Raw genomic sequence first — 56010 nt, 5'->3', positions numbered from 1 at the left:
CGTCCCGTCGTGGCGGCCGCCGTCCGTGACGACGGTCACCTCGTCGCCACGCGCCAGCCCCGTCGGGACGAGCGTCGAGAGCGAGACGGCCCGCTTGCCGGAGGGGACGCGTTTCGAGAGCGCGCCGACCGGCGGCGCGGCGGCGACTGTCGCGTGTGCCCGTTCGTCGAGCCTGACGGTCACGTCCGCGAGGTCGAACTCAGCGCGGAGACGCTCTTCCACCTTCGACTCCAGTTCCACGAGCGGAACGTCGGCCGGGAAGGGAGCGGCGAACTCCCCGACTCGGGCGCGCAGGTCCGCCGGCAGCGGCGGGTACCCCTCCATGTCGTCGACGGCGCCGGAGACGACGACGCGGACCTGTCCGCGGCCGCTCGCCAGGTCGACGACGTCGGCCGAGAGCGTCCGCTCGGTCAGGTCGCGGAGGTTGATGCGCTTCGGCATCGACGCGCCCATGGCGTCGCCCTTGGCGTGCGCGTACAGCGACAGCATCAGGATGACGATGATGCCGACGAGTAGCGCCGTCTCGTTCGTCGACTGCTGGATGCCCTCGTCGGTCAGCGCGAGCAGTCCCCCGTTGACACCGGCGACCGCGAGCGCGAGCGCGACGACACCGAACCCGGGAATCGTCACGCCCGTGAAGTACTTGAACAGAAAGCCGAGTCCCCACGAGAGGAGCGCGGGGACGATGCCCGTGAGCAGGCCGAGATACACCCCCAGGAGCACCTGCACCGGGAACGCGGTAGAGACCATACCGTCGGGTGTAGCCCGGTACACAAATCGGTACCGACGGGCGGTACGCGCCCGACCGGCGGCGGTCAGTCGTCGACGGCGCGCGGCGCGGGCGGCGCAGCGTCGAGTTCGCGGGCCGCCGCCGTCGCGGCCGCCGGGGTGTCGACGCTTCGGAACGGGACGCTCGGTGCCCGCTCGGCGTCGACCGCGAGGCGGTCCAGCACCTCCGCCAGTCGCCCGTCCGCGCCGACCGCCTCGCAGGCGTCCCGCGCCGGGCCGACGCGGTACGCTCCTCCGAGCGGCTGTCGCCGTCCGTCCGCGACGCCCACCGCCGTCTCGACCCCGGAACCGAGTCGCGCGAACAGGTCGCGGACGGTCGCGGCGTCGAGGAACGGCATGTCACAGCCCACGACGAGCGCGCGGTCGGCGTCGGTCGCGGCGAGGCCCGCGCGCATGCCGACGACGGGGCCGGCGTCGGACACCGGGTCGAGCGCGAACCGGACGGGGCGGTCGCCGAGCGCCGCGGAGAAGGGGTCGCGCTGGTCGGTGCGACAGTTGACGACGAGCGAATCGACGGCCGGACCGAGCCGGTCGAGCACGCGCGCCAGCATCGGTGCGCCTCCGAGGTCGGCGAGTGCCTTGTCCCGCGGGCCGAACCGCCGCGAGCGGCCGCCCGCGAGGACGACAAGCGTGCGGTCCGCGTCGCCCGCGTCGCTCACGGCGGGACCGCCGGGAGAGCCACGTCGTCGGACCCGGTGGTTGACCGTCCCGGTGCCGGCGTGTCAGTCATCGTCCGTCGCCTCCGCGTCGACCGTCGCGGCGCACCGGGGGGCTCCGACAGACTGGAGCCGAACCGCGCACTGCTTGAAGTTCGGCTCGTCCGAACGGGGGTCCGTCTCCGGGAGGGTGAGTTCGTTCGTCCGTGGGTGGTGGATGGGGAGCCAGACCAGCCCCTCCGGCACGGCGGGGTCGGCCTCGGGTCGCACCGGGACCGTCGCGCGGCGCGAACGGAGCGCCGCCGCCTCGCCAGCGCCGTCGACGCCGGCGTCGTCGAGCGTCGTCGGGTGGACGCGGGCGAGCGGCGCGTCCGGGGTCGACTGCGGTTCGCGCGAGCGGACGCCCGTGTTGTAGCCGTCCGCCTCCCGGCCGGTGGTCAACACGAGCGGGTGCGTCTCGTCGGGGGGTTCGGGCACGCCGTCGTGGGTGGCCGTCGAGAAGCGCGCCCGCCCGGAGGGCGTCTCGAACGTCCACTCCCGGTCCTCACCGTCCCCGTCGAGGTAGCGGTACCCCCCCTGCGAGGCGGCGTCCGGGGCCGGCCAACGGACCGCTCCCTCCGCGTCGAGGCGGGCGTAGCTGACCCCCGAGAGGTCCGCGGGCGTCCCCGCTGTGAGCGCCGCGAACTCGTCGAACACCGACTCGGGGTCGGTTCGGTCGAAGAGGCCCGGGTCGACCCGGTCGCCGACCGACGTGACGACGTCGAGGTCGGTCCGGACGTCCGCCGGGAGGTCCATCGCCGGGCGGACGCGCGACACTCGCCGCTCCATGTTCGTCGCCGTGCCCTCGGACTCACCCCAGGTCGCCGCCGGCAGGACGACGTCCGCGAGCTCTGCCGTCTCGGTGCGGAACGCGTCCTGTACGACGAGAAACGCCTCCTCCAGTCGGTCGCGGACCGCCGTGGCGTCGGGCATTCCGACGACGGGATTCGTCGCCACCGCCCACACCGCCTCGACCGGACCGTCCGCGACGGCCTCGAGCGTCCCGACGGGGCCGGGGCCGGGGTCGTCCGGGAGCCTGTCGGGCGGGACCCCCCACGCCTCCGCGACGACGCGCCGCTCGGCGGGGTCGTCGAACGGGCGCTGCCCGGGCCACGTCCCCTTCGAGGAGCAGACGCGGGTGCCCATCGAGTTCGCCTGTCCGGTCAGCGAGAACGGCCCGGTCCCCGGTCCCACGTTGCCGGTCGCCAGACACAGGTCGACGAGCGCGGCCGCGGTGTTCGTACCCTGGACGCTCTGGTTCACGCCCATCCCCCAGTAGACGAGCGTCCGGTCGGTCAGCGCGTCCGCGAGCGCGTCGACCGTCTCGACGCCGACGCCGGCGGTCGCCGCGGCCGACTCGACGGACGGGAGCGTATCGACCAGGTCCGCGAACCCGGTCGTGGCCGAGTCGACGAACCCGCGGTCGACCTCGCCCCGTTCGACCACCCGTGCGAGCACCGCGCGGGCGAGCGCGAGGTCGGTGCCCGGGTCGGGGCGGACGTGGTCGTCCGCGACGCCAGCCGTCTTCGTCTCGACGGGGTCGACCACGACGAGGCGACTCCCGTCGTCGCGCGCGCTCTCCGCTATCCAGCGGAACATCACCGGGTGAGCGACCGCCGGGTTCGCCCCCCAGACGAGGTGGGTGCGCGCGTCCGGGATGTCGTCGTACGTACACGGCGGTGCGTCGCTCCCGAACGCGTCGTAGTAGGCGGTCACCGCGCTCGCCATACACAGCGTCGTGTTCGCGTCGTAGTACCGCGTGCCGAACCCGCCGCGGGCGAGTTTGCCGAGCGCGTACGCCGCCTCGTTGGTCTGCTGGCCGCTCCCGAGGACCGCGACGCCGTCCCGGTCGGCCTCCAGCGCGTCGGTGAACGCCGCGACGGCCCGGTCGAGCGCCTCGTCCCACGTCGTCGGCACCAGCGTGTCCCCCTTGCGAACGAGCGGCCGGGTGAGCCACTCGCCGTCGGGGTCGACCGTCTCCTCGATGCCGCGCGGGCACGCCAGTCCGCGGTTCACCGGATGAGAGACGTCGCCCTGTGCCGAGCCGATGCCGTACCCGGTGTCGACGCGGTGGTGGAGGTGACCGCAGCCCACCGCACACCGCATGCACGTCGTCGGAACCGGTTCGGACCCGTCGGGGTCACCGGAGTCGGAGTCACTCACGCGAGTCTCCCCCGTGTGGCGAGCGCGAGCGGGGAGTGCACCGACCGTGCTCAAGCGAGTCACCTCCCGTCGCGGGGGTGCGTCCCGGGTGCACGGCGGCGAGCAGTTCGGGTGCCGCGTCCGCGGGTGCGTTCGTCGGCGACGCCGGTGCGTCGTCGTCGAGCGGGGAGTTTCCCGCCATCGTCACCCCCGCCCGCTCGTCATCGCCTCGCCGGCCTCGGCGGCCGCGGCGGCCTCCTCCAGGTCGGCGGCGAGCGTCCGGGCCTGGTCGGGCGTGAGCGGGACGTAGTCGGCGTGGTGCGGGAGGTTCGCCGTGTCGCTCGGGTCGAGTTCCAGTCCGAGCGAGACCGTGGACTCACCCGCCGGCGACCTCACGTCGAGGACGGCCACCGCCTCGTCCGTCCACCCGTCCCCTTCGGCGCGGGCGGGGACGTGGTCGAGCGTGGTGTACGCGGTCACGTCGAGCCGTCGGGAACGCATCAGTCTTCGACCTCCAGGGGCGTGCCGTCGGCCGCCGTCGGCGCGGGGCTGGGACCGTCGTCGAACGGGTACCACGACTGCTTCCCGTCGTACAGACAGGGGTCCTCGTACCCCTCGACCTCCTCGGGTTCCGCGAGTTCGATGAGCGCCCCCTGCCCGGTGGCGTCGACCCACTCGCGGAACGTCTGGCCGTCCTCGCGGAGCGCCGCGAACGCCTCGACGAGGTTCCGAATCATCCCCGGTACCTCGTCGGCCGGGACGCGCTGGCGGACCCACTCGATGAACGACGGCTCCTCGCCGATGCCGCCGCCGACGCCCACGTCGAGCGCCTCGACCATCTCGCCGTTCTTCTGTGCGCGCATCCCCTGCAGGCCGATGTCGGCGGTCATCGCCTGCCCGCAGTCGGCCGTGCAGCCGGAGTAGTGGATCTTGATGCGGTCGACGTCGTCCGGGAGTTCGACCTCGTCGCGGAGCCACCGCAGCATCCGGGCCGTCCGCGCTTTCGTCTCGGTGAGCGCGAGCGAGCAGAACTCCGTGCCCGTACACGCCATCGCCCCCTGGACGAACGGGTTCGGTTCGGGCGTGTGTCTCTCCAGCAGCGGTTCGGCCAGCAGGTCGTCGAGCCGGTCGTCGGGCACGTCCATGACGAGCGGGTTCTGCCGGCGGGTGAGCCTGACCTCGCCGGAGCCGTACTCGTCCGCGAGGTCGGCGAGTTCGATGGCCTCCTCGGCGGTGAGCCGACCGACGGCGACCGAGAGGCCGACGTAGTTCCGTCCGTCCGCCTGTCCGTACACGCCGACGTGGTCGTGGGGACCGTGCGCGGACGACCGACCGGCGTTATACGTGTACTCGCCGCGGAAGTCCGTCCCCGCGCGTTCGGGCTCGAACGACAGGCGGTCGACCATCGCCTCCCGGATGGCGCCGGTCCCCTCGTCGTCGACGAAGAAGCGCGCGCGGTTCTTGGAGCGGTTCTGGCGGTTCCCCGCCTCGTGGTAGTACTCGACGAACGTCCGGACCGTCTCGTACGCCCGCTCCGGCCGGACGAACAGGTCGAGCGAACGGGCGCGGCGCGGCTCGCGACCCCCGAGTCCGCCCCCGACGCGCACGTTGAACCCCTCGACGTCCTCGCCGTCGACGAGTTTGTGCGCCGGTTCGAGACCGACGTCGTTGATCGAGTCCTGCGCGCAGCCCTGCCGGCAGCCCGAGACGGAGATGTTGAACTTCCGGGGCATGTTACACAGGTCGTCGTCCCCCCGGATGCCCGCCTGAATCTCGTCGAGGAGGTCGCGGGTCTCGACGTACTCCTCGGCCTTCCCGGCGACCGGACACCCCGAGATGTTGCGCATCGTATCGCCGCCGGCCGACCGGGACGACACCCCGACGGCCTCGAGTTTCTCCCAGATGTCGGGAACGTCCTCCAGTTTGAGCCAGTGTAGTTGTATCGACTGGCGCGTCGTGAGGTCGACCCAGGCGTCGCCGAACTCCGGGTTCTCGACCGGACCGGTCGCGTACTCGTCGGCCACCTCGCCGATGGCGCGCAACTGGCGGGGTTCGAGCACCCCGCCGCAGTTGGTCAGCCGCATCATGAAGTACGACTCCTGCCCCGAGCGGTGGTGGAAGACGCCCCAGAACTTGAACCGTGTGAACCACTCGTCGCGCTCCTCCTCGGGGATGGAGTCCCAGCCCCGTTCGGCGAACTCGACGAGTTTCTCCCGGACCTCGTCCCCGTACAGTTCCTCCTTCCAGTCTTCCTTCTTATGCGCCACGACGGACTCCTCCGAGTGAAAAGTGTGCCACCATGATTCGTTCTCGGATGAGGCCACACACGTGCCCACCAATAAGCGTTATCTACAATGGAATGGGGGTCTGAATCCGGGTATAGGTAGAATAAATACAATATGGATCGGTACCCCCTCCGTTTCGGAGGATTTCCCCCGTAGAACTGACGAAGCGGTCACGTCACGCTCCTCCCGAACGAGTACTTCGAGGTAGAGACCCCAACGCACCGGCTGAGGGGGTCCTTCCGCCGGGACGGCCACGCGGCACCCGACGACGGGGACGGACTCGCGACTCCGGTGGGACAACCGGACCGACTGGCGAAGTGCGTCCCCCGACCGGGGCGGCGAATCGCGGACCAGTACGGCGATTCGACGCGGGGGACGCCGAGGCCCTCAGTGGGCGTCGGTTACCGCGAACTGCCGTGCGCGCGTCGCTCGCTCGAAATCGGTCGGTTGTTCGTCCACCTTTCTGCCGATGAACGGCATTTAAGAGATAATATTCCGCGAAGGTGTGTCCATTCGACCAACAAATTACGGCGAATCGGGAACACGTAAAGGAGTACAGTTATCAGACGCTAGTCGGCCTCTCCGTCCATGAGCGCACGTCACAGCGCCGAGCAGGAGTTCGACCTCACGGGGCGGACCGCGACCACGCGTCGGCGACGCGCGGCCGGAAACGGAGGTGGGGCATGGGGCTGATCAGGATGACGAAGTACCGGACGCTGCTACTCGCGACGGTGGGGTTCAACTTCTCGTTCCTCATCTGGTTCTCGTTCGCCCCGTTCACGGGACCGATGGCGGAGGAGTTCGGCCTCTCGCTCGCAGAGATCGGCATCCTGGCGAGCGCCGCCATCTGGCTGGCCCCGTTCGGCCGCATCCTGACCGGGTGGCTCTCGGACAAGTTCGGCGCCCCGTCGGTGTTCGCCATCGTCCTGGGGTACGTCGGCGTGTTCTCCATCGCGTCGGCGTTCGCGCAGTCGTACACGGTGTTCTTCGTCGAACGGCTGATCGTCGCGACGGCCGGAATCACGTTCGTCATCGGAATCCAGCACGTCTCCGAGTGGTTCGAGGAGGAGGAACTGGGGACCGCCGAGGGAATCTACGCGGGCGTCGGCAACGCCGGCGCGGCCGGCGGGGCGCTCGTCCTCCCGCGGGTGTTCGGACCGAACTGGAACGGGCCGCTGTTCTCGACGAACTGGCGGGCCGCCTTCTTCTACACGGGCGTCGTCGCCATCGGTCTCGGGGTCGCGTACTACCTCCTGGGCGAAGCGGCGAAGAACGACGTGAAACGGCAGGCGACCAAGGACAACGCCAGCTTCCGGGGCTGGCTGTACACCGCGACGCGGTACGGGACCGTCGTCCTCGCGTTCGCGTACGTGATGACGTTCGGCCTCGAACTGTCGATGAACGGCTGGCTCGCCACCTACTACCGCGAGGGGTTCGACACCGACAACCTCGTCCTCGCGAGCACGTTCGCGGCGACGTTCTCGGTCGCGGCCGGACTGCTCCGACCCGTCGGCGGCTACGTCAGCGACCGACTCGCGCGCGCCGAGCGCGACATCCTGCCCCTGTTTCGCGGCCGCTACCGCGAGCAGTGGACGTTCGTCTCGCTGTGTTTCGTCGTCGCGACGATGTTCGTGATGACGCTCGCTGGGCTGTCCGGCGAGATTCTGCTCGCGGTCGGTGCCGGGTTCCTCGTGGGGATGGCCTGCGCCTTCGCCGAGGGGGCGATCTTCGCGCAGGTCCCCGCGATGTTCCCCGACAGTTCGGGAGCCGTCGCGGGCGTCGTCGGCGGCGTCGGCACCGTCGGCGGCATCGTCTACCCGCTGGTGTACGCAGCCCCTCTGCTCCCGAACCTCCACACCGGCTACGCCGTCGTCGCCGTCTCGATGCTCCCCATCGTCCTCCTGACGGCGTGGGTGTTCCAGCCGCGCATCGCGCGGGTCGCCAACGACCGGGGGTTCGTCGGCGGGACGAGCGCCGAACCCGCGTCCGGCGAGGGCGACTGACTCGGAAACCGCGACCCGCATCCACCCGAGCGGGGTCGACGGTCGACGAGACGCACCGTTCGCTGACGGGGCACTGGCGGGGAGAATCGGTCTCTCCTTCGACTCCCTGACCGGGCGCGCTCGCGTCTCGCCAATCCCGGACGGCGAGACTTTTACCGACCCCGTGCCGAGGGCGGGGTATGGCCGACTGGCAGGACCGCATCGGCGGGCGCGCGGCGGTGTGGCTCGCCGGCGCCGCCGCCGTGCTCTCGGTGCTCGTCGGTATCGGCGGCATCTTCACCGTCGGTCCACAGCTTCCGGTGGGTCAGTACGTCCCCGAGGCGCTGACGACGCTCGCCGGCTTCACGGGGACGATAACGGGGTTTCTCCTGCTCGCGTCGACGCTGGCGCTCCGGCGGGGGTACCGCGCGGGCTGGTACGCCGCGCTCGTACTGCTCCCGCTCACGGCCCTGCAGGGGCTGGCGGCGGGGACGTACCCGAGCGTCCTGCTCGCGGTCACCTCGCTGCTCGCCATCGCGGCGCTGGCGCGAAACCGCCGGCTGTTCGCCAACGAGTTCGACCTCACGACGACGCAACTCGCGTCGCTCGCGGCGCTCGTCGGCTCGCTCGGCTACAGCACCGCCGGAGCGTACGCGCTCCAGGACCACTTCGCCGGGGTGGACTCCATCACCGACGCCGTCTACTTCTCGGTCGTCACCGCCTCGACGGTGGGGTACGGCGACGTGACGCCGACGACCGACCTGGGACGCTGGTTCGCCATGTCGGCGCTCGTCCTCAACGTCGCCGCCTTCGCCGTCGCGCTCGGGGTGCTGTTCACTCCCGCCATCGAAGCCCGCCTCACCACCGCGCTCGGACGCATGACAGACACCAACCTCGACATCCTCGAACGACACGTCCTCGTGCTCGGGCACGGGGAACTGACCGAACCGCTCATCGAAGAACTCGCCGCCGCCGGCGTGGAGTTCCTCGTCGTCACGCCCGACGAGGCCGTCGCCCGGTCGCTCCGCGAGCGCGAGATAGACGTGCTCACCGCCGACCCCTCGGGCGAGGAGCCGCTCACCCGCGCGAAGGTGACGGAGGCGCGCGCCGTCGTCGCCGCGACGAACGACGACGCCGAGGACGCGCTCGCCATCCTCACGGCGAGACAGCTCAACCCCGAGGTGACCATCGTCGCCGCCGCGACCGAACGCGAGAACGTGAACAAGCTGAAGCGCGCCGGCGCGAACACCGTCATCTCCCCCGCGAGCATCGGTGGCCACCTCCTCGTGGAGTCCGCGCTGGAGAAGGGCGACTCCGAGGCGGTGGCGCGCGAGATACTCGAGGAGGACGAGGCGGACGAGCGAGGGCGCTAGCCGGGCGAGCCGCGGTCGACGACCGCCACGTCACAGTCCAGGTCGCGGAGCCGCTCGAACGTCGGGGGCGACACCGCCCGCGAGGCCGCCGAGCGGTCGCGCGAGGAGCCGAGCAGGACGAGGTCGTACGCGCCGGCGTTCGCCTCGATGAAGTCGAGCACGTCCGCTCGCGCGACGCGGGTCTCGATGGGGCCGTCGACGGCGTCGACGATGTTCGAGAGCCGGTTCTCCGCGGGTCGACGCTCCACCTCGCGGTCGATGCAGGTGCACACCGAGACGCTCCCCGACCGGCCCGCGAGCCGCGTGGCGAAGTCGACCATCGCGTGCGCGGAGTCGCCCGGGCGGGACACCGGGACGAGTACGCGCCGCCATCGCTCTCTGCCGGTCACCGACCGGAACGCGATGGCGTCGGTCGGGTCGCGGAACACGGTCCGGACGAACTCCGAGAGGAGACCGCGGTCCTCCTCGTACGGCGCGACGATGAGGTCGCAGTTCGACGCGCGCGCGGTCTCCAGCGTCGTCGACGCCGGCCGGCCGCTGGCGACCACCACCTCGCAGGGGACGCCCACGCGGGTCCGGACGGTCGCGGCGCACTCCTCCAGCCGGCGGGCCGACTCCACCGCCGCCCGGCGCGTCTCCTCCTCTTCGATGTCCTCGATGCGCTCGGACGGGGCGGACGCGCCCGCGCGGGTCCCGCCCACCGCGGACTGTTCGGCGGCGGCGACCCGCTCGTCGTCGACCACGTCGAGGAGGACGACCTTCCCGGCCTCGTGGGCGGCCGCCAGCCGCGCGCCGAACAGCGCCGTCGTGAGCTGGGACTCGCCGCGCATCGGGACGAGCACGTGGTCGTCCGCGCGGGTCGTCCCGTAGAGGTACCGGGCGCGCTGCTGGTAGAACTGGCGCCGCCACAGCGCGAACGCGCCCGCGACGAGGGCGCTCGCGACGAGGATGAACCCGACGTACACCTCGGGGCGCTCCGGCGCCGCGAGCACGAGCAGCGCCGATGAGAACGCCGACGGCTCCTCCACGTCGAGTAGCCACGTGACCCCGCCGGTCAGCAGCAGCGAGAGGCCGGCGCTGAGCGGCGAGACCAACGCGTCGGCCGGCACCGCGAGCAGCGACGACTCGACTCCGAGCGCGAACCACCCACAGGCCGCACCGGCGGTGAGTCCCACGACGAACTTCAGCGGGTCCGAGTACTTCCCCTCCGGGTTCGCGAACAGGGTGTACGTCCCCGACGCGAGCGGCGGGAACAAGAGCACGGGCAGCAGTTCGTCGAACGCGTTCGACAACTGGGTGACCACCGCGACGAGCACCGGGACGAACAGCAGCACCGAGAGGTGGACCAGGTTGTCCGTCTCCTCGAGCCACATCCGGAGCTCGGCGAGTTCGCGCCGTTCGAGCCGCCGGACCCGGCGGGCGGCCGCCGCGAGCCGGGCGGTCAGCCGCTCGAACATCTCACAGCCGAGTGACGGCGTCGAGACTGATACCGATGGCGCGGCCGACGTTGTTCTTCGCCTTCTCGGGGAGTTCCTCCTCGGAGTCCGCGCCCTTCTGGGTACCCTCGACGAGGTTCCCGTCGGCGGTACAGATGGCACCCGCGCGCATGCCGCGGCGGCGCGCGAGCGAGAAGACGGCCGCCGCCTCCATCTCGATGGCGAGCAGGTTCGCGGCCTCCCAGTCGGCGACGTACGCCTCCGACTCGTTGTAGAACGCGTCGTCGGAGACGATGGGGCCGACGTGGACCGCCTCGTCGCGGGCCTCGGCGGCGTCCACGAGCGCGGTCAGCGTCCCGTAGTCGGGCGTCGCGGGGTACGTCTCGGACTCGTAGCGCTTGCTCGTCCCCTCCTCCTTGGCGGCGCCGGTGGCGACGACCATGTCGCCGATGTCGACGTGCGACTGGAGCGCCCCGCAGGTGCCGACGCGGACGACCGTCTCGACGCCGACGTTGTGCAACTCCTCGATAGCGATGGCCGCGGACGGACACCCGATTCCGGTCGAGCAGACGGTGAGGTCGACCCCCTCGTAGCTCGCGTTGACGATGCGGTACTCCCGGTTCTCGGAGACGAACTCCGACTCGTCGCACTGGTCTGCGATGCGGTCTACGCGACCGGGGTTGCCCGGGACGAGCGCGACGTCGTGAACGTCGCCCTCGTCCACGAGCAGGTGGGGCTGGTTGGCCATACCGTCGGGTTCCCCGGTCGGAGCAAAAATCCCGCGGAACCGCCGTCACCCCGGTCACCCTCCTCGCGTACGGGTCCGTCGAGCCGACCGCGTGGGCGCGGTGCCCGCGACCGGTCGTCGCTCGTCGGCTCACCGAGCGGGGTCGGCGCTCTCCGGTCGACGCGCGTCCGTCTCGTCGGTGAACGGCGGTTCGAGCACCTTCTCGTCGGCGCGGTCCCGCCCGTCGTCGGTCGCCGGGACCGAGACGAGTGCGTCGCCGCGCCAGTCGTACGCCGTCAGGTCGCCGCCGTAGACGCAGCCCGTGTCGAGCCCGACGGCGAACTCGCGGACCACCGGTCGGTCGAGGACGGTGTGTCCGAAGAACACGCGCCAGGGGCCGTCGTACCGCTCCCACCAGTACGGTCGGTCGCCGTAGCTCTCCTCGGGACGAGCGAGCGGGGGTTCTCCAGGTCGTCGACGGTGTGGTCCGCGAGCGACTTCCGGGGGTCCACGCCGCCGTGGACGACCAGCGCGCCGGGCGCGCCGCCCCGTCCCGGCCAGGAGACGGCGACGGGGAGCGAGGCGAACCGGTCGAGGTGGTCGTCGGTCAGGTCGGGGAGCGCCGCCTCCCCGCGGAGGAGTTTCTCCTCGTTGTTCCCGCGGACGGTGGGCGCGTCGCGGACGCGCTCGACCACCGCCCCGGCTGTCGGGTTCCCTTGCGCACCAGGTCGCCGACGAACACGACCAGGTCGGTCGGGCCGGGGTCGAGCGCATCGGCACACCCGTGAACGTCGCCGACGACGTAGACGTCGTCCCAGTCGTCGGGGTCCACGCGTCGGTGGCACGACCCGACCTCGACTCCGAACCGCGGGCGGGTCATCGACCGACGGGACGCTCCGGAGCGACAAAAACCGTCCTCCGGTCGGCTCCCGTGTGAAACGTAGCCGAACGCCGTCTTCGACGCACCCGCTCCCCTCACGCAGCGGGTGGGTGTTCGCGGGGGGACGGCACGCCTCGGTCGACGGTCGTTCGTCCGAACCGGTCGACGCCCCCGACACCGGAGCGCAACCCCTTTGGACGCATCGGCCGAAGGCGGCGACATGAGCGCGCTCGACGAGGACACGCTGGCGAAGTACCGGGAGGCGGGCGAGATACTGACGACCGTTCTGCAGGAGGGACGCGAACTGGTCGAACCCGGCGCGACCCACCTCGAGGTCGCCGAACACGTCGAAGAGCGCATCCGCGAGGAGGGAGCGGGCACCGCGTTCCCGGTCAACATCAGCGTGGACGAGGAGGCGAGCCACGCGACGCCGAGCCGCGACGACGACACCGAGTTCGGCGACGACCTGGTCTGTCTCGACGTGGGCGTCCACGTCGACGGGTACATCGCGGACGCGGCCGTCACGGTGGACCTCGCGGGCGCGACCGAACTCACCGAGGCCGCCGAGGAGGCACTCGACGCCGCCGTCGAGGCGGCCGGGCCGGGCGTCCCGGTCGGCGAGATCGGCGCGGAGATAGAGGACGTCATCGAGGCGTACGGGTACACGCCCGTCTACAACCTCTCGGGCCACGGCGTCGAGCGGTTCGACGCCCACACGGGACCGAACATCCCCAACCGGGGCGTCGACCGGTCGGTCGAACTCGAACCGGGGCAGGTCGTCGCCATCGAACCGTTCGCCACGGACGGCCGCGGGAAGGTCGGCGAAGGGGGGGAAGAGGAGATATACGAGTTGACGAGCGACCGCTCGGTCCGGAACCGGTCGGCGCGGCAGGTGCTCGAGGAGATACGGGAGTTCGACGGGTTGCCGTTCGCGGCGCGGTGGCTCTCGTCCTCGCGCGCGGAGATGGCGCTCCGCCGCCTGAAGACGAACGGCATCATCAAGGGGTACCCGGTGTTGAAGGAGGAAGAGGGAACACTCGTCAGTCAGGCCGAACACACGCTCGTGATAACCGATGACGGGGTCGAAGTGACCACCGAAGGCCTCTACCAATAGGCTTCGGACGCTCCGACTCCGTAGTCGGGTCCGTCACCGTTGGGTCGTCGTGGGGCTGCCCACGACGGTGCATGGGCGCCTGAACCGGACCCGGCGCGCTCCGGGACGCGCCGGCTCTCCGTCCGGCCTAGGCGTTGTTCATCCGCATCGCCGATTCGGACCCGCACTCGTTGCAGGTGACGACGCGGTACGGTTCACGGGAGAATTCCGCATTCTCCTCCTTTTCGCTCTCGGTGCGAATCTCGACTCGCACGTCGTGGAGCGTCTCCCCACCACAGTGGGAACAGGCCTCGGAGACGCTGTCGGGGTCGGAGGGTTGGGTCGCCATGCGTGCCTCCCTACACAAGTGACGCCGATAAAGGTACCACGCTACTAATAAGCCTTTGGCTAGTGGGTCTCCCCGGCCGGATTCTGACCCGAGCGCGAGGACGAAGCTACGGGTTGAAGGGGGTCCCCGGTCTGGCTCGTCCGTGGACCAGATATTCGCCCCGTGGCGCATCGAGTGGGTCGAGCGCGACGACGACGGCGACGACGGCTGCCCGTTCTGCACCCTCCCGGAACGGGGGAACGACCGCGAGGCGCGCATCGTCGCCCGCTCGCCCCGGTCGTTCGTCCTCCTGAACAACTACCCGTACAACCCGGGCCACGCCATGGTCATCCCGCGGGTACACGAGCGCGCGTACGGCGCGCTGAGCGACGAGGTGCTCCTCGACCACGCGCGGATGAAACAGCGGACGTTCGCGGCGCTCGACGACGCCATCGACCCCGACGGCTACAACGCCGGGATGAACCTGGGTGACGGCGCCGGCGGGTCGCTGCCGCACCTCCACACCCACGTCGTCCCCCGGTGGGCGGAGGACACCAACTTCATGCCGGTCGTCGGCGACACCAAGGTCATCGTCGAGGCGCTCTCGGAGACGTGGGACAGGGTGCGCGACGCGTTCGCCGAACTCGACGGCGCGACGGTGGACGGCGAGGACGACGCGCCGCGGTTCCCCGCGGGAGGCGAGTCGGCGTAACACGGCGAGTTCCGCGCGGCGGTCGACGCCACGCCACCTCGCCGAGTTCGGGCACCTGAGCCAGGACTACCGGAGCCGACGATCGAGGTCTCTACCGAGGAGACGATCGCCCACCGTCTCCGCCGGGTGTACCTCCTCCTGTTCACTGTCAATCGGCGCCCGGCCCTGTCGCGTCCTGGCGTTCGCGGGATGACCGTGGCCGAGTAACACCGCGTCAACCAGGTTCCGGGAACCGCCGTGTCGCTCGTGGTCGCGGTGTTCTCCCTCGTCTGTGTCGTCACCGGTCTACGACCCCGGGACCGGGAGGCCGAAGACGAGCTACATTCGAAGGACGTGGGCGGAGAGGGGTGACTCTGCTACGCGAAGCTACCTACCATCCTCCGTTTATACGGTGACTTCGTATATCTGGACCATGCCGCAGAACGCGTACGGACTCCTCCGAGATCAGGGACGCGGCGTAGTGGGCGCCCTAATCGTAAGCGTCGAACTGCTCTTCACCATGGAGATGTGGTGGCATGGATGGCAACTCCCCACGGCGTGGTTAGTGATTTACGTGGTCGCTGGCCTCGGGGTCGTACTCGTCATCACCCGTACCATCGGCTTTCAGAAGGGGGCGGAAGGCTCGTCCCCGGTGAGGAGGGCCGTATCGGACTTCATGGAACTCCTGTTACAGAGTTTCGTAACGGCCTACGTCGTTCTCCTGCTATTCGGCATCGTCGATCTAGGTGATTCTCTGCTCACAGTGGCCCGGTTGGGACTCTTGTTCGTCGTCCCGCTTGGATTCGGCGCTGCCCTGGCGAATACGTTGCTGAGGGAGACTGAAGACGAACAGCGAGAGGAACGGCCGTTCTACCGGCACCTCGGTATGCTCGCCATCGGCGCGATGTTCGTCAGTATGACGATAGCTCCGACCGACGAGATGTCACTGATGGCTGCGTACGCGAGTTGGCCTCGACTGGGCCTGATTATCATCCTGAGCGTTCTGGTGGCCTACCTGGTACTCTTTGAATTAGAGTTCCAAGGACACGAGACGCGTATCAAAGGCACTACCGGGCGAGACCAATGGGGCCACGCCTTCATCACGTACGCGGTCGGCATCGTCGTTGTGGTCGGACTGCTAGCCGCATTTGGGCAGTTCAGGCAGTCACCAGTCACAGTTTGGGTACAGATGCTGGTCGTACTCGGACTTCCAGCGTCGCTCGGTGCAAGCGGGGCGAGGGTGGTCCTATGAGCGACCGCTCGGACGGGACCGACGGTCAGAGCGACCAAGCGACCGATGATGGAGATACCGAGTCGACGTGGGCGGAGCGTCTTCTCATGGCTGTAAGCGTCGTGTTGACGGTCGTACTCTTCTCGTTCGTACTCTGGCAGGCGTCGACGACGCCTGTAACGGCGGTACCAACGGCTACCGTTACGGGAACCGAGACGCTCGCCAGTGACGATGTGAAGGTCATCGTATCCTTCCAGAACGCGCAGGACGTGGGGCTCGTCATGGCCAGGGTTGAAGTCGAGTGTGACACGCCGCCGCCAGAACTAACCTTCGAACACGTACCCGCTGACGATCGGCGGATAGGACACGTTATCTGCCCGCCCGGAACAGAGACACCCACCGCGACGGTATCGTCGTGGACCGAGGCCTAATAGTTCAGGTCGTCGAACTCGTTCGGTGGTTCGCGACGGCTGTTCGGATATGAACTGAGTAGATGGAAACTGCCAGCAGATGCACGAACTTACCATGGCGGGCACGGAAGCGCTTGCTGAATACGCGCGCTCTATTCGAAACACGACCGCAGACGTCCACTCGGATGCCGTCAGAAGCGACGCACGAGACGGAGAGGCGGGCTTCACCAGTGCCCGTCCCGCGACCGGGGACTCGTCGTGGCTCTCGAAGCGACCAACTTCGTGACAAATCACGGTCGCACGGGCCCGCCCAACGTGCCAATCGAGAGGCGAGCCAGAACGTTACCCGGGAACCGCCGAAATCACTGCTTGGCGACACCACGTCGAACGTCCCCGCCAGCGGTATCGTTTCCCGCCCCAGCGAACGTCTGGCGGACGAGCCAGTACGCCACGAGGGGTAGGAACACGAACAGCGCGGGGTACCCGAGTACAGTTGTCCATCGACGGGCGCCCAGAATCCCGTCGACCGCGAGGTACAGGACCGCCACCAGACCGACACGTACCCCCGCCGTGCCCACGGAGCGGCCGCAAACCGTCGAGGGATACCCGGGTCGCTCGCTCCAGCGGACGCAGTCGTTGGTCCTGACGGACGGCCAAACGGTTTTGTCGTCGGGGACGAAACCTCCGTCCAATGAGTACTCCCGCAGACGAGGAGGCCCGCGAGGCCGTTCGCGAGGCCGACCTCACGCCCGCCGAGGCGTTCGCCCTCCTCGGCAACGAGACGCGCATCGAGGTGTTGCAGGCGCTCCACGAGGCGACCGTCGAACAGGGGAGCGACGACCCGGTTCCCTTCTCGGAACTGTACGACCGGGTCGACCTGGACGACAGCGCCCACTTCAACTACCACCTCAAACAGCTACTCGACCACTTCGTCCGCAAGACCGACGAGGGGTACGCGTTCCGGACGCCCGGGTGGAAGGTGGTCCGGTCCGTGTTCGCGGGCACGTTCACCGGCCGGACGGAACTCGGTCCGTTCGAGGCGCCCGGCGACTGCTACCACTGCGGGGGCGAGTTGGAGGCGCGTTACGCCGACGAGCGACTCGCAATCGCCTGCGCCGACTGCGGCCGCGGCCACGTCGACTACCCGTTCCCGCCGGGCGGACTCGACGACCGCACCCCCGCGGAGTTCCTCGACGCGTTCCACCACCACGTCCGGCACCACTACTGTCTCGCGGCCGACGGCGTCTGCCCGGAGTGTATGGGCCGAATGCAGACGACGCTCGACTCGTGTACGAAGGTTCCCGGACAGGACGTCGTCGTCCGGCACGTCTGCAACCGGTGTGACAACCGTCTCGAGTCCGCCCTCGGGTTGAACCTCCTCGACACCGCCGAAGTGCTCACGTTCCACAGCGAGCGGGGGACCGACCTCACCACCGAACCGTTCTGGACGAACGACTGGTGCGTGAGCGACGTCCACACCGCCGTCGTGAACGAGGACCCGACGACGGTCCGCCTCGACATCCCCTGCGACGGGGACGTCCTGTCCGTGACCGTCGACGAGACGATGAGCCTCCTCGAGACCGAACGGGCGTAACCCGGGTCCGACCCGGCTCCGCCCTACTCGTCGCCGGTCCGGAAACTGTAGTCGAGCGCCGGTGCCGAGTGGGTTAGACTCCCCATCGAGAGCACGTCGACGCCCGTCGCGGCGTACGCCGGCACGTCCTCGAGCGTGATGCCGCCGCTCGCCTCCGCGAGCGTGCCGGCCGGGAGCGCCTCGACGCCCCGCTCGACGGCCGCGGGCGACACGTTGTCGAACAGGACGACGTCCGCACCGGCGTCCGCCGCCCGGCGCCGTCCTCGGGCCGCTCCACCTCGACTTCCAGCTTGGTCGCGAACGACGCGCGCTCGCGGAACCGCCCGACGGCCGCCTCCAGCCCGAGTTCGGCGACGTGGTTGTCCTTGACCATCACCATGTGCGAGAGGTCCAGCCGGTGGGTGTCGCCGCCGCCCGCGACCACCGCGCGCTTCTCGACGCCCCGGAGACCGGGCGTCGTCTTCCGGGTCGCGGCGACGGCGACGTCGTCGGTCACCTCGCGGGCCGCGTCCACCGCCTCGCGCGTCGCCGCCGCCACCCCGGAGGCGTGGCCGGCGACGTTGACCGCGACCCGCTCCCCCGGAGCACCGCGCGGGCCGGTCCCTCGACTCGGAGCACCGCGTCGCCGGCGTCGACGCGCGCCCCTGCGTCGACCGTCGGCGTCGCTTCCGCGCCGAGGTAGTCGAACACGCGGACCGCGGCGTCGAGTCCGGCGGGGACGCCCGCCTCCGTGGCGACGAGTCGCCCGGTCGTCTCGCCGGGGACGTGGTTCGTCACGTCGTGGTGCCCCAGGTCCTCCGCGAGCCACGACTCGACCGTGGCGTCAGTCAGCACGGGCCTCCTCCTCCCGGGCGTCGGTGGCTCCGTCGGCCTCGCCGACGCGGCGGTGACAGCCCGCCGACTCCGCCTCGGCGGCCGCACGCGCGACCAGCAGGGCGACCACCGTCGCGTTCCGGAGTTCGTACAGGCCGCGCGAGGTGCGCGTCCGGGTGTACGCGTCCACCTCGCCCTTCAGTCGCCGGAGGACGCCGGCGGCGCGCGCCATCTCGTCGTCGCGGCGCACCAGGCCGAACGCGTCGGACGCGGTGTCGCGCAGGCGGTGGAACTTCCCCCGCGCGAACGAGTCGGGCAGCGCCGGGTCGCTGTCGCGGGGGGCGGGAGCGTCGACGCACACCGGGTCGAACCCGGCGGCGGATTCGCCGGCACGAAGCCCCCAGACCAGGCCTTCGAGGCGAGGCGGTTCGCGCCGTGGACGCCCGTGCGGGCGCACTCGCCGACGGCGAACAGGCGGTCGAGCGAGGCGCGCCCCCGGTCGTCGACGTCGATACCGCCACACAGGAAGTGCTCGGCCGGCGCGACCGGAATCCCCTCGGCGGGGTCGACCCCCCGGTCGTCGCAGGCGGCCGCGAGGTCCGGGAACGCCGCGCGGAAGTCGAGCGGCGAGAGGTCGAGCGTCACGCCGCCCGTGCGGTCGCGTTCGCGGGCGACGGCGCGCGCGACCACGTCGCGCGGGGCCAACTCGGCGTCCTCGTGGACCGCGGGCATGAACCGCTCTCCGTCGGCGTTTCTCAGGAGCGCCCCCTCGCCGCGGACCGCCTCGTTGACGAGGAACGGGTCGTCGCCGGCGTACGCGGTCGGGTGGAACTGCACGTACTGCATGTCGGCCACGTCCGCGCCCGCGAGCGCCGCCATCGCGATGCCGTCGCCGGTCGCGCCGTCCGGGTTGGTGCTGTCGCGGTACAGCGCGCCGATGCCGCCGGTCGCGAGCACCGTCGCGCCCGCGAACGCCGGGACCGCGCTCCGGCCGCCGTCCGTCTCGTCACTGGCGGGGTCGCCGACGCGTCCCTGTCGCCCGCCGCCGGTTCCAGCAGCGCGCCGTGGACGCGCCCCTCGTGGGTCACCAGGTCGAAGGCGGCGGTGTCCTGGAGGAGGCGGGCGTTCTCGCGGTCCTCGAGGTGCGCGAGGAACGGCCGGAGGACGTGCCGACCGGTCGAGGCGTCCACGTGGAGGACGCGCCGCTCGGAGTGGGCCGCCTCGCGGCCCAGGTCGTACCCCGAGCCGTCGTCCGTCCGGTCGAACGCGACGCCCAGCGTGTCGAGGAGGACGTCCTCGACGGCGGCGCGCGCGTCGCCCACGAGCGTCTCGACGGCCGCGGGGTCGCACTCGCCCGCGCCAGCGGCACGGACGTCCGCCGCGAACGCGTCCGGGTCCGACTGCGTGACGGCGATGCCGCCCTGCGCCCAGTCGGTCGTCGCGTCCGCGGGCTTCGCGGCTTTCGTCGCCACGAGGACGTCCGCCCCCTCGCGGGCGGCCGCGAGCGCGGCCGAACAGCCCGCGATGCCGGAGCCGACGACGAGCACGTCCGCCTCGTACGCGTCGGGGGTCCGGCTCACAGTTCCAGTATCCGTTCCATGGCCACCGCGGCCAGTTCCTTCTCGCGGGGCGCGACCTCGACGACGTTGCGCTCCTCGCCCTCGACGAGCCCCTCCAGCACCCACGTCAGGTAGTTGGGGTCTATCTGGCGCATCGCGTTGCAGTCCATGCACGCGTCGCCACACAGCGGGAGCACCTCCACCTCGGGGTGCCACCGGTCGAGGTGGTTGGCGAGGTGGATTTCGGTGCCGATGGCCCACGCCTCGCCCGGGCCGGCGGTCGCCACCGTCTCGCAGATGGTCGACGTGGAGCCGACCACGTCGGCCGCCTCCACCACCTCCCGGCGGCACTCGGGGTGGACGACGACGCTCGCATCGGGGCGACGCTCCCGCAGGTCGTGCACGTGGCCCGCGCGGAAGCGTTCGTGGACCTGACAGTAGCCGTCCCAGAGGACGACGTCGGCGTCCGCGACCGCTCCGGGCTCTTTCCCGTCGGGGTCCCACGGGTCCCAGGTGACCGTCGCGTCGGCGACTCCCAGGTCGTGTGCGGTGTTCTCGCCGAGGTGCTTGTCGGGCAGGAACAGCACGGTGTCCCCCCGCTCGAACGCCCACTCGAACGCGTCCGCGGCGTTCGAGGAGGTGCAGACCAGCCCCCCTGGTCGGCGCAGAACGCCTTCAAGTCGGCGTAGCTGTTCATGTACGTCACCGGCACCACGTCGCCGTCGACGGCGTCCGCGAGTTCGGCCCACGCGGCGTCGACCTGCAGAGCCTCGGCCATCCCCGCCATCGGACAGGACGCCTCCATCGACGGGAGCAGCACGGTCTGGTCGTCGTCGGTGATGACGTCCGCCGACTCGGCCATGAACGTCACGCCCGCGAACACGACGTACTCGGCGTCCGACTCGGCCGCCTCCGTCGATAGCTGGTAGCTGTCGCCGACGAAGTCCGCGTGTTCGACGATCTCGCGCCGCTGGTAGTTGTGGCCGAGCACCACCACGTCGTCGCCGAGTTCCGCCCTCGCCGCCTCGATGCGGCGGGTCCGCTCCGCCTCGTCCAGGTCCCGGTAGCGCGCCGGCAACTGTTCGAGGGAGTCGTACTTGAACAGGCTCAGGTCCGCGTTTAGGTCCGCAGTTTCCATTCGTAGAATCGTATCGTGTGTGTCCAGGTGCCCACGGGGGACGGTTGTATAATATTTTTCTTCGGTACGGTATTCTGAGTGCGTACCACCCACCAATCAGAATAGAGCTCGCTATCAGCGTACGAAGTAGGAGAGTGTCGAAGAAGACCCCGTGGATCGGTCGGACGAACGAGTCCCGGTTCTATCGCTCGTCGTACACCACGTCACCGCCGACGGCGGTGAGCGCCACGCCGAGATCCGCGACGTCGTCCGGCCGCTCCCAGGGGGAGCCGTCGAGGAGGACGAAGTCCGCGCGCTTCCCCGGCTCCAGCGTACCGAGTCGGTCCTCGTCGAACCCGGCGTACGCCGCGCCGCTCGTGTACGCACGCAGCGCCGCCGTGACGCCGAGCGACTGCGCCTCGGTCGGGGCATTCACCGCGTGGTCCACCCCCGAGAGCGGGTCGAGCGGCATGCAGTCGCTCCCGAACGCGAGCGGCGCGCCGGCCTCCCGGTAGGCCGGCAACCGGTTGGCGTCCGTTCGTCGGTCGCCGAGACGGGCGTCGTAGAGCCCGCCCTCGCGGCCCCACTTGTGGAAGTTCGGCTGCATCGACGCGACGACGCCCATCTCACCGAACCGCTCGACGGCCTCGTCGCTCGCGAGTTCGCAGTGTTCGATGCGGTGTCTGGCCTCCCCCGGGGAGTCCGTCTCGGCGTACGCGTCGAGGGCGGCGTCGACGGCGGCGTCGCCGATGGCGTGGAGCGCGACCTGAAACCCCGCGTCGTCGGCGCGCGACACCAGTTCGTCTATCTCCTCGGGGTCGAGCACCCACTGTCCCGTCTCCTCGCGGTCGTCCGCGTACGGCTCCGAGAGCTTCGCGGTCCGCCCGCCGAGCGAGCCGTCGGTGAACGACTTGATCGCGCCCACTCGCACCATCTCGCTGCCGTGGTTCGTGCGGAGGCCGGCGTCGACGAGCGAGTCGAGGTGGTCGGCCCAGTAGTTGAGGCGGACCCGGAGCGTGAGGTCCCCCTCGAGGTCCATCTCCCGGTACACCTGCGGCGCCTTCGACTTCCGGACCATGTCGTGGACGCCGGTGACGCCGAGCGAGTTGGCGTGTCGCTGGGCGGCCGCGAGGAGTTCGCGCGCCTCGGCGGCATCCGGTTCGATGATGTCGTACACCGGGTCGACCGCCTCCTCGACGAGGACGCCCGTCGGCTCCCCGCCCTCGGTCAGCACGTCGTCGCTCGGCATCGCGTGCAGGAGGCGGTCGAGCACCACGTCGTTGACGGAGGCGACGTGCATGTCCTCCCGGAAGGCGACGACCGGCGCGAGCGCGGAGACCGAGGCGAGGTCCTCGCGCGTGAGGTAGCGCGAGTCGTCCCACGTCGACTCGTCGTAGCCGAACCCGAGCACCCACTCGTCGTCGCCGGTCTCGTCGGCACGCTCGCGGAGCAGGTCGACCGCCTCCCGCGGGCTGTCGGCGCCCGAGAGGTCCGCGTGGACGAGCGAGGTGCCGACGGTGAGCAGGTGCGTGTGGGCGTCGACGAACCCCGGGAGGGCGACGCGCCCTCCCGCGTCGAGCGTCGTCGTCTCGGCTCCGGCGAGGAACGTCACGTCGTACGTCGAGCCGAGACGGACGACGGCACCGTCGCGGACCGCCATCGCCTCGTGCGTCTCGTCGGGGTCCCCGAGGGTGTGAATCTCGGCGTTCGTCACGACGAGGTCGGCGGGGTCGCTCATGGGCTGTAGGGCACGTCGAACGGCCAAAACGGTTCGGGAAGCGGGAGGGGAGAGCGGCCGACCGTAAGGCTCATCCTGCGCTGAACGCTCGTTCAGCCATGGACGAGACGCCGACGCGCACGAGCCTGCGACGCCGAGTCGCCGACCCGGTGCCGTCGGTTCTCCGACGGGTGCCCGGCCGTCGGCGCGAGCGCCAGGCGCGGGAGGACCGGCGGTGAACGCCGACGGCCGGTCGGAGGCCGAGCGGGAGATACTCGAGGCGACGTTCCGGGCGCTGCGCGAGCACGGGTACGCCGACCTGACCATCACCAACATCGCCGACGAGTTCGCCAAGAGCAAGTCGCTGCTGTACTACCACTACGAGTCGAAGGAGGACCTGCTGGCCGACTTCCTCGCGTTCGCGGGCGACCGCTTCCTCTCCTCGCTCGACGCGGAGACGGACGACGACCCGGTCGGAAGCCTCCGGGCGCTGGTCGACCGGTTCCTGCCCGCGACGCTCTCCGAGGAGATGCGCGCCGGGCAGGCCATCATCCTCGAACTCCGGATACAGGCCACGACCGACCCGGCGTTCCGCGCCGCGTTCGACGCGCTCGACGACCGCCTCCACGAACGCATCCGGGGGTACGTCGCGGCCGGCGTCGACGCCGGCCGGTTCCGGGCTGTCGACCCGGACGAGACGGCCGCGGACCTGCTCGCCACCCTCAACGGCGCGATGGTCGCGCGCGCGACGACCGACCGCGACGTGGTCGGTCCGGTCCGCGCGTCGCTCGACCGGCGCATCGACGCGCTCCTGGTGAGCGACTCGACCAACGGGGCGAACGACCACGGCCGCGACCGGAAGTAGGTAATCAGTTAACCCCGCCGCCCGGAGTCACGGGTCATGAGCGACCCCGGTGCCGACGCGGACCCGGACGCGGAGACCCTCGCCTCGCGGGTACGCGAGGGCGACCTCCGACTGTACGAACTCGAAGAGCACGCGGACGCCGACACCGCCGCCGCGGCCCGGCGACTGCTCGTCTCCGAACGGTCCGGCGCGGACCTGACGACGACGGGCGAGTACGCCTTCCCCGCCGGGGCGGCGAGCGGGACGAACATCGAGAACATGCTCGGCGCGGTGCAGGTGCCCGTCGGCGTCGTCGGCCCGGTCGACATCGACGGCGGCGCGCTCTCGGGCGAGCGCTACGTCCCGATGGCCACCACCGAGGGCGCGCTGCTCGCGTCGGTCAACCGCGGCTGTTCGGCGCTGAACGCCGCCGGCGGCGCGAGCGCCCGCGTGCTGAAGAACCGGATGACGCGCGCGCCGGCGTTCCGCGTCACCGGCGTGGCCGAGGCGGAGGCGCTCGCGTCGTGGGTGCGGGACAACGTCGACGCACTCCGCGAGGCGGCCGAGGCGACGACGAGCCACGGCGAGTTGCGGGCGGTGACGCCGTACGTCGTCGGCAACAACGTCTACCTCCGGTTCGCCTACGACACGAAGGACGCGATGGGGATGAACATGGTCACCATCGCGACCGAGGCGGCCTGCGACGCGGTGGAGGACGAGACGGACGCCGAACTGGTCGCGCTGTCGGGCAACCTCTGTACGGACAAGAAGCCCGCCGCGGTCAACGCCGTCGAGGGGCGCGGCCGGTCGGTCGCCGCCGACGTGACCGTCCCCCGCGAGACGGTGGAGGCGACGCTGAAGACGACGCCAGCGGCCGTCGCGGAGGTGAACACGCGGAAGAACCTCGTCGGCTCCGCGAAGGCGGGGAGCCTGGGGTTCAACGCCCACGTCGCCAACGCGGTGGCGGCGGTGTTCCTCGCGACCGGGCAGGACGCCGCACAGGTGGTCGAGGGGGCGAACGCCATCACGACCGCGGAAGAACGGGGCGGCGACCTCTACGTCTCGGTGACGCTCGCCTCGCTCGAGGTCGGGACGGTCGGCGGCGGCACCAAACTCCCGACGCAGGCGGAGGCGCTCGACGTGCTCGGCGTCCGGGGGGGCGGCGACCCCGCCGGGAGCAACGCCGACGCGCTCGCTGAGGCCGTCGCCGTCGCCGCGCTCGCGGGCGAACTCTCGCTGCTGTCGGCGCTGGCCTCGCGCAACCTGTCGTCGGCGCACGCGAGCCTCGGTCGGTGAGGCGTCGAACGCAGACGACGGGGCGCGCCGACGTCGCCGCATCGGGGACGTCGGAGCCGGTGACGCGACGCGCGCCTACAGCAGCCGGTACTCGCCGCGCGACTCGCTGACCTCCCCCCGCTCGGTCAGCCGGTCGAGCAGGTCGCGGGCCGCCTCCGCGGGCACGCCGCGGTCGGTCGCGTATTCGACGACCGCCTCCGCGGTCGTGCGCCCGTCGCGGAGCGCGTCGCGGACGACGTCGTCGCGCGAACGCGACCGCTCGCGCGAGACGTCGCCCGCCGCGGCGACCTCGTCGGGGTCGAGCCCCGAGCGTTCGAGGTACTCCCGCTCGTCCATCCCGGACTCGTCGAGTTCCGCCTCCAGTTCGGCCACCGTGCCGGCGCGCTCGAACGCCGCCTCGTCGCCGCGCTTCTCCGCGAGCAGGCGCGCGCGAGCCTCCGCCGCCGCCGCGCGGTCGTCCGACTCGAAGAACCGCCGGAGCGGCGTCGAGTGGCGCGTCCCGCAGCGGGGACAGGTCGCGGAGTCTTGCGTCCCGGGGTCCGAGAGCAGCCAGTAGGTCCCGCAGTCCGAACAGCCGACGACCGCGTACACGTCGACTGCTACCGCGTCACCGGGTTTGAATCTGTCCACCGGGGCGCCGGTCGACGGCCGGCGCGTGGTCGCCGGCAGAGTTACGTCCCGTCGCGTCCGGAACGGGATATGGAGAAAGTCAGGTACGACCCGGCGGACGCGGTCGAGGCCGTCCCCGGCGTCGACCTCACCGCGCTGGCGGCGGGCAGCGAGACGAGCATCCAGCACTTCGCGGTCGAGGCGGGCGAGACCATCCCGGAGCACGAACACCCCCACGAGCAGGCGGGCTACATCCTCTCAGGCGAACTCACGTTCCTGCTGGCCGACGGCGAGGAAGTGACGGTGGAGGCGGGCGACTCGTACGTCATCCCCGGCGGCGAGGCGCACGGCGCCGAGAACCGCGGCGACGAGCGGATGGAGGGCGTCGACGTGTTCAGCCCACCGCGGACCGACGCGGCGTGGGCGGAGAACGACGAGTAACGGGGCGACCGTCACCGACCGACTCGCGACCCGGTCTACTCGACCGCGAACCCCTGGTCGCGCAGCAGGTCGGCCGCGCGGTCCTGGTGGTCGCCCTGCAGTTCGATGGCACCGTCCTCGACGGTACCACCGGTCCCCAGCGACTTCTTCAGGTCCGACGCGACCGACTTCACGTCGACGCTCTCGGTGTCGAACCCCTCGACGATGGTGACCGGCTTGTTGTACGTCCGCCGCTCCATGCGGATGGTGAGCCGCTGTTCCGCTCGCGCGAGGTCGTCCGTCGGGTCGTCCGGGATGTTCGCGAACGGGTCGTCGTCGTTGCTCATGCGTCTACCGGGTACGCCGCGTAGTCGTAAAAGGATAGACGCCGACCGCGGCCCGAGTTACGCCAGGTCGTGGATGCGCTCGACGACCTCGTCGGCGAACTCCGAGGCGGCGAGTTTCGTCGCGTCCTCGCGCTGGCGTTCGAGGTCGTAGGTGACGCGACCGGAGGATATCTGCGCTTCGACCGCGTCGCGGATCAGGTCGCTCGCGTCCTGCCAGCCGAGGTACTCCAGCATCTCCCGGCCCGAGAGGATCATCGCGGTGGGGTTGGCCTTGTCCTTGCCGGCGTGTTTGGGCGCCGAGCCGTGGACCGGTTCCGCGAGCGCGCGGGCGTCGCCGAAGTTGATGCCGGGCGCGATGCCGAGGCCGCCAATCTGCGCGCCCGCCGAGTCCGAGAGGTAGTCGCCGTTCAGGTTCGGCATCGCCAGCACGTCGTAGTCGCTCGTCCGCGTGAGCAACTGCTGGAGCATGTTGTCGGCGATGCGGTCCTTCACGACGAGTTTGTCGGCGGGCGCGTCGCCGTCGTACTCCTCCCAGAGTTCGTCCTCGGTGATGACGTCCTCGCCGTACTCCTCCTCGGCGAGTTCGTACCCCCAGTCACGGAACGCCGCCTCGGTGAACTTCATGATGTTGCCCTTGTGGACGAGCGTCACCGAGTCGCGGTCGTTCGCCAGCGCGTACTCGATGGCCTGCCGGACGAGTCGCTTGGAGCCGTACTCCGAGATGGGCTTGACGCCGATGCCGACCGGGCCGTCGTGGATGACGTCGTCGTACCCCATCTCCCCCTCGACGAACTCGCGGACCGTCTCGGCGTCGTCGGTGCCGGCCTCCCACTCGATGCCGGCGTACACGTCCTCGGTGTTCTCGCGGAACGACACCATGTCCATCTCCTCGGGGCTCTTCACGGGCGAGGGGACGCCCTCGAGGTGGTAGGTCGGCCGGACGTTCGCGTACAGGTCGAGCGTCTGGCGGAGGGCGACGTTGAGCGAGCGGAACCCGGAGCCGACGGGGGTCGTCAGCGGCCCCTTGATGGCGACGCGGTGCTCGCGGATGGCTTCGACGGTCTCGTCGGGGAGGTTCTCGTCGTACTTGTCGCGGGCGGACTGACCGGCGTAGACGCGCATCCAGGCGATGGAGCGGCCGGTCGCCTCGACGGCGGCGTCGAGCACGTCCTGTGCCGCCGGCCCGACGTCCTTGCCGATTCCGTCCCCGTGAATGATGGGGACGATGGGGTTCTCCGGGACGTCGAGTTCGCCGGTCTCCTCGTCGGCGAGGGTTATCTTCTCGCCGTCCGCGGGGACGTCAGCGGTGTCGTAGCTCATGAACGTATCTCCGCGTTCCAGCGGAGGCCGAAAAAGCCTGCCGTTATCGGTTGAACGGGAGAAATCGGGGCGGTACAGGTCGAACGGGCGACCGCCCCGTCTGACCGGTGGGTCGTGGCCGCTCAGAGGTCGAACCGGTCCGCCGCCGTCTCCATGTCCTTGTCGCCGCGTCCCGAGAGGTTGACCAGGACGGTGTCGTGGTCGTCGGCCAACCGCTTCGCGAGCGCGACGGCGTGACTCGACTCCAGCGCCGGAATGATGCCCTCGGTCTCGCTGAGTTCGCGGAACGCCGCGAGCGCCTCGTCGTCGGTGACGCCGGTGTACTCGGCGCGCTCCATCTCGCGGAACATGGCGTGTTCGGGGCCGACGCCGGGGTAGTCGAGCCCCGCCGAGACGGAGTGGACCTCGGTGTCCGCGTCGATGACGCGGGTCTTCATCCCGTGGATGACGCCGTCCTCGCCCTCGAACAGCGGCGCGGCGTGCCGGCCCGACCCCGCGCCCTCGCCGCCGCCCTCCGCGCCGTAGAAGGCGACGTCGTCCTCGCGGAAGGCGTGGAACAGGCCGATTGCGTTCGACCCGCCGCCGACGCACGCGACGGCCGCGTCGGGCAGTTCGCCCGTCCGGTCGAGTATCTGTTCGCGCGCCTCGGTGCCGATGACGCTCTGGAAGTCGCGCACCATCCGCGGGAACGGGTCGGGACCGACGACCGACCCGACGAGGTAGTGGGTGTCCTCGACGTTCTCGGCGAAGTCCTCGAGCGCGGCGTCGACGGCGTCCGCGAGGCCGGCACCGCCCCGGGTGACCTCGTTCACCTCCGCGCCCATGAGGCGCATCCGGAACACGTTCATCCGCTGGCGCTCGGCGTCCTTCTCGCCCATGTATATCTCGGTGTCGAGGCCGAGGAGCGCGCCGACCATCGCCGTCGCGGTGCCGTGCTGGCCGGCGCCCGTCTCCGCGATGAGCCGGGGCTTGCCCGCCATCTTCGCGAGCAAGCCCTGCCCGAGCGTGTTGTTTATCTTGTGCGCGCCGCCGTGGAGCAGGTCCTCGCGCTTGAGGTAGACGTCCGCACCGTAGCGGTCGCTGAGGTTGCGCGCGTGGTACAGCGGGGTCGGTCGGCCGGCGTACTCCGCGAGCAGGCCGTGGAACTCCTCGCGGAACTCGTCGGTGTCCTTGACGTCGTCGTACGCCGTCGCCAGTTCTTCGAGCGGTTCCTCGAGGGGTCCCGGAACGTGGCGGCCGCCGTACCCGCCGAAATCGCCGTCTGTCATGCGTCGGTAGCGTTCGCGGCGGGGATGATAAACTGTGGTCTTCGGAGCGAACGGCGGGACCGGCGAGTACGGAAAATCGACGCCGGGTGGCGTCGCGTGTGCGTCGCGCTACTTCGTCAACACGGCCCGAAGCGTCTCCTCGTCGGTCGCCTCGAACTCCGCGAACGCGCTGGTGCCGTCGCCGAACTGCGCCACCGCGCGCGCCCCCTCCACGTCCAGGACCCGGACCCCGGCGGACACGTCGCCGGTGAAGTCGGGGTCGATTCCGAGGAACTCCATCTGCTCGCCGTCGTCGAAGTTCGAGAACCGGACGGTGACGACCTCCGAGTCCACCCCGGTTGTCGAGATGACCGTCGCCCCCCCGCTGGCCGTCCCGAAACTGTCCCACGTCACCGGGAACTTCGACGTCCGACCGCTGATGCCGAACGACCGAATCGAGTCCTGTGCGGTGTTCTCGAGCGCGAGGTTGATGCTGTACGAGTCGAGCGGTCCCGAGAACGTCGCTACGAGTTCGTCAGCCATCGGAACTCACCCCCGACCCGACGGCGTTCGTGGCTGTCCCCCGGCCCGTGCTGCTCGGTGTTTTCATGTGTATTCCTCCGCAGTGAAGACGACTACCTCGGCGGTATTATCTATTCACGCTTAAGAACATGTAAATCTCGGTGGGAAATTAAGACCGGTGCGCACAGCGGCAGGCGAACCACCGCCGGTCTCGGGCCCGGGCGCGAGCGCCGGGTCGGCCGTCCGTTCCGGTTTCCCGGCGCTTATGCCCGGTCCCGCGCAGGGGCGAGCGTGCGAGTCATCTGTCACGGCGGCGCGGGCGGGAAACCCGACGAACCCGAACCGCGGCAGGCGGTGCTGGACGAGGCGGCCGAGACGGGGGCGGGGGAGGCCGGCGCGACGGACGCCGTCGTCGCGGCCGTCGAGGTGCTAGAGGAGGACGAACGGTTCAACGCCGGCGTCGGCGGCGCGGTCCAGTCCGACGGCGTCGTCCGCACGGACGCGGGACTGATGACGAGCGACCGAAACGCGGGCGCGGTGGCCTCGACGCCCGGCGTGGCGACCGCCGCGCGGGCCGCGCGGGTCGTCGCCGAGGAGACGCCGCACGTGTTCGTGACGGGCGAGCACGCCGTCGAACTCGCGGACGCGTTCGGCGTCGAGACGGACCGCGACCTGCTCACGGCCGAGACCCGCGAGCGGTTCGAGTCGGCTGACCCCCCGTCGGGCGGGCCGCGCGACCACCTCGACTGGCTCCGAGAGCGGTTCGGGGGCCACGACACGGTGGGCGCGGTGGCACACGACCCCGACGCGGACGAGTTCGCCGCCTGCACCTCGACCGGCGGGCGGTTCTTCGCGCTCGCGGGGCGCGTCGGCGACGTACCACAGATAGGGTCGGGGTTCTTCGCCGCGCCCGCCGGCGGCGCGAGCGCGACCGGTGCGGGCGAGGACATCGCGACGGCGACGCTCACCCGCCGGGCGGTTCGCCACCTCGAGTCGGGACTGGGCGCGGGGGCGGCGGCCGACCGCGCGATGGCCGAGTTCGGCGAACTCACCGGGTCGGTGGCCGGCGTCATCGTCCTCGACGAGAGCGAGGCGGGCAGCGCGTTCAACTCCGAGGGGATGCAGACGAGCGTCGCCACCTCGGAGTGACCGAGGTGACCGCGCCGGTCGTAACGACCGGTCGGTCCGTACTCACAGTCGCGTTCGCATCTCGACCACCCGTCCGTGGACGCCCGTCTCCCCGAACTCGTGGTCCACGTCGCACACCCGCTCGTAGCCGCGCGCCTCGTAGAACGGGACGGCGTTGGTCGACGAGTGCAGCGCGAGCGTCGAGAGGCCGCGCTCGCGGGCGCGCCGCTCCAGTTCCGCGAGCAGCGCCGACCCGACGCCCGCCCCGGCGGCGTCCGGGTGGACGTACACCGCCCGTATCTCCCCCGTCTCCGGGCCGGCGGCGACCGCCTCGAAGTAGTCGCCGCCGCCGGGGCGGAGTTCGGCGAACCCCACGACCCGGCCGTCGCGTTCGGCCACGAGGAAGTCCGCGCCCTCGGGCGTCGTGTCGTAGTCGGCGGGGTCGCGGTCGCCCGCCCACGCCTCGACTTGGTCGTCGTCGTACCCGGCGGGACCCAGCCCGCGGATGGAGGCGACGTGGACGTCGCGGACGGCGCCGGCGTCGGACGGTCTGGCGTCGCGGAGCGTGACCATGCGTCGACTCCGAACCGGCGGGATATCACCGCGGCGGTCGGGCAGTCAGCCTGTCTGTCGGTCGCCGACCGGGAGGAACAGAACGCTTTCGTCCGGGCCGGTCGTCGGTGTCGTGGATGCGCGTCGAACCCCTCCTCGACGAACTGCGCGTGCTCGCGGCGAACGGGCTCCGGTACGCCGACGACCACTGGGAGGCCGAGCGGTGGGGGCGCGTGCTCGACCTCGTGAGCGAGTACGCGGGCGAGAGCGTCGACCTCCCGCCCGGGGAGGTCCGGGAGCGGTACGCCGCCGAGACGGGGCACGTCACGACGAAACTCGGCGCGAACGCCGTCGTCCCCCGGGAGGGGCGCGTCCTGCTCCAGAAGCGGGCCGACGTCGGCCGGTGGGGGGTCCCCGGCGGGTGGGTCGAACCGGGCGAGTCCCCCGCGGAGGCGGCGGTCCGGGAGACGCGCGAGGAGACCGGCGTCCGGGTCGAACCCGACTCGCTGGTCGGCCTCTACACGCGCCGGGCGGGCGAGTACGGCCCGCACGGGCACGTGAGCGTCGTCTACCGCTGCCGCGCCGTCGGGGGCGAACTCGCCCCGTCGCCGGAGTCGGCGGCGGTTCGGTACCGGCCGGTCGACGACGTCGGCGAGTGGTACGTCGACCACGAACGGCTGGTGCGCGACGCGCTCGCCCCCGACGACGAGTGAAGCCCGCCGACCGTCCGGCTGGCTCGGCCGTCAGACGGTCGTGACGGTGAACAGCAGCGCGTTGTGAACGCCCGGTCCGAGACCGACCGCGGCGACGAGTGCGAGCAGGGAGTTCCCCTCCCGCGGTTCCTCCGCGACGGCGGGCGCGACGGCGGCGACGACGACGCACGCGACGAGGAGTTTCACGAGGACGAACAGCCAGCCGGCGCCGAGCGTCGCGGCGGTCGGCAGGCCGGCTGCGAACTCGATGATGAGGCGCGAGAGCGGCGTCCGCTCCCCGTAGCCCAGCAGGTCCACCCCGACGGCGGTGGTGACGCCGTCGACCCCGTGGGCGGCCACCGCGAGCGTCCCGGCCGCCCCGGCCACCGCGGCGGGGTCGTACGCCCGGAAGAGGAGTCGCGCGGCCGCGGCGCCGAGCGCCGCCCCACGAGGAGGCCGAGCGCGGGAGGACGGGGAGAACGTGCCGGCCCCCGCACCGACCGCGAGCACGGCGGCGACCACCGGCACGAGGAGACCGAGACCGACGCTTCCGAGGAGGCGCGCGTCGTCGCCCCCGCTGGCCGACAGCGCCGCGAGCCACACCGCGCCCGCGAGCGCGGCGGTGGTGAGGTACGCGGCGGGCGTCCCGAACAGCGGGCGGAGCGCTCCCGGAAGCGCGCCGAGGACGTAGAGGACGTGTCCGGCCGCGCCGACGCACATCCACGGGACGAGCGCGAGGACGTGCCGCTCGCCGAACGCGGGGTCGCGCGCTCGCAGGCCGTAGCCGACCGCGACGAGCGCGGCCGCCAGCGCGAGCAGGTACGCGAGCGGCGGGAGCGCGAACCCCTCCGGGAGGAACTGGAGCGGGAGCGACGAGAGCGTGTGCACGCGTGGGTCGCTCGCCGGCGACGGTGAAAGCGTTGCGGATGCGCCCGGGGACGCGCGACAGCTTTTCACCCCGTCCGGCGAACCACACCACCATGTCCTCGGAGCTCACCAGAGCGGAGTTCGCGGCGCGCATCGACCACACCGTCCTCGGACCGGAGACGACGCTCGCGGACGCCGAGCGCGTACTGGACGAGGCGGCCGAGCACGGGATGAACGCGTGCATCCCGCCGTGTTACGTCTCCGAGGCGGCCGCGTACGCCCCCGACGTGACGCTCGCGACCGTCGTCGGCTTCCCGCACGGCCAGCACGCGACGGCCGCCAAGCGCGACGAGGCGGAACTCGCGTGGCGCGACGGTGCGGACGAACTCGACGTGGTCGTCAACGTCGGACGGCTGAAGGCCGGCGAGGACGACCGGGTCGAAGCCGAGATCGGCGAGGTGGTCGCCGCCGTTCCGGTGCCGGTGAAGGTCATCATCGAGACGGCGCTGCTCACCGACGACGAGAAGCGCCGGGCGTGTGCGGCCGCCCGCGACGCGGACGCCGACTTCGTGAAGACGTCGACCGGGTTCGCGGACGGCGGGGCGACGGTCGCGGACGTGGAACTGATGAGCGAGTACCTCCCGGTCAAAGCCAGCGGCGGCGTCGGGAGCTACGAGGAGGCGGCGGCGATGCTCGACGCCGGCGCGGAGCGCATCGGGGCGTCCTCCGGCGTCGAGATCGTCGCCGGCCACCCGGACGCGTAGGAGGGACCGACGCGCCGCCCGACCAGCCCGCTCACTCCAGCGCGACGACGCCCGGCGCGCCGTCCACGTCGTCGGCGACGGCGAACACCGCGCCGTCGGCGACGGCGACCGAACGGGGAGCGACGCCGTACCGCCAGCGCTCCGCCCCGACCCGGTAGGGACCCGCGCCGGACCCCCCGTCGAGCGCGAGCGCGCGGAGCGTGCCCCCGACGCCGACGTACAGCGTGTCGCCCGCGGCCGCGGGTGCGGACGCCGGCGTCGGTGCCGACGCCCCGCCCTCCAGTCTCCAGTGTCGACCGCCCGCCCGCGCGCCGTGGGCGGCGACGCCGCGCCGGCCCGCGCCGACCAGCGTCGACCCGGCGTACACCACGGACTCGGTGACCGTCGGCGCCCCGGGCGCGTGCCACGCCGTCCGACCGGCGTGCGCGCCAGCGCGGAGGCGGAACCAGCCGCCGCCGAACGTCGCCGCGAAGACGCTCCCCCCCGCGGCCGTCACGGCCCGGACCGTCCCCGGGAGTTTGCGCCGCCAGATGGGGACCACCTCGTCGCGCGGCGCGTGTAGCTGGTACGTCTCCCCGCCCGTCGTTCCGACGAACAGCGCCTCCTTGCGGGCCGCGAGGGCGTAGACGCCGGTGAACGCGTCGAACTCCCAGAGCGTCTCACCCGTCTCGGGGTCGAGCGCGGTCACCCGGCCGGCCGTGTCGCCGACGTACACGCGGTCGCCGGCGGGCGCGACGAGCGGCGCGCTGGCGAAGTCGCCGTCGCCGGTCGCACGCCACAGGACGCTCCCGTCCTCCAGCGCCAGCGCGAGCGTCACCGGGTCGTCGCGCATGGTCGCGTACGCGACCCCGTCGGCGACGGCGGCGCCGTACGGCCGGTCGCGCTCGCCGCCGTGGCGCCAGACGCGTTCGCCCGTCGCGGCGTCGAACGCGTACAGCCCGTCCGCGGCCGGGACGAGCACGGTCCCGTCCGCGACCACCGGGCGTCCCACTGCGGGCGTCGTCCCCGCCCGCCAGCGGACGTCCGGGGGGACGCGTGGGGCCGCCCCGTCCGGGACGTAGCTCGTCGCCGCCGGGTCGGCCGCGGGCGCGGGCCACTCCGTCGAGACGTCGCTCCCCGGTGAGAACCCGCCCCCATCCCCGAGACAGCCACCGAGACCGGCGAGGCCGGCGCTCGCGACTCCGGCGAGACCGGCGAGCACGTCGCGCCGCCCGAGCGGAGGCATCGGCGGAGGGAGCCGCGGCCCGGGTATATTCGTTCGCCTCCGTCTCTCAGTGTCTGTAACGCGCGCCGACCCCACACCGCCCCACACCGGGACGGCGACCGCCGCCCGTCCGTGGCACTCCTGTCCACGGACCGCACGCCTTAACCCCGGCCGCACGAAGGGAGGAACGACCGAATGGCGACGTACCACATCGAGACCTACGGCTGTACGTCCAACCGGGGTGAGAGCCGCGAGATCGAGCGACGCCTCCGCGACGGCGGCCACCGTCCGGCGGACGGCCCGGCCGATGCGGACGTGGCCATCCTCAACACGTGCACGGTCGTCGAGAAGACCGAGCGGAACATGCTCCGGCGCGCGGAGGAGTTGGCCGAGGAGACGGCCGACCTGGTCGTGACCGGTTGCATGGCGCTCGCGCAGGGCGAGCAGTTCCGCGAGGCCGACGTCGACGCGCGGGTGCTCCACTGGGAGGAGGTGCCGAACGCGGTGCTCAACGGCGAGTGTCCCACGCCGACGGGCGACACCGACCCCGTACTCGACGGGCAGGTCGGCATCCTCCCCATCGCCCGCGGCTGTATGAGCAACTGCTCGTACTGCATCACCAAGTTCGCCACCGGGCGCATCGACTCCCCGCCAGTCGCCGAGAACGTCGAGAAGGCACGCGCGCTCGTCCACGCGGGCGCGAGCGAGGTTCGCGTCACCGGACAGGACACCGGCGTCTACGGCTGGGACGAGGGCGAGCGGACGCTTCCGGAACTGCTCGACCGCATCTGCGCGATCGACGGCGAGTTCCGCGTGCGCGTCGGGATGGCGAACCCCGGCGGCGTCCACGGCATGCGCGAGGAACTGGCCGACGTGTTCGCGCGCAACGAGAAGCTGTACAACTTCATCCACCTCCCGGTCCAGTCGGGCAGCGACGAGGTGCTCGAGGCGATGCGCCGCCAGCACCGCGTCGGGGAGTTCCGCGAGATAGTCGACACGTTCGACGAGCGACTCGACCGCTGGACGCTCTCGACGGACTTCATCGTCGGCTTCCCCACCGAGACCGACGCGGACCACGAGCGCTCGATGGACCTGCTCGCGGAGGTCCGCCCGGAGAAGGTGAACGTCACCCGCTTCTCGAAGCGGCCCGGGACGGACGCCGCCGACATGAAGGGGCTCGGCGGGACGGTGAAGAAGGAGCGCTCGAAGGCGATGAGCGACCTCAAGCGACGGGTCGTCGGCGAGGCGTACGAGGCGATGGTCGGGACGACCCGCGAGGTGCTCGTCGTCGAGGAGGGAACCGGCGACTCCGTGAAGTGCCGCGACGGCGCGTACCGGCAGATAATCGTGCGCGACGCGGACGAGCGGGGGGTCGACCTCGGCGACGTCCTCACCGTCGAGGTGACCGGGCAGAACACGATGTACGCGTTCGGCGACCCGGTCGCGCCCGCGAACGCACCGCCTACCGCGCGGTAACGGGGCGCTGACCCGCCCGGGTCGGCGGCGGCCCCCGGCCCGCGCTCCCCGGGGCGTACTCGCAGTCGCGCCCCGTGAACGAGTCCCTCCGCGCGCGGTGCGAGTCCGCGTCACGCCCCTCTTTGCTCCGCATACTCGCCGCAGGGGAGGCCTGACCGACTCCCGCGTCGGAGGCGGGTGAGGCCGGCGGAACCCCGTCGAGTCCCGGGACGCGTCAACCGCCGCCTATCTCCGTGTAGACCGGTCGTACTCCCCGAAACCGAGTACGAGTTTGATATGCCGTCGGATCGAGCGTCGTCTATGGGCGACACCGAGCGAACGGGCACCGACGCCCTCGATGCGGTCGAGACGAGGCGGACGCTCCGGGACGTACTCCACGAACTCCCGGTCGACGCGCTGGTCCCGTCGGGGTGGCGGGTGGGCACGGAGGTAGTCAAGTTCGGGGACGCACTCCCCGCCGACGGCGTGACGCTTCGCCACGGGGAGTACCCGCGCGACCTGCTGATAACCGCCGCCGGTACCACGACCCGCGAGGCGCTCGCCGTCTACGAACGCGACCGAACCGCCGGGAGACGGACCGCCGTCGCCAGCGTCCCCGCCGGAGCGACCGACCGGGAGGCGCTCCGCGGGGCGCTTCGCGACGCGTCGCGGGTGACCGAGCGCATCGAGCGAGGTGAACCCGCGGACGACGCCGTGTCGAACGCGCCGACGGTGAACCTTCGCGTGCGTTTCGGCGACGCGCTCCGGAGTCTCCGGTTCTACTGAGGGGACGAGAGCGACCAGTCATCCGGGCACCCGGTCACCGGTCACTCCGGGGAGGAGGGGCCGGCGCTTCCTCCGCTCCCACCTCCCGCTTCCACTCGCCGAGTTCCCGCGGGTCGACGTGGACGAACACGTCGTCGACGGCGGGGATGTCGCGGACGGCCTCGACCACCTCCGTCTCGATGGCGTGCGCGCGGTTCAGCGACATCTCGCCCTCCACCTCGATGTGGAGGCTCACGTCCACCTCCGGGCCGACGTAGTGCGCGACGACGTCGTGCGCTCCCCGGACTTCGGGGTGCGCGAGCGCCCGGTCGAGTATCTCACGGCGGAGTTCCTCGGGAGGAGCGGCGCCCACGAGGTAGGCGACGTTGTCGCGGACGATTTCGTAGCCCGTGTAGAGGATGCCCACCGCGACGACCCCCGCCGCCAGCGGGTCGAGCAGCGGGTAGCCGGCGGCCGCACCGACCACGCCGACGAGCGCCGCGCCCGCCGTGAACACGTCGTTTCGGTTGTCCTTCGCGGTCGCCAGAAGCGCCGGCGAGCCCCGGCGGCGGCCGGCGCGGAGGCAGTATCGGTAGAGGAGGAGCTTCGCCGCCCCGGTGCCGACGAGGACGCCGACGGCAAGCCCGCTCCCCGTCCCCGTTCCCGGTGAGACGGCTGGGTCGAAGAGCGCGCGCCCGACGCTGTAGAGGACGCCGCCGGCAGCGAGAAACACGCCCGCCGCGACGAACAACGAGACGAACGGCTCGATGCGCTCGTGACCGTGCGGGTGCTCGAAGTCCGGCGGCTGGGTCGTGAGGTACAGTCCGGCGAGGACGACCAGCGAGTAGGTGGCGTCGGCGAGCGAGTTCACCGCCTCGGACCCGACCGCGAGGCTCCCGGTCGCGTACCACACCGCGGCCTTGCCCGCGACGAGGAGCAGGTTCACGGCGAACACGAGTGCGCCCACGCGGCGGAGCGCCCTCCGGCGGTCCATACTCCGAGTCTCGCCGCCGGAGGCAAAGGCGTGTCGCGTCGGCGGTCCGCCGCGCTCGGGTCAGGGAGTCAGGAGCTCTGGCGGTCACCGAGCGCGTCCGAGAGCTGACTGAACGCCGGGATGAGCAGCCAGAACGTCAGCGCGCCGACGATTGCGGTCCAGAAGAACACGTCGTTGAGGAAGATGCCGATGGCGTCGAAGACGTTCGACGGCTCGGGCGGCGCGGCGATGAGTTGGCGGGAGCTCTCGAACGACTCCGTCCGGTACCAGCCCGCGAGCACCATCCACGCCAGCCCCGCCCCGGTGAACAGGCCGAGACCCTTCATGAACTCGTCAGCCATTGTCCAACCCTTCGTCGTCGTCGTCTTGAGCGTTTCCCATTCCCTCCGCCCGGAAGCGCGTTCCGAGGACGTACACCCCGGCGCCGACGGCGATGAACGCCAGTCCGAGCGCGGCGAACAGCCCCGTGAGCAGCCCGTCCGGGGGTGACAGGCCGAGCGCGGCGAGCAGCGAGGCGACGACGCCGCGTAGCGTCGACACCTGGAGGGTCGCCGCGTCGAGCAGCACGAACCCGACAACGACGCCGACGACCGCGATGAGCGTCGAGAAGACGGTCACCGTCTTGTACAGTCGCATCGGTACTACCACCTCTCTGCGCCCGCCTCCTCCTCCTGCGGGACGCTCGCGTCCTCCGGCGTCACCGGCTCCCGCGTCGCTCGCGTCGTCGCTCATGTCGCCGAGGAGGGACTGGAGTGACTACTGTCCTGCGAAGCGGCGCGGGAGGAGACGGAGTCGGCGAAAGAGGGGGGGCAGTCGGACCGTTACTTCGGCGGTCGGAGCCGGTAGTACCGGCGGTTGAGGTCGTACATGTACCCCTCGCGCATCGTCTTGAGCACCGCGTAGGTGATACAGCCGGTGACGAACGGCGCGAGGAACGTCAGGTCGAACAGCAGGTGGACGTCCATGGGCATCAGGTTCTTCACCGACAGCACGGAGATGGTGAACGCGAACGTGACGCCGAAGACGCCGACGGCCGCCCAGAACGGCTGTTCGACCGGACGGCGCGCGCTCCCCTTGTTGAGGAACGGGACGATGGCGATGAAGCTCACAACGACCACGTTCGCGAGCACGCCGTACGTCCGGTCGGCCATCAGCTTCTGCCCCCCGAGGATGGCCAGGTCGGGGTTGAGCGGGCCGAGTTTCAGCAGGCCGAACGACCAGTAGAGGTACCAGTCGGGCAGGATGATGCTCGGCGTGACGTTCGAGTTCGCGGGGTCCGCGATGTGGGGCGGGAGCGTCGCGGCGAGGAAGATGATCATCCCGACGAAGAAACTCGAGATGGCGAGGTTGCGTACGATCTCGTGCGGCCACGTCGGGAACGCGAGCACGTCGCGTTCGACGTAGTCCGACTCGCGCCGGAGGTCCTCGTCCTCGCGGCGCGCCCGCTCGAAGTACTCGTACGTCAGCCGGGCGAGTCCTTGGGTCCGCTCCTTGCGCTGGCGCCACGTCGGGGTCTCGTCGTCCGGCGCGACGATGCCTGTTCCGCCTCCGCCGTCCGTTTGGGGTTCGGATTGGTCGTCACTCATTGTCTTGTCTCAGTGGGGTTCCGCGATGCCCTGCACCCAGACGATGCCGATGTGGATGGCGATGAGCGCCGTCACCACGAACGGGAGCAGGAACACGTGCAGGATGTACATCCGCATCAGCGTCGACTGGCTCAGCGAGAAGCCGCCGAAGACGAGCTGTGCGACCCACTCGCCGATGAGCGGGATGGAGAGGCTCATCTCGACGCCGATCTGCCCGGCCCAGAAGCTCAGCTGGTCCCACGGGAGCAGGTAGCCGGTGTACCCGAACACCATCGTGAGCGAGATGAGGACGATGCCGAGCAGCCAGTTGAGTTCGCGGGGTTCCTTGTACGCGCCCGTGAAGTAGACGCGCAGCATGTGGAGGAACACGGCCGCGGTCATCACCTGCGCGGACCACCGGTGAATCGACCGTAGCATGAACCCGAACTGGAGGTCCCGCATGATGAACGCTATCTGCTGGTACGCGATGGACTGCTCGCCCGCCGCGGCCGCCCCCACCGCCGGACTGTAGTAGAACCCGAGTAAGGCCCCCGAAATCGCCGCCACCACGTACGAGAGCGTGCTGAAGAACCCGAGGGTGTAGAGTGGGTACCAGTACCAGAACTTGTTGTCGAGGTCGTACTGTTCGGTGTGGCTCTTGGGCATCTGGAGGTTGACCCGGTAGTAGAGCGTCTCCAGGAGTTCGAGGTAGTCCACGACGCGGAGCCGCTCGTCCATCCAGATGAGCGAGACGAGGAACCCGCGTTCGAGGGGGCTGAGGTCCTTCTCCTTGAGCCAGCGTTTGTGGTCGTGTTCGTCCGTTTTCTGAAGGCTCATTGGTTAGCGTTTGTAGTACGGGTAGACCGCGCGCTTCACCTGTTCCCAGGCGTCGCCGCCGATGTCGGTTCCCTCCATCTGGTCCTCGCGGATGTAAAGGTCCTCCCACTTCCGACGGCGTTTCTTCACGATGACGACGTCCGGGAGGAACTCCTTACGGTACAGCGCGAGGATGAACGCCAGGTCGATGAACACGACGGCGAGGATGCCGCCGAGGAACATGTTCCCCGTGTCGCTCAGCCCCCACCCGCTGACGAGGCCGTACGTGAACATGAACACGAACACCACCTCAATGACCGTGAGCAACACGATGGCGATGGCTGCCGCCGTGCTCTCGCGGGCGGGTTCGTACCGGTGGATGTCGCCGTAGGTGGAGCCGCTACTGGACATCGGTCACCTCCCCGTCCCCGTGTTGGGCGACTCACCGTACTTCAGCACGTAGAAGCTGAAGACGATGGTCACGATGATGCCGAGTATGGTCGCCGCGCCGACCCAGTGCGCCTGGATGGGGACGCCGAGTTCGTGGAGTTCCTTCCGGCCGCCGCCGGTGGCGACGGTCGGCACGTCCGACCCGACGGCGATGCCGCCGAGCATCCCCTGCGTCCGGTGGGGGTCGCAGTAGTACGTGTATATCCCGCCGGTGTCGAACGTGAAACTGACCGAGAACCCCTCGTTCTCCAGGGGTTCGTGGCCGCTCCAGCTCGCACCGCTCGGCTGGCTGTCGGGGATGACGTTGTGGCCACCGGAGACCCACTCGAACGTCACCGTGGTGCCGGTATCTATCCACACCTCGGTCGGCAGGAACGCGAGCCCGCTGCTCCCGCCGCCGACGTCGATAGTCACCTCCGACTGGCCACGGAGGTCCTCGTAGGCCCCGCCCTGCGCCCCGTCAAGGTAGCCGTCGAAGTTGGGCTTCTGACCCCCACCCCCGCCCTCCTGGGCGGTCGCCGTCCCGGCCGTCGCCGTCGCGCCGGCCCCGAGGGCGGCGGTCGCGCCGCCGGCGTTTCGAATAAAGTCCCGCCTCTTCATCGGTGCTAGTTGGTCCGGTAGCGTCGCGCTTAAACCCACCGACCTCTCCCCGGGCGTTCGAGCGGGAGAATCCGAGCGCTATCCCCCGGTTTCCGGCCGCTCTCCCGGTCGCGAGTCGTCGCTCTCACCCGGGCTCGCGCCCCCGGAGTCGGCGGCCGAGCGCGGGTTCCCGTCGCCGGCCGCCAGCGCCTCCCGCACGACGTCCTCGAACTCGGCGAACTGGCGCGACCCGTCGTCGCTGATGCCCGCCGCCCGCAGGCGGTCGCGGTACTCCTCGGCCCGGAAGCGGTCGGAGAGTCGCGCGTTCGCCACGAGCGCGAACAGGACCAGTCCGACGAGCGCGAAGAAGCCCGAGACGACGGGGATGAGGATGTTCACGCCGCCCGACGGCGACGGGAACAGGTCCGTGAACAGCCACAGTAGGAGCGTCCCGACGCCGACGAGCAACTGCGCCGCGGCGACGACCTGGAGCATCCGGTTGCCGAACTCGCCGGTCCCCTCGCGAACCTGCTGGGGCGTCGGGAGTTCGTACTCCTCCGGCGGGTCGGGCACCTCGTAGGAGTCCATCGAGCAGAGCGCGACCGTCGGTTTCACGTCCCGGAGCACCGTCCCCTCGCCCTCGACGCTCCCGTCGGCGTAGACGACCGCCCACCCCTCGTCGGAGTAGGCGACGACCGACTCGGGGTCGTGGCGGCGGTCGAGGACGGCGAACACGTCGCGCGAGGCGATGCGGGCCCGGAGGTCCGCCTCGACCCGGTCGAGCAGGTCCCGTCCCGTTATCCACGTGTCGGGGTCGAACGCCGCCTCCCACTCCGCGCCGGTCATCTCCGCCATGTCTGCCGGTCCGAAGCGCTCGAAGTCGTACTTCTCCTCGACCTCCGCGCGGAGCGCGTCGAGGTCTGACTCCGACCCCCCGGCGGCGGCCCCGTCGCCGGTGCCGTCCCCGGCCGGTGCGTCGGCGGGTTCGCTCATCACCCGGTAGGTTGCCGTCGGACGCGGATATGCGTTCCGACGCGCCGAACCGCGGGCTTTACCGCCGGGGCACCCTACCCGGGTTCGATGGTCTCCGACGAGGTCGTCGCCACCGTCGCCGCGGTGGCGGTGGCGGCCAGTTTCCCCTTCTACCTCTACGGCGCGTGGATCATGATCGACCGCGAGGCCGACAACGTGACGTGGGACGTCCTCGTCCGGCACCTCTCGTACATCGCGCCCGGCCTGGTGCTCACGACGGTTCCCGTGGTCACGTGGATGGGGCCACGGCTCCTCGACCAGTTGACCGGGCTGGCGATGCTCCACGCCTTCCTCGGGTTGCAGGCGTACGCGCTGCTCGCGTTCGGACTCACGGGCATCGTCCGCATCTTCCAGGTCAAGCGCGCGGCCGACATGTACGAGGGGACCGAGGGCGACGTGAACCTCGACGACCTCCACGAGAACATGAGCGCGTGGCGGGGCCGCCTCCGCATCGGCGTGTTCGGCTACACGCTGTTCTGGCTGTTCGCGTTCGTCGTCGGGGTCTACCGCTACTACCTCCGGTACGTGGTCTGACCCGACCCGGGCGCGGTCGGGGCGGAGGAGCGGTGAGAGCTACGACTGGTACGGCGACTCGTCGCGGTGGGCGTCGGCGTTCTCCTGGTCGGCCGCCTCGTCCTCCGCTCTCCCCGTCCGTGTCCTCGCGGCCCGGGTCCTGGTCCGGCATCGCGTCCTCGGGCGCCTCCTCCTCGTCTCCTCCCCGCCGTCCGCGGTGTCGAGGTTCGTGTCCTCGTCGATGTCGATACCGTGTTCGTCCTTCTCGCGGTGCCGCTCCTCGCGTCCTCGTCGGTATCGTCGTCGGCCATACTCGGCCGTTGGGCGTTCGGCGGTGTAAACGCGACGGCCGCCGACGGGAGGACGGCGCCGCTCTCACCGGCCGCCCGTCACCACGCCTCGCCGCTCGCCAGGTCGACGCCGCCGTCCCCTCGCTCGGACAGGCAGACGTCCGCGAGGACGCAGTCGCCGCAGTCGGGACTGCGCGCCGTACAGACCGCCCGGCCGTGGCTGATGAGCAGGTGGGTGTACATCCGCCAGTCCGCCTCGGGGACGAGCGGCATCAGGTCCGTCTCGATGGCCTCGGGACGCGTCTCCTCGGTGATGCCGAGGCGGCGCGAGAGCCGCTGGACGTGCGTGTCGACGACGATGCCCTCCACCACGTCGTGGCCGTGTTGGAGGACGACGTTCGCCGTCTTGCGGCCGACGCCCGGGAGGTCCGTCAGCGCCGCCATGGTGTCGGGTACCTCGCCGCCGTGCTCCTCGGCGATGATGCGCCCCGCCTCCTTCAGGTAGCCCGCCTTGTTGTTGTGGAAGGTGATGCCGTAGATGTCCTCGGCCAGTTCCGCCTCGTCGGCGTTCGCGTAGTCCTCCGCGGTCCGGTACTTCTCGAACAGGTCGGCCGTCACCTCGTTCACCCGCTCGTCGGTACACTGCGCCGAGAGGACGACGGCGACGAGCAGTTCCAGCCGCGTCGAGAAGTCCAGCGAGATGTCCGTGTCGGGGTACTCATCGTAGAGTCGGTCGAGCACCTCGGCCACCTGCGCCTCGCGCGTGTCGAGCGGCGTTCCCATGGCCGGAGCCACCGGCGCGGCGCGCTTGAGTGGTCCGGTTCGACCGCCCGAAAGCACGGGAGCCCGGAACGGTTTAGTCACCGGCGGCGAACCGCGGCACGTGGACCTCACTCACGACTCGTTTCGGGCGGCGCTCGGGACGGCGGCGGGCTACGCGCTCGTGCTCGTCGTCATGACCGCGCTGCTGTTCGGCGTGCCGTTCCTGCTGTTCTCGCTGTAAGCGCCGCGCCCGCGTCCGGCCGAGGCCACGTGCGCCGACGGCTCGGCAGTATCCGAGAACGCGACCGGAGAAGGGAGGGGGAGAGTGTTACGCGAACGCGAGCGAGTCGTCGCCGCTCGCGTCGTCGGTCTGGCTGATCTTCTCCCACGCCGTCTCGAAGTCGGTCATCCGGACCTCGGTGCGGTCCTCGCGGATGGCGAACATTCCCGCCTCCGTACAGACGGCCTTGATGTCCGCCCCCGAGGCGTCGTCGGCCATCACGGCGAGCGTGGCGAAGTCGACGTCGTCCGCGACGTTCATGTCGCGCGTGTGGATGCGGAAGATTATCTCCCGTCCCTCGTCGTTCGGCTTGGGCACCTCGATGAGGCGGTCGAACCGACCGGGCCGCAGGATTGCGGGGTCGAGCATGTCGAAGCGGTTGGTGGCGGCGATGATGCGGATCTCGCCGCGCTCGTCGAACCCGTCCATCTCCGAGAGCAACTGCATCATCGTCCGCTGGACCTCCGCGTCCCCGGACGTCTTCGAGTCGGTCCGCTTCGAGGCGATGGCGTCGATCTCGTCGATGAAGAGGACCGCCGGTTCGTTCTCGCGGGCCACCTCGAACAGGTCGCGAACCAGCTTCGCCCCCTCGCCGATGAACTTGTGGACGAGTTCGGAGCCGGCCATCTTGATGAACGTCGCGTCCGTCTCGTTTGCGACCGCCTTCGCCAGCATCGTCTTGCCCGTCCCCGGCGGCCCGTGGAGCAACACCCCGCTCGGCGGCTGGATGCCGACCTCGGTGAACATCTCCGGGCTCTTCATCGGCATCTCGACGGTCTCGCGCACCTCGTTCATCTGCTCTTCGAGGCCGCCGATGTCGGCGTACGTCACGTCGGGCGAGTGCTCCACCTGCATGACCCGGGCGCGCACGTCCGTCTCCTTCTCCAGTTTCTTCACGACCGAGAGCGAGTTGTTGACGGCGACGCGGTCGTCGGGCTGGAGGTCCGCGCGCATCTCCTCGGTGACCTCGGTGAGCGCCTCCTGGTTGTTGCCGTGCTGTTTGATTACGACGCCGTCGTCGTTGAGTTCCTGGACGGTGGCGACGAACAGCGGCGACTGCTTGAGCTTCTTGTTCTCGTGAGTGAGTCGCTCGAGTTTCTGCTGGTACTTGTTGTTCTCCGCGTTCGCGTCCAGGAGCTTGTCGCGCATCTCCTCGTTTTGGGACTCGAGAACATCGAGACGCTCCTGAAGGGTCTCGATCTTCTCCTGCTGCGACGAGGCCTCGTCGTCGTACGGGAGGTCCACGTCGTCAACGGTGTCGGTCATCGCCGGCTCTAGGGCGGACGTTAATAAGAGGCTTCGGGTAATAGAGGTGCTCCGACCGATAATGCCCATCAGTAATTAGAGGCGATAGCAAGTATTATCACTCAGCATGCGCACGGTCTCAGTACGCATGAGTGCATCCGACGCGGAGACGGTGGCTGCGGGCGAGGAGTCGGGGGACCGGTGGGAGCCGGTTCGTGACCTCCCCCCGAGCGCGAAGCTCGTCGCGAAGGTGCTGGAGTACGAGGACACGCTGACCCAGAGCCAGTTGACCGAGGAGACGCTGCTGCCGCCACGAACGGTCCGGTACGCCCTCTCGCGGCTGGAGGACGTCGACGCGGTGGAGTCGCGGTTCTCCTTCTCGGACGCGCGAAAGCGGCTGTACACGCTCGACCTGTAAGCCCGGTACACGCTCCGAGCTGCCGGTCGCGTGCCCGTCCCAGCGGACATCGGCCGAGTAGCTGGAACGGACCGACGGCCGGTCGGGAAGAGCAGGGGGCGAACGTTTATCGTCGATACCGCGGCATCGGACGCATGACCGGGACGGAACCGGACGCGCGGGCGGTGAAGGACGCCCTCCGGGCACTCGTCGAGGACGAGACCGGAGCGAGAGACCACGAGAGCGACGCCGCGTTCGTGTCGCGAGTGACGGACGCCCTCGACGACGTGCGGCGAGCGGCGAACGTGACCGACGCCGGCGGATTCGAGCGGGTACGGGAGGCCGCCCGGAGGGCAGAACGGCGGGGTGACCGGTCGCTCGCCGAGGAGTGCCGGGAGGTACTCGACGCGCTCGCGGCGTACCGTCGGGCCGCGGACGGTACGAGTATCGACGGGGATAGCGGCGACGCGGGGCTTATGCCGGACGACACAGTACCCACCCCACACGAATGACTCGGGTCATCCACACGGGGGATACCCACATCGGGTATCGACAGTACCACTCGCCGGAGCGCCGCGAGGACTTCCTCGACGCGTTCCGGCGCGTCGTCGCCGACGCCGTCGACGAGGGGGTCGACGCCGTCGTCCACGCGGGCGACCTCTTTCACGACCGGCGACCGGACCTCCCCGACCTGCTCGGCACGCTCGCGGCGCTGCGCGAACTGGACGACGCCGGCATCCCGTTCCTCGCCGTCGTCGGCAACCACGAGTCGACGCGCGGCGGCCAGTGGCTCGACCTGTTCGAGTCGCTCGGGCTGGCGACGCGCCTCGGAGACGACCCGGTCGTCGTGGGCGAGACGGCGTTCTACGGGGTAGACCACGTTCCGGCGTCGCGACGGGCCGACCTCGACTACGAGTTCGGTCCCCACGACGTCGCCCACGCGGCGCTCGTGAGCCACGGGCTGTTCGAGCCGTTCACGCACGGCGAGTGGGACACCGAGACCGTCCTCGAGTCGGCGAACGTCGCGTTCGACGCGATGTTGCTCGGCGACAACCACACGCCCGACACCGCGGAGGTGCTCGGGACGTGGGTGACGTACTGCGGGTCGACCGAGCGTGCGAGCGCGAGCGAGCGCGACGGCCGGGGGTACAACCTGGTGACGTTCGGCGGCGACGACGCGGTCGACGTCCGGCGGCGCGCGCTCGACACCCGACCGTTCGTGTTCGTCGACGCCGACCTCGGCGCGGACGAGGGCGTCGAGCGCGTTCGCGACCGGGTGCGCGAACACGACGTGACGGACGCCGTCGTCGTCGTCGAGGTGACGGGCGAGGGCGACCCCATCGCGCCGGCCGCCGTCGAGGAGTTCGCGACCGAGCGCGGGGCGCTCATCGCGCGGGTGACCGACCGGCGCGAGGTGGGGACCGAGACGGAGGTGTCCGTCAGCTTCGCGGACCCCGACGAGGCGGTCCGCGAGCGCGTCGCGGACCTCGGCCTCTCGACGGTCGCCCGGGACGTCGACGGGGTAGTACGCGGGGAGACCGCCGACGCGAACGTCCGAGAGGACGTGAAACGACGGCTCGAAGACCGCCTGGACGACGACGAGGCGTTCCGCGCGGCCACGGAGCGCGCGGACGCGGGATACGATGGGGAATCCGACGACACGAGCGACTCGGAGGGTGCGGTCGCGACCGACGGGGACCGTGACGCGACGGGAGACGGCGGTGCCGCGGCGAGCGACGTCGGCACGACAGCGAGCGGCGACGCGACGGGCGACGGTGACGCGGACGGCGCGGCGACGGGAGGTAGCGGGGACGGCGACGGACAGGCGACCATGGGTGAGTACCAGTGAGGTTCGACCGCCTCCGCCTGCGCAACTTCAAGCCGTACGCCGACACCGACCTGCGGCTCTCCGACGGCGTGACGGTCATCCACGGGCTGAACGGGAGCGGGAAGTCCTCGCTGCTGGAGGCGTGTTTCTTCGCGCTCTACGGGTCGAAGGCGCTCGACGGCACGCTCGAGGACGTGGTGACGAACGGCGCGGACGAGACCGGCGTGGACCTGTGGTTCACCCACGACGGGGCCTCCTATCACATCCGGCGGGAGCTGAAACGCTACGGCGAGCAGGTCCAGACGACGGCGTGCACGCTCGAGTCCGACGACGGGGAGGTGGCGCGCGACGGGGCCACGGCCGTCCGCGGGTTCGTCACCGACCTGCTCCGGATGGACCACGAGGCGTTCCTCAACTGCGCGTACGTCCGGCAGGGCGAGGTGAACAAGCTCATCAACGCCACCCCGAGCGGTCGGCAGGACATGATAGACGACCTGCTCCAACTCGGGAAACTGGAGGAGTACCGAGAGCGCGCGGGGCAGGCCCGGCTGGGCGTCGAGGACGTGCTCGGCGAGCGACGCGGCGCGCTCTCGAACGTCGAGGAGCAACTGGAGGCCAAGGCGGAGAAGGACCTCCACGAGCGGCTGAACGGACTGCGGTCGGACCTGTCGGCTCTCGACGAGAAGGTGGAGAACTACGAGGCCCAGCAGGCCACCGCCGAGTCCACGCGCGACGAGGCGCGCGAGGTGCTCGACGGTCACGAGGAGCGGCGCGCGGAACTGGCCGACCTGGAGGACGACATCGAGGAACTGGAGACGGCGGTCCGCGAGGCGGAGTCCGAGCGGGAGACGCTGGCCGAGCAGGCGGCGGCGAAGCGCGACCGACTGGACGACCTCCGGGAAGAGCTGACGGAGCGGCTCGCCGAGACGGACCTCGACGGGGCGACGGCCGACGCGCTCGCGGAGCGCCGGAGCGAACTCGACGGCCGGGAGGCCGACCTCCGCGAACGGCGAGAGTCGGCCGCGGACGACGCGACAGCGTTCGGCGCACAGGCCGAGAACCTCCAGTCGTCGGCCGCGGACCTCGACTCCCGGGCGGCCGAGAAGCGGGAGCGGGCCGAGGCGCTGGACGACGAGGTGGAAGACGCCGAGGCGTCGCTCGACGACCGGGAGGCGTCGCTCGACGACCTGGAGGCCGAGCGCGAGGAACTGACGGACGAGTTCGCGGACGCACCCGTCGACGTCGACGAGGCCGAGTCGTATCGGGAGTCGCTCCGCGACGACCTCGACGCGGTCCAGAGCGAACTCACGGAGACGACGGCCGACCTCACGACGGCGCGCGCGCGCGTCGCTGACGCCGAGTCGCTGCTCGCGGAGGGGAAGTGTCCCGAGTGCGGTCAGCCGGTCGAGGACTCCCCGCACGTGGACACGCTCTCGGAGGACCGCGAGCGCGTCGAGGAACTGGAGGCCGAACTGGCCGACCTGTGCGAGCGCGAGGACGACCTGGAGGAGAGACTCGACCGCGCGGAGGAGCTGGTGACCGCCGAGCGCCGGCTCTCCGAGCTGTCGTCGAAGCGGGAACTCGTCGCGGAGGGCATCGAGGAGAAACGCGCCGACATCGAGGAGAAGTGCGAGCGCGCGGAGACGCTCCGCGAGGAGGCGGAGACGCTCGACGAGGAGGCCACGGAGAAGCGGGCAGTCGCCGAGGAGAAGGAGACGGCCGCCGAGGAGGCCCGGGAGACGGTCGGCGACGTCGACGACGACCTCTCGGACGTGGACGCCGCCCGCGACCGTCTCGACGCGGTCGAGGGGACCCGGGAGACCGTCGCCGAGACGGAGCGCGACCTCGAACGGCTGTCGGAGAAGCGCGCCGACCTAGCGGACCGGAACGACGAGCGCCGTGAGTTCCTCGCCGAGAAACGGGCGCGCCGGGACGACCTCAGGGAGGCGTTCGACGAGGAGCGCGTCGAGACGGCCCGCGAGCGCCTGGCGAACGCCGAGGAGTACATCGATCGGGTGACGGAGGCGCTGGCCGACCTGGCCGAGCGTCGGGACGACCTCACGAGCGCCATCGGCGCCGCCGAGCGGGAACTGGACGAACTGGAGGAGCTCCGCGACAGACGGGAGGAGCTCTCGGAGCGGGTGGACGCGCTCGAGTCGGTCCACGAGGAGACCGAAGAGCTAGAGGCGATGTACGGCGACCTCCGGGCGGAACTGCGCCGGCGGAACGTCGAGAGCCTCGAACGGATGCTGAACGAGACGTTCGAGTTGGTCTACGGCAACGACGCCTACTCGCACATCGAACTCGACGGCGAGTACGAACTCACGGTGTACCAGAAGGACGGCGAGGCGCTGGAACCCGAGCAACTGTCGGGTGGCGAGCGGGCGCTGTTCAACCTCAGCCTCCGGTGTGCCATCTACCGCCTGCTCGCCGAGGGCATCGACGGGGCCGCCCCGACCCCGCCGCTCATCCTCGACGAGCCGACGGTGTTCCTCGACGCCGGACACGTCTCGCGGCTGGTCGACCTGGTCGAGGAGATGCGCGGGTTCGGCGTCCGCCAGATCGTCATCGTGAGCCACGACGACGAACTCGTCGGCGCGGCCGACGACCTGGTCAGCGTCGAGAAGGACCCGACGTCGAACCGGTCGTCGGTCGAGCGCGCCGACGGCGCGTCGCTCGCCGACCTCGAAATCGTGGACGGGACGGCCGACGACTGAGCGCGGTCCCGGACGCTCGGACCGGACCACGTCTCGCTACGTCTCGCTACGTCTCGGACCCGCGGAACCGGGCGACGGCCGCGCGCGCCGACTCGGTCGGCGCGTACCCCCGCTGACCGGCCACGGTCGTCTCCTCGACGAGGCCGGCGGCGCGGAACTCCGCGAGCAGGCCGTGGAGGTCCGACTCACAGAGGTCGTACGAGTCGAGGAGCGTCCGGACGGCCAGCGGGCCTCGGTCGACGAACTCGACGAGGAGACCGAGGGCGCGCTCGTCGGGACACGCCAGCACCGCCCGGCGGACGCCCTCGGGGAGGCCGCCGGCCGCGGCCGCGAGCGGCGGGTCGCCCTCGGGTTCGAGGGCGTCGTTCGGGAGGTACCGCTCCTCCCCCGTCGCGGGGTCGCGCACGCGGCTCGAGTCGGCCGAGCGCTTCACGAGGAGATACCGGTGGCCCTCGGCGTCGCGGACGGGTTGCACGGACGGCGAGAGGCGGGCCGAGCGAAAAGGCGTGTCGGTCAGTCGGTCGACGGCTCGTCCGCCCCGTCCGGAGTTCGGTCACGGTCCCGGAACGCGCGGTACGTCTGGTAGACGCGCACCGCCGCGAAGAGACCGACGAGGAGGGCGGCACCGCCCCAGCGCCACTCGCCGCGGAACCCGATGAGCATGAGGCCGAGCGAGACGCCGAACAGCGCGACGTTCGCGTAGACGGTAGCCAGCCAGAACGGCTTGCTGATGCTCGAATCGACCGACGCGGCGTCGGGGAGCCTGTCGGCCGGGTTACGGACGGTGGGCGCGTTCACCTCGGGGACGTTCACGAGGTCCTCCTCCGGGTTGCCCCACCGCTCCTCGGGGTCGAGCGCCCCGTCGTCGTCGTCCTCGTCGAACACGAACCCGGGTAGGGGTATCGCGGTGAAAAGGGTTCCCTGACGGCCGGGCGCCGCGTCCGTCTGGACGGCGCTCAGGCACCGTCGTCTCTCTCTCCGTGGGCCCCGCCGGACGGCGCGTCGAGGCTCCGTCCGACGCTCTCGAGTGCCGCCACCATCCGCTCGGCGTTGGAGGCGGGGGTGATTCGCTCGGTCACGGCGTCGAACGTCACCACGTCGTGCTCGCACAACACCGGCACGTGGAGGTGATACAGCGACGCGAGTACGCGCTCTTCGGTTCGCTGGCCGACGGCTGCTTCGGTCACGTCGGTCTCTCGGGCGGCGACTCTCGTCGCGAGCGTCCGCAGCGGCCAGTCGGAACGGTCGGTGAGCGCCGAGAGGACGTACCGTCGTCGCGGGTGGTCGAGCACCTCGAACGCCGGTTCCGGGCCGAGTACCGAGTCGGGAACCCGTCGTTTCGACAGCGATTCGTCTCCTCCGGCACCGTTTCGCTCGTCAGCTTCGTTGGGAATCATGAGATAGTAGAAAATGTAAGATGTTCTGATGATAATTCTACTCACGAACTACTGTCGTCATAAAGGCCAGAGTTGAGTAGTCAAGCCACACTTCACCTCGTCGCCGGCCGGTCACTCCCCTGGGGTCGTGCGTAGCGTAGTACCGAACCGTCGGCAGCGAGTTCGGGTCCGACGGCCGGTCCCCGGGTGCGGTCACTCGGCGAGGGAACCGTCGGCAGGAAGTGGCACCCGTTCGGGTGGGATTACGCGAGGTCGGGGAGCGCGAACGCGGTACTCGCCTCTATCCACGCGAGGGGACTCTCCGCGTCGTACAGCACGACCCGTCCGTCGTCTTCGTACGCCTCGACCGTCTCGACGGCCTCGTCCGGACGCTCGTCCGCGTCCGCGCTATCCCACGACGGGTCGGATTGGGGGGTCATAGGACACCCCATGGTACTTTGTCGCACGGTATATGCCTTTCCGTCGGGGCGATGGTCGCCATCGCGGCGTCGTCGGGCGAACGCCGGCCCGAATGGGGAGGTTTTTAGCCGCGAGCGGCGAACCCGGGAGCAATGACCGATGCTCAGTCCTCCCTCGGGAGCTTCGACGAGACGGGGGACGCGGGCGGCGGCGACGACGACGGGAGCGGCGCCGCCCGCCCCGACGAGGAGGCGTCGTACGTCGCCGGGAACGGCGCGGGCCACGTGAGCGACGTCGTCGACGCCGCGGAGATGCGGGTCCCCGACGCCACGGGGACGGTAGAGCTGATGGTGACGGGCGTCGACTACACCGTCGAGGGGAGCGGCGCGTCGGAGTACCCCGTCGTCCACGTCTTCGGCCGGACGCGGGACAACGAGACCGAACACGTCCGGGTGCTCGGGGTCGAACCGTACTTCTACGTCCCGACCGCGGACGTCGAGGACCGGGACCTCACCGAGGAGTACGACGTCGTCCTCGACGCGCGCGAGCGTCCCCGGGGGGACGAGGACGCCGACCGCTTCGAGAGCATCCGTGGGACGCCGGTGACGAAGGTCACCGCGCGGACGCCCCGCGACGTGGGGCAGATCCGCGACGACTTCGAGCGGACGTACGAGGCCGACATCCTGTTCCCCAACCGCTTCCTCATCGACTACGGCGTCACCGCCGGACTCCGCGTCGAGGAGCGCCGCCTGGACGACGGCGACCTGCAGGTGTTCCCCGGTCACCTCGAACCGGCGGACGTGAGCGCGGACATCCGCGTCAGCACGTTCGACATCGAGGTGGACGACCGCTCGGGGTTCCCGGAGGACGGCGAAGAACCCATCGTCTGTCTCACCTCCCACGACTCCTACCGCGACGAGTACGTCGCGTGGCTGTACGACGCCCCCGGGAGCGACACCCCGGCGCCCGAGGACCTCGGAGGGTACGACCCGTTCCGCGACGGGTCCGAGATAGACGTGCGGACGTTCGCCGAGGAGGACGCGATGCTCGACGCGTTCCTCGCGTACGTCACCGAGACGGACCCGGACGTGCTCACCGGGTGGAACTTCGAGGACTTCGACGCGCCGTACTTCCTCGACCGGTGTGAGGAACTCGACCCGGAGAGCGAGTACGACCTCTCGCCGGACCGCCTCTCGCGCGTGAACGAGACGTGGCGCTCCGGGTGGGGCGGCCCGGACGTGAAGGGGCGCGTGGTGTTCGACCTGCTGTACGCCTACCAGCGGACGCAGTTCACCGAACTGGAGTCGTATCGCCTGGACGCGGTCGGCGAACTCGAACTCGACGCCGGCAAGGAGCGGTACGCCGGCGACATCGGCGACCTGTGGGAGCAGGACCCCGAACGCCTGCTGGAGTACAACGTCCGCGACGTGGAACTCTGCGTCGAGATCGACCGCAAACAGGGCGTGGTGGCGTTCTGGGACGAGGCGCGCAAGTTCGTCGGCTGTCAACTGGAGGACGCCCCCACGCCCGGCGACGCGGTGGACATGTACGTCCTGCACAACGCGTTCGGGCAGTTCGTCCTCCCGACGAAGGGCCAGCAGGAGGGCGAGGAGTTCGAGGGCGGCGCGGTGTTCGAACCCATCACGGGCGTGAAGGAGAACGTCTCGGTGCTGGACCTCAAGTCGCTGTACCCGATGTGTATGGTGACCATCAACGCCAGCCCGGAGACCATCGTGGAGGACCCGGACGCGTACGACGGCGAGACGTACCGCGCCCCCAACGGGACCCGCTTCCGGAAGGAGCCCGACGGGATGATGCGCGAGATGGTCGACGAACTGCTGACCGAGCGCGAGCGGCTGAAGGGCGAACGCGACGAGTACGACCCCGGCTCGGACGCCTACGAGCAGTTCGACCGCCAGCAGGCGGCGGTGAAGGTCATCATGAACTCGCTGTACGGCGTCTCGGGGTGGGACCGCTTCCGCCTGTACGACAAGGAGAACGCCGCCGCCATCACCGCGATGGGCCGGCGCGTCATCGAGTTCACCGAGGAGGCGGCCGCCGAAATCGACTACGAGGTGACGTACGGGGACACCGACTCCATCATGCTCGCGCTCGGACCGGACGTGAGCGAGGCCGACGCCATCGAGCAGTCGTTCGCCATCGAGGAGCACATCAACGGCCGCTACGACGACTTCGCGCGCGAGGAGCTGGACGCCGACGAGCACCGCTTCGAGATCGAGTTCGAGAAGCTCTACCGGCGGTTCTTCCAGGCGGGCAAGAAGAAGCGCTACGCCGGTCACATCGTCTGGAAGGAGGGGAAGGACGTCGACGACATCGACATCACGGGCTTCGAGTACAAGCGGTCGGACATCGCCGCGGTCACCAAGCGGGTCCAGCGGGAGGTCATCGAGATGATCGTCACCGGGGAGGACAACGAACGGGTGAAGGAGTACGTTCACGACGAGATCCAGGCGTTCCTCGACGGCGACGCGGACCTCGCCGAGATCGGCATCCCGGGCGGCATCGGCAAGCGACTGGAGAGCTACGACACCGACACCGCGCAGGTGCGCGGCGCGAAGTACGCGAACCTCATGCTTGGCACGAACTTCCAGCGCGGGTCGAAACCGAAGCGCCTCTACCTGGCGAAGGTCCACCCGGACTTCTTCGACCGCATGGAGGCGCAGGGACTCGACCCGCAGACGGACCCGCTGTACGGCGAGTTCAAGCGCGACCCGGACGTCATCTGCTTCGAGTACGCCGACGAGGTGCCCGGGGAGTTCGTCGTCGACTGGGACAAGATGCTCGACAAGACCCTCAAGGGCCCCATCGCCCGCGTCATCGAGGCGCTCGGGCTGTCGTGGGACGAGGTCAAGACCGGGCAGGAACAGACGGGTCTGGGCAGTTTCATGTAGTCCCGCACCCGCGACTGGGATTTCCGATTCGGGAAATATTTTTCGCGTTAGCGAACCGCGCGGAGGCGGATGCGAAACCATTATCCCCGAAACTACCCTCGGTTCGCTCACGAGGAGACTCAGAACGACAATGGCAACACTGGAACTGCGAGACCTTCGGGCGGAGGTCGCAGAGACGGGCGAAGAGATCCTTCGGGGCGTGGATCTGGAAGTGAACAGCGGCGAAATCCACGCGCTGATGGGCCCGAACGGGTCCGGGAAGTCCACGACCGCGAAGGTCATCGCCGGCCACCCCGCCTACGAGGTGACCGGCGGGCGGGTCCTGCTCCACCTCGAGGAGGAGGACGTGGCGGACGTCGAGGCTGACCTCGACGAGGACGACCTCACGTGGGACCTGCTCGAACTCGAGCCGAACGAACGGGCCGCGCTCGGCATCTTCCTGGCGTTCCAGTACCCGGCGGAGATCGAGGGCGTCACGATGACGAACTTCCTCCGGCAGGCGCTCAACGCCAAACTCGAGGAACGGGAGGAGCTGTTCGAGGGCGAGGACGACGAACCGGAAGCGGAGGAAGAGGAGGCGGGCTACGACACCTCGCCGATGGAGGGGAACGTCGAGGAGGGCGACATCGGCGTCGCCGAGTTCCAGCAGCTCCTCAAGGAGAAGATGGAGCTGCTCGACATGGACGAGCAGTTCGCCTCCCGCTACCTCAACGCGGGCTTCTCGGGCGGGGAGAAGAAGCAGAACGAGGTGCTCCAGGCGGCCATCCTCGAACCGTCCATCGCGGTGCTCGACGAGATCGACTCGGGGCTCGACATCGACCGCCTGCAGGACGTCTCGAAGGGCATCAACGCCCTGCGCGACGAGCAGGGGTCGGGTATCCTCCAGATAACCCACTACCAGCGCATCCTCGAGTACGTCGACCCGGACCACGTCCACATC

The 56010-nt window shown here is 70.4% G+C and carries 53 protein-coding genes and 5 pseudogenes (2 of these 58 running past the window's edge); 22 read left to right on the top strand and 36 right to left on the bottom strand.

Going from position 1 to position 56010, the window contains the following annotated elements:
* The 5 genes and pseudogenes from AC6RUA_RS15045 to AC6RUA_RS15025 form a co-directional block, all read right to left on the bottom strand.
* Positions 1-750: pseudogene (locus AC6RUA_RS15045) on the bottom strand (DUF8167 domain-containing protein) (its annotated part extends 179 nt beyond the left edge of the window); the annotation flags it as partial.
* A 65-nt stretch (positions 751-815) separates the two neighbouring features.
* Positions 816-1448, bottom strand: coding sequence for a molybdenum cofactor guanylyltransferase (locus tag AC6RUA_RS15040; protein WP_499813807.1), 633 nt, complete (start codon positions 1446-1448; stop codon positions 816-818).
* 63 nt (positions 1449-1511) lie between these two features.
* Complete coding sequence (gene nasA, locus AC6RUA_RS15035; RefSeq protein ID WP_499815456.1) at positions 1512-3590, bottom strand: assimilatory nitrate reductase NasA; 2079 nt, start codon at positions 3588-3590, stop codon at positions 1512-1514.
* Between the two features lie 240 nt (positions 3591-3830).
* On the bottom strand, positions 3831-4127 hold the full coding sequence (locus AC6RUA_RS15030) for a DUF6360 family protein (RefSeq protein WP_499813806.1): 297 nt from the start codon (positions 4125-4127) through the stop codon (positions 3831-3833).
* Complete coding sequence (locus AC6RUA_RS15025; protein WP_499813805.1) at positions 4127-5893, bottom strand: nitrite/sulfite reductase; 1767 nt, start codon at positions 5891-5893, stop codon at positions 4127-4129. Before AC6RUA_RS15025 ends, AC6RUA_RS15030 begins: the two co-directional genes overlap by 1 nt.
* Before the next feature lie 701 nt (positions 5894-6594).
* Here AC6RUA_RS15025 and AC6RUA_RS15020 point away from each other — a divergent pair.
* Positions 6595-7914, top strand: coding sequence for an MFS transporter (locus AC6RUA_RS15020; RefSeq protein WP_499813804.1), 1320 nt, complete (start codon positions 6595-6597; stop codon positions 7912-7914).
* A gap of 179 nt (positions 7915-8093) precedes the next feature.
* On the top strand, positions 8094-9266 hold the full coding sequence (locus AC6RUA_RS15015) for an NAD-binding protein (RefSeq protein ID WP_499813803.1): 1173 nt from the start codon (positions 8094-8096) through the stop codon (positions 9264-9266).
* Here AC6RUA_RS15015 and AC6RUA_RS15010 read toward each other — a convergent pair.
* From AC6RUA_RS15010 to AC6RUA_RS15000, 3 genes and pseudogenes are all read right to left on the bottom strand, one after another.
* Positions 9263-10723 (bottom strand): universal stress protein, encoded by a 1461-nt coding sequence (locus tag AC6RUA_RS15010; RefSeq protein WP_499813802.1) that lies wholly within the window; start codon positions 10721-10723, stop codon positions 9263-9265. The genes AC6RUA_RS15015 and AC6RUA_RS15010 overlap by 4 nt on opposite strands.
* A 1-nt stretch (position 10724) precedes the next feature.
* Positions 10725-11450: a guanosine phosphorylase gene (locus AC6RUA_RS15005; RefSeq protein ID WP_499813801.1), complete on the bottom strand. Its 726-nt coding sequence runs from the start codon at positions 11448-11450 to the stop codon at positions 10725-10727.
* Positions 11451-11579: 129 nt separating this feature from the next.
* A pseudogene (locus AC6RUA_RS15000) lies at positions 11580-12309 on the bottom strand (metallophosphoesterase).
* 220 nt (positions 12310-12529) lie between these two features.
* Between AC6RUA_RS15000 and map the strand changes: the two are divergent.
* Positions 12530-13423, top strand: coding sequence for a type II methionyl aminopeptidase (map, locus tag AC6RUA_RS14995; protein WP_499813800.1), 894 nt, complete (start codon positions 12530-12532; stop codon positions 13421-13423).
* 127 nt (positions 13424-13550) lie between these two features.
* Here the strand turns inward: map and AC6RUA_RS14990 are convergent, their stop codons facing one another.
* A complete protein-coding gene (locus AC6RUA_RS14990; protein WP_499813799.1) occupies positions 13551-13751 on the bottom strand; it encodes a DUF7835 family putative zinc beta-ribbon protein in 201 nt (66 codons plus the stop codon).
* A 142-nt stretch (positions 13752-13893) separates the two neighbouring features.
* On the opposite strand from AC6RUA_RS14990, the gene AC6RUA_RS14985 reads away from it, so the two are divergent.
* The 3 genes from AC6RUA_RS14985 to AC6RUA_RS14975 all read left to right on the top strand — a co-directional run bounded on the left by AC6RUA_RS14985 (position 13894) and on the right by AC6RUA_RS14975 (position 16083).
* Positions 13894-14442: an HIT family protein gene (locus AC6RUA_RS14985; protein WP_499813798.1), complete on the top strand. Its 549-nt coding sequence runs from the start codon at positions 13894-13896 to the stop codon at positions 14440-14442.
* Between the two features lie 412 nt (positions 14443-14854).
* Positions 14855-15673 carry a DUF2391 family protein gene (locus tag AC6RUA_RS14980; protein WP_499813797.1) on the top strand — a complete coding sequence of 273 codons (819 nt, stop codon included), beginning with the start codon at positions 14855-14857 and terminating at the stop codon, positions 15671-15673.
* The gene (locus tag AC6RUA_RS14975) at positions 15670-16083 is read left to right on the top strand and encodes a hypothetical protein (RefSeq protein ID WP_499813796.1); all 414 of its coding nucleotides are present in this window, start codon (positions 15670-15672) and stop codon (positions 16081-16083) included. Before AC6RUA_RS14980 ends, AC6RUA_RS14975 begins: the two co-directional genes overlap by 4 nt.
* Positions 16084-16424: 341 nt before the next feature.
* On the opposite strand, the gene AC6RUA_RS14970 is transcribed toward AC6RUA_RS14975, so the two are convergent.
* A complete protein-coding gene (locus AC6RUA_RS14970; protein ID WP_499813795.1) occupies positions 16425-16610 on the bottom strand; it encodes a hypothetical protein in 186 nt (61 codons plus the stop codon).
* 143 nt (positions 16611-16753) lie between these two features.
* Here AC6RUA_RS14970 and AC6RUA_RS14965 point away from each other — a divergent pair, with 143 nt between their 5' ends.
* Positions 16754-17656 carry a winged helix-turn-helix domain-containing protein gene (locus AC6RUA_RS14965; RefSeq protein WP_499813794.1) on the top strand — a complete coding sequence of 301 codons (903 nt, stop codon included), beginning with the start codon at positions 16754-16756 and terminating at the stop codon, positions 17654-17656.
* Between the two features lie 23 nt (positions 17657-17679).
* Here AC6RUA_RS14965 and nadC read toward each other — a convergent pair.
* From nadC to AC6RUA_RS14945, 4 genes and pseudogenes are all read right to left on the bottom strand, one after another.
* A pseudogene (gene nadC, locus AC6RUA_RS14960) lies at positions 17680-18490 on the bottom strand (carboxylating nicotinate-nucleotide diphosphorylase).
* Positions 18480-20049 (bottom strand): annotated as a pseudogene (locus AC6RUA_RS14955) (L-aspartate oxidase). The pseudogenes nadC and AC6RUA_RS14955 overlap by 11 nt, the downstream one beginning before the upstream one ends.
* Positions 20046-21166: pseudogene (gene nadA, locus AC6RUA_RS14950) on the bottom strand (quinolinate synthase NadA). The pseudogenes AC6RUA_RS14955 and nadA overlap by 4 nt, the downstream one beginning before the upstream one ends.
* 181 nt (positions 21167-21347) lie before the next feature.
* On the bottom strand, positions 21348-22883 hold the full coding sequence (locus tag AC6RUA_RS14945) for an amidohydrolase (RefSeq protein ID WP_499813793.1): 1536 nt from the start codon (positions 22881-22883) through the stop codon (positions 21348-21350).
* 214 nt (positions 22884-23097) lie between these two features.
* Between AC6RUA_RS14945 and AC6RUA_RS14940 the strand changes: the two genes are divergently transcribed.
* Together AC6RUA_RS14940 and hmgA are read left to right on the top strand one after the other, a co-directional pair.
* The gene (locus tag AC6RUA_RS14940; RefSeq protein WP_499813792.1) at positions 23098-23727 is read left to right on the top strand and encodes a TetR/AcrR family transcriptional regulator; all 630 of its coding nucleotides are present in this window, start codon (positions 23098-23100) and stop codon (positions 23725-23727) included.
* A 36-nt stretch (positions 23728-23763) separates the two neighbouring features.
* Positions 23764-25002: a hydroxymethylglutaryl-CoA reductase (NADPH) gene (gene hmgA / locus AC6RUA_RS14935; protein ID WP_499813791.1), complete on the top strand. Its 1239-nt coding sequence runs from the start codon at positions 23764-23766 to the stop codon at positions 25000-25002.
* A 75-nt stretch (positions 25003-25077) separates the two neighbouring features.
* Here the strand turns inward: hmgA and AC6RUA_RS14930 are convergent, their stop codons facing one another.
* Complete coding sequence (locus tag AC6RUA_RS14930; RefSeq protein WP_499813790.1) at positions 25078-25593, bottom strand: DUF5817 domain-containing protein; 516 nt, start codon at positions 25591-25593, stop codon at positions 25078-25080.
* 108 nt (positions 25594-25701) lie between these two features.
* Here AC6RUA_RS14930 and AC6RUA_RS14925 point away from each other — a divergent pair, with 108 nt between their 5' ends.
* Positions 25702-26052: a cupin domain-containing protein gene (locus AC6RUA_RS14925; RefSeq protein WP_499813789.1), complete on the top strand. Its 351-nt coding sequence runs from the start codon at positions 25702-25704 to the stop codon at positions 26050-26052.
* 35 nt (positions 26053-26087) lie between these two features.
* On the opposite strand, the gene AC6RUA_RS14920 is transcribed toward AC6RUA_RS14925, so the two are convergent.
* The 4 genes from AC6RUA_RS14920 to AC6RUA_RS14905 form a co-directional block, all read right to left on the bottom strand.
* Positions 26088-26378, bottom strand: a complete 291-nt coding sequence (locus AC6RUA_RS14920; protein WP_499813788.1) for an SUI1 family translation initiation factor — start codon at positions 26376-26378, stop codon at positions 26088-26090.
* A 57-nt stretch (positions 26379-26435) separates the two neighbouring features.
* Positions 26436-27698 carry an isocitrate dehydrogenase (NADP(+)) gene (icd, locus tag AC6RUA_RS14915; protein WP_499813787.1) on the bottom strand — a complete coding sequence of 421 codons (1263 nt, stop codon included), beginning with the start codon at positions 27696-27698 and terminating at the stop codon, positions 26436-26438.
* Between the two features lie 122 nt (positions 27699-27820).
* Positions 27821-28966, bottom strand: a complete 1146-nt coding sequence (gene trpB / locus AC6RUA_RS14910; protein ID WP_499813786.1) for a tryptophan synthase subunit beta — start codon at positions 28964-28966, stop codon at positions 27821-27823.
* Positions 28967-29074: 108 nt separating this feature from the next.
* On the bottom strand, positions 29075-29488 hold the full coding sequence (locus AC6RUA_RS14905; RefSeq protein ID WP_499813785.1) for a hypothetical protein: 414 nt from the start codon (positions 29486-29488) through the stop codon (positions 29075-29077).
* Between the two features lie 270 nt (positions 29489-29758).
* Between AC6RUA_RS14905 and AC6RUA_RS14900 the strand changes: the two genes are divergently transcribed.
* On the top strand, positions 29759-30616 hold the full coding sequence (locus AC6RUA_RS14900) for an isoaspartyl peptidase/L-asparaginase (protein ID WP_499813784.1): 858 nt from the start codon (positions 29759-29761) through the stop codon (positions 30614-30616).
* Positions 30617-30658: 42 nt separating this feature from the next.
* Here the strand turns inward: AC6RUA_RS14900 and AC6RUA_RS14895 are convergent, their stop codons facing one another.
* Positions 30659-31168 (bottom strand): GNAT family N-acetyltransferase, encoded by a 510-nt coding sequence (locus AC6RUA_RS14895; RefSeq protein WP_499813783.1) that lies wholly within the window; start codon positions 31166-31168, stop codon positions 30659-30661.
* Positions 31169-31284: 116 nt separating this feature from the next.
* Here AC6RUA_RS14895 and AC6RUA_RS14890 point away from each other — a divergent pair, with 116 nt between their 5' ends.
* Positions 31285-31860 carry an NUDIX domain-containing protein gene (locus tag AC6RUA_RS14890; RefSeq protein WP_499813782.1) on the top strand — a complete coding sequence of 192 codons (576 nt, stop codon included), beginning with the start codon at positions 31285-31287 and terminating at the stop codon, positions 31858-31860.
* Between the two features lie 30 nt (positions 31861-31890).
* On the opposite strand, the gene AC6RUA_RS14885 is transcribed toward AC6RUA_RS14890, so the two are convergent.
* A complete protein-coding gene (locus AC6RUA_RS14885; protein WP_499813781.1) occupies positions 31891-32727 on the bottom strand; it encodes a DUF63 family protein in 837 nt (278 codons plus the stop codon).
* Positions 32728-32819: 92 nt separating this feature from the next.
* Here AC6RUA_RS14885 and deoC point away from each other — a divergent pair, with 92 nt between their 5' ends.
* Positions 32820-33470, top strand: a complete 651-nt coding sequence (gene deoC / locus AC6RUA_RS14880) for a deoxyribose-phosphate aldolase (protein WP_499813780.1) — start codon at positions 32820-32822, stop codon at positions 33468-33470.
* Positions 33471-33501: 31 nt separating this feature from the next.
* On the opposite strand, the gene AC6RUA_RS14875 is transcribed toward deoC, so the two are convergent.
* The gene (locus AC6RUA_RS14875) at positions 33502-34695 is read right to left on the bottom strand and encodes an outer membrane protein assembly factor BamB family protein (RefSeq protein WP_499813779.1); all 1194 of its coding nucleotides are present in this window, start codon (positions 34693-34695) and stop codon (positions 33502-33504) included.
* 174 nt (positions 34696-34869) lie between these two features.
* Here AC6RUA_RS14875 and AC6RUA_RS14870 point away from each other — a divergent pair, with 174 nt between their 5' ends.
* Both AC6RUA_RS14870 and AC6RUA_RS14865 read left to right on the top strand, forming a co-directional pair.
* Positions 34870-36150, top strand: a complete 1281-nt coding sequence (locus tag AC6RUA_RS14870) for a tRNA (N(6)-L-threonylcarbamoyladenosine(37)-C(2))-methylthiotransferase (RefSeq protein ID WP_499813778.1) — start codon at positions 34870-34872, stop codon at positions 36148-36150.
* A gap of 300 nt (positions 36151-36450) precedes the next feature.
* Positions 36451-36915, top strand: a complete 465-nt coding sequence (locus AC6RUA_RS14865; RefSeq protein ID WP_499813777.1) for a hypothetical protein — start codon at positions 36451-36453, stop codon at positions 36913-36915.
* Positions 36916-36949: 34 nt separating this feature from the next.
* Here the strand turns inward: AC6RUA_RS14865 and AC6RUA_RS14860 are convergent, their stop codons facing one another.
* The 8 genes from AC6RUA_RS14860 to AC6RUA_RS14825 all read right to left on the bottom strand — a co-directional run bounded on the left by AC6RUA_RS14860 (position 36950) and on the right by AC6RUA_RS14825 (position 42291).
* On the bottom strand, positions 36950-37888 hold the full coding sequence (locus tag AC6RUA_RS14860; RefSeq protein WP_499813776.1) for a cation diffusion facilitator family transporter: 939 nt from the start codon (positions 37886-37888) through the stop codon (positions 36950-36952).
* 68 nt (positions 37889-37956) lie between these two features.
* Positions 37957-38229: a DUF7314 family protein gene (locus AC6RUA_RS14855; protein WP_499813775.1), complete on the bottom strand. Its 273-nt coding sequence runs from the start codon at positions 38227-38229 to the stop codon at positions 37957-37959.
* Positions 38222-38620 carry a DUF7315 family membrane protein gene (locus AC6RUA_RS14850; RefSeq protein WP_499813774.1) on the bottom strand — a complete coding sequence of 133 codons (399 nt, stop codon included), beginning with the start codon at positions 38618-38620 and terminating at the stop codon, positions 38222-38224. Before AC6RUA_RS14850 ends, AC6RUA_RS14855 begins: the two co-directional genes overlap by 8 nt.
* 89 nt (positions 38621-38709) lie before the next feature.
* A complete protein-coding gene (locus tag AC6RUA_RS14845) occupies positions 38710-39474 on the bottom strand; it encodes a cytochrome b family protein (protein ID WP_499813773.1) in 765 nt (254 codons plus the stop codon).
* 9 nt (positions 39475-39483) lie between these two features.
* On the bottom strand, positions 39484-40290 hold the full coding sequence (locus tag AC6RUA_RS14840; RefSeq protein WP_499813772.1) for a cytochrome b: 807 nt from the start codon (positions 40288-40290) through the stop codon (positions 39484-39486).
* A gap of 3 nt (positions 40291-40293) precedes the next feature.
* Entirely contained in the window at positions 40294-40680 is a 387-nt protein-coding gene (locus AC6RUA_RS14835) for a DUF7318 family protein (protein ID WP_499813771.1), read from the bottom strand.
* A gap of 3 nt (positions 40681-40683) precedes the next feature.
* Positions 40684-41319, bottom strand: a complete 636-nt coding sequence (locus tag AC6RUA_RS14830) for a plastocyanin/azurin family copper-binding protein (protein WP_499813770.1) — start codon at positions 41317-41319, stop codon at positions 40684-40686.
* 78 nt (positions 41320-41397) lie between these two features.
* Positions 41398-42291 (bottom strand): DUF7319 domain-containing protein, encoded by an 894-nt coding sequence (locus AC6RUA_RS14825; protein ID WP_499813769.1) that lies wholly within the window; start codon positions 42289-42291, stop codon positions 41398-41400.
* Positions 42292-42378: 87 nt separating this feature from the next.
* Here AC6RUA_RS14825 and AC6RUA_RS14820 point away from each other — a divergent pair, with 87 nt between their 5' ends.
* The gene (locus tag AC6RUA_RS14820; protein WP_499813768.1) at positions 42379-42864 is read left to right on the top strand and encodes a DUF7321 family protein; all 486 of its coding nucleotides are present in this window, start codon (positions 42379-42381) and stop codon (positions 42862-42864) included.
* A gap of 368 nt (positions 42865-43232) precedes the next feature.
* On the opposite strand, the gene nth is transcribed toward AC6RUA_RS14820, so the two are convergent.
* Both nth and pan1 read right to left on the bottom strand, forming a co-directional pair.
* Positions 43233-43916, bottom strand: a complete 684-nt coding sequence (gene nth / locus AC6RUA_RS14815; RefSeq protein WP_499813767.1) for an endonuclease III — start codon at positions 43914-43916, stop codon at positions 43233-43235.
* A 307-nt stretch (positions 43917-44223) separates the two neighbouring features.
* The gene (pan1, locus tag AC6RUA_RS14810; protein WP_499813766.1) at positions 44224-45441 is read right to left on the bottom strand and encodes a proteasome-activating nucleotidase Pan1; all 1218 of its coding nucleotides are present in this window, start codon (positions 45439-45441) and stop codon (positions 44224-44226) included.
* 127 nt (positions 45442-45568) lie between these two features.
* Here pan1 and AC6RUA_RS14805 point away from each other — a divergent pair, with 127 nt between their 5' ends.
* The 4 genes from AC6RUA_RS14805 to rad50 all read left to right on the top strand — a co-directional run bounded on the left by AC6RUA_RS14805 (position 45569) and on the right by rad50 (position 50362).
* On the top strand, positions 45569-45838 hold the full coding sequence (locus AC6RUA_RS14805; RefSeq protein WP_499813765.1) for a MarR family transcriptional regulator: 270 nt from the start codon (positions 45569-45571) through the stop codon (positions 45836-45838).
* 134 nt (positions 45839-45972) lie between these two features.
* Positions 45973-46329: a DUF7966 family protein gene (locus tag AC6RUA_RS14800; RefSeq protein WP_499813764.1), complete on the top strand. Its 357-nt coding sequence runs from the start codon at positions 45973-45975 to the stop codon at positions 46327-46329.
* On the top strand, positions 46326-47666 hold the full coding sequence (gene mre11 / locus AC6RUA_RS14795) for a DNA double-strand break repair protein Mre11 (RefSeq protein WP_499813763.1): 1341 nt from the start codon (positions 46326-46328) through the stop codon (positions 47664-47666). The genes AC6RUA_RS14800 and mre11 overlap by 4 nt, the downstream gene beginning before the upstream one ends.
* Positions 47663-50362 (top strand): DNA double-strand break repair ATPase Rad50, encoded by a 2700-nt coding sequence (gene rad50 / locus AC6RUA_RS14790; RefSeq protein WP_499813762.1) that lies wholly within the window; start codon positions 47663-47665, stop codon positions 50360-50362. The genes mre11 and rad50 overlap by 4 nt, the downstream gene beginning before the upstream one ends.
* 46 nt (positions 50363-50408) lie before the next feature.
* Here rad50 and AC6RUA_RS14785 read toward each other — a convergent pair whose 3' ends face one another.
* The 4 genes from AC6RUA_RS14785 to AC6RUA_RS14770 all read right to left on the bottom strand — a co-directional run bounded on the left by AC6RUA_RS14785 (position 50409) and on the right by AC6RUA_RS14770 (position 52178).
* The gene (locus tag AC6RUA_RS14785) at positions 50409-50837 is read right to left on the bottom strand and encodes a DUF7346 family protein (RefSeq protein WP_499813761.1); all 429 of its coding nucleotides are present in this window, start codon (positions 50835-50837) and stop codon (positions 50409-50411) included.
* Between the two features lie 38 nt (positions 50838-50875).
* Positions 50876-51247, bottom strand: a complete 372-nt coding sequence (locus AC6RUA_RS14780) for a DUF7322 domain-containing protein (protein WP_499813760.1) — start codon at positions 51245-51247, stop codon at positions 50876-50878.
* 71 nt (positions 51248-51318) lie between these two features.
* On the bottom strand, positions 51319-51759 hold the full coding sequence (locus AC6RUA_RS14775) for a DUF7344 domain-containing protein (RefSeq protein ID WP_499813759.1): 441 nt from the start codon (positions 51757-51759) through the stop codon (positions 51319-51321).
* Positions 51760-52001: 242 nt separating this feature from the next.
* The gene (locus tag AC6RUA_RS14770) at positions 52002-52178 is read right to left on the bottom strand and encodes a DUF7331 family protein (RefSeq protein WP_499813758.1); all 177 of its coding nucleotides are present in this window, start codon (positions 52176-52178) and stop codon (positions 52002-52004) included.
* A gap of 132 nt (positions 52179-52310) precedes the next feature.
* On the opposite strand from AC6RUA_RS14770, the gene AC6RUA_RS14765 reads away from it, so the two are divergent.
* On the top strand, positions 52311-55070 hold the full coding sequence (locus AC6RUA_RS14765) for a DNA-directed DNA polymerase (RefSeq protein ID WP_499813757.1): 2760 nt from the start codon (positions 52311-52313) through the stop codon (positions 55068-55070).
* Positions 55071-55200: 130 nt separating this feature from the next.
* Positions 55201-56010: the 5' portion of an ABC transporter ATP-binding protein gene (locus AC6RUA_RS14760; protein WP_499813756.1), read on the top strand. Its footprint extends 105 nt past the window's final position; 810 of the gene's 915 nt are visible here — the first part of the coding sequence; it begins with the start codon at positions 55201-55203; its stop codon lies off the right edge, out of view.

This window comes from Halorarum sp. SLYT50 (assembly GCF_059821265.1).
The sequence above is the reverse complement of the archived record's forward strand: the minus strand, read 5'-3'. Positions and strand labels throughout refer to the sequence as shown.

Coding starts and splice junctions, on each gene's coding strand:
- AC6RUA_RS14825 (WP_499813769.1), bottom strand. CDS start 42,291: ATGAGCGAACCCGCCGACGCACCGGCCGGGGACGGCACCGGCGACGGG.
- trpB (WP_499813786.1), bottom strand. CDS start 28,966: ATGACAGACGGCGATTTCGGCGGGTACGGCGGCCGCCACGTTCCGGGA.
- AC6RUA_RS15030 (WP_499813806.1), bottom strand. CDS start 4,127: ATGCGTTCCCGACGGCTCGACGTGACCGCGTACACCACGCTCGACCAC.
- AC6RUA_RS14920 (WP_499813788.1), bottom strand. CDS start 26,378: ATGAGCAACGACGACGACCCGTTCGCGAACATCCCGGACGACCCGACG.
- pan1 (WP_499813766.1), bottom strand. CDS start 45,441: ATGACCGACACCGTTGACGACGTGGACCTCCCGTACGACGACGAGGCC.
- AC6RUA_RS14965 (WP_499813794.1), top strand. CDS start 16,754: ATGAGTACTCCCGCAGACGAGGAGGCCCGCGAGGCCGTTCGCGAGGCC.
- AC6RUA_RS14805 (WP_499813765.1), top strand. CDS start 45,569: ATGAGTGCATCCGACGCGGAGACGGTGGCTGCGGGCGAGGAGTCGGGG.
- AC6RUA_RS14820 (WP_499813768.1), top strand. CDS start 42,379: ATGGTCTCCGACGAGGTCGTCGCCACCGTCGCCGCGGTGGCGGTGGCG.
- hmgA (WP_499813791.1), top strand. CDS start 23,764: ATGAGCGACCCCGGTGCCGACGCGGACCCGGACGCGGAGACCCTCGCC.
- AC6RUA_RS15005 (WP_499813801.1), bottom strand. CDS start 11,450: ATGGCCAACCAGCCCCACCTGCTCGTGGACGAGGGCGACGTTCACGAC.
- nth (WP_499813767.1), bottom strand. CDS start 43,916: ATGGGAACGCCGCTCGACACGCGCGAGGCGCAGGTGGCCGAGGTGCTC.
- nasA (WP_499815456.1), bottom strand. CDS start 3,590: ATGCGGTGTGCGGTGGGCTGCGGTCACCTCCACCACCGCGTCGACACC.
- AC6RUA_RS14770 (WP_499813758.1), bottom strand. CDS start 52,178: ATGACCCCCCAATCCGACCCGTCGTGGGATAGCGCGGACGCGGACGAG.
- AC6RUA_RS15015 (WP_499813803.1), top strand. CDS start 8,094: ATGGCCGACTGGCAGGACCGCATCGGCGGGCGCGCGGCGGTGTGGCTC.
- AC6RUA_RS14860 (WP_499813776.1), bottom strand. CDS start 37,888: ATGGACCGCCGGAGGGCGCTCCGCCGCGTGGGCGCACTCGTGTTCGCC.
- AC6RUA_RS14975 (WP_499813796.1), top strand. CDS start 15,670: ATGAGCGACCGCTCGGACGGGACCGACGGTCAGAGCGACCAAGCGACC.
- AC6RUA_RS14835 (WP_499813771.1), bottom strand. CDS start 40,680: ATGTCCAGTAGCGGCTCCACCTACGGCGACATCCACCGGTACGAACCC.
- AC6RUA_RS14925 (WP_499813789.1), top strand. CDS start 25,702: ATGGAGAAAGTCAGGTACGACCCGGCGGACGCGGTCGAGGCCGTCCCC.
- AC6RUA_RS15010 (WP_499813802.1), bottom strand. CDS start 10,723: ATGTTCGAGCGGCTGACCGCCCGGCTCGCGGCGGCCGCCCGCCGGGTC.
- AC6RUA_RS14850 (WP_499813774.1), bottom strand. CDS start 38,620: ATGAGCGACGACGCGAGCGACGCGGGAGCCGGTGACGCCGGAGGACGC.
- AC6RUA_RS15020 (WP_499813804.1), top strand. CDS start 6,595: ATGGGGCTGATCAGGATGACGAAGTACCGGACGCTGCTACTCGCGACG.
- AC6RUA_RS14845 (WP_499813773.1), bottom strand. CDS start 39,474: ATGAGTGACGACCAATCCGAACCCCAAACGGACGGCGGAGGCGGAACA.
- AC6RUA_RS14840 (WP_499813772.1), bottom strand. CDS start 40,290: ATGAGCCTTCAGAAAACGGACGAACACGACCACAAACGCTGGCTCAAG.
- AC6RUA_RS14890 (WP_499813782.1), top strand. CDS start 31,285: ATGCGCGTCGAACCCCTCCTCGACGAACTGCGCGTGCTCGCGGCGAAC.
- AC6RUA_RS14830 (WP_499813770.1), bottom strand. CDS start 41,319: ATGAAGAGGCGGGACTTTATTCGAAACGCCGGCGGCGCGACCGCCGCC.
- AC6RUA_RS14765 (WP_499813757.1), top strand. CDS start 52,311: ATGACCGATGCTCAGTCCTCCCTCGGGAGCTTCGACGAGACGGGGGAC.
- AC6RUA_RS14895 (WP_499813783.1), bottom strand. CDS start 31,168: ATGGTCACGCTCCGCGACGCCAGACCGTCCGACGCCGGCGCCGTCCGC.
- AC6RUA_RS14980 (WP_499813797.1), top strand. CDS start 14,855: ATGCCGCAGAACGCGTACGGACTCCTCCGAGATCAGGGACGCGGCGTA.
- map (WP_499813800.1), top strand. CDS start 12,530: ATGAGCGCGCTCGACGAGGACACGCTGGCGAAGTACCGGGAGGCGGGC.
- AC6RUA_RS14855 (WP_499813775.1), bottom strand. CDS start 38,229: ATGGCTGACGAGTTCATGAAGGGTCTCGGCCTGTTCACCGGGGCGGGG.
- icd (WP_499813787.1), bottom strand. CDS start 27,698: ATGAGCTACGACACCGCTGACGTCCCCGCGGACGGCGAGAAGATAACC.
- AC6RUA_RS14870 (WP_499813778.1), top strand. CDS start 34,870: ATGGCGACGTACCACATCGAGACCTACGGCTGTACGTCCAACCGGGGT.
- AC6RUA_RS14800 (WP_499813764.1), top strand. CDS start 45,973: ATGACCGGGACGGAACCGGACGCGCGGGCGGTGAAGGACGCCCTCCGG.
- deoC (WP_499813780.1), top strand. CDS start 32,820: ATGTCCTCGGAGCTCACCAGAGCGGAGTTCGCGGCGCGCATCGACCAC.
- AC6RUA_RS14905 (WP_499813785.1), bottom strand. CDS start 29,488: ATGGCTGACGAACTCGTAGCGACGTTCTCGGGACCGCTCGACTCGTAC.
- AC6RUA_RS14875 (WP_499813779.1), bottom strand. CDS start 34,695: ATGCCTCCGCTCGGGCGGCGCGACGTGCTCGCCGGTCTCGCCGGAGTC.
- AC6RUA_RS14865 (WP_499813777.1), top strand. CDS start 36,451: ATGGGCGACACCGAGCGAACGGGCACCGACGCCCTCGATGCGGTCGAG.
- AC6RUA_RS14775 (WP_499813759.1), bottom strand. CDS start 51,759: ATGATTCCCAACGAAGCTGACGAGCGAAACGGTGCCGGAGGAGACGAA.
- AC6RUA_RS14945 (WP_499813793.1), bottom strand. CDS start 22,883: ATGAGCGACCCCGCCGACCTCGTCGTGACGAACGCCGAGATTCACACC.
- AC6RUA_RS14990 (WP_499813799.1), bottom strand. CDS start 13,751: ATGGCGACCCAACCCTCCGACCCCGACAGCGTCTCCGAGGCCTGTTCC.
- mre11 (WP_499813763.1), top strand. CDS start 46,326: ATGACTCGGGTCATCCACACGGGGGATACCCACATCGGGTATCGACAG.